The sequence below is a fragment of the Streptomyces sp. NPDC050121 genome (genome assembly GCF_044460385.1).
In the GTDB taxonomy this organism is placed as follows: Bacteria; Actinomycetota; Actinomycetes; order Streptomycetales; family Streptomycetaceae; genus Streptomyces; species Streptomyces soliscabiei.
Genome location: NZ_JBITJV010000003.1, coordinates 1 through 57,671, shown reverse-complemented (window position 1 = coordinate 57,671; position 57,671 = coordinate 1). Strand labels below are relative to the sequence as shown.

The window sequence follows — 57,671 nt, the reverse complement described above, 5'->3', positions numbered from 1 at the left end:
GTGCGTGCCCTCGGGCCAGGCGTCCGGGGTGAACTTGTCGACCAGCGGGTGCTCGGGCGCCAGCACCATGTAGGTCGCGCCGAACAGGGTGTCGGGGCGCGTGGTGAAGACGGTGATCTGCTCGCCGTCCACGGGGAAGTCGACGCGGGCGCCCTCGGACCGGCCGATCCAGTTGCGCTGCTGCAGCTTGATGGCCTCGGGCCAGTCCAGGGCGTCCAGGTCGTCCAGCAGGCGGTCCGCGTAGGCGGTGATGCGCATGTTCCACTGACGCAGCTTGGCCTTGAAGACGGGGAAGTTGCCGCGCTCGGAGCGGCCGTCGGCGGTGACCTCCTCGTTGGCCAGCACGGTGCCCAGGCCGGGGCACCAGTTGACCGGCGCGTCGGAGGCGTAGGCCAGGCGGAACTCGCCCAGGACGTCGGCGCGCTCGGCGGCGGTCAGCTCGCTCCACGCGCGCGTGTGCCCCGGCACGGGACGCTCACCGGACTCGAACCGGGCGACCAGCTCGGCGATCGGGCGGGCCTGGTTCGCCTCGTCGTCGTACCAGGAGTTGAAGATCTGCAGGAAGATCCACTGGGTCCACTTGTAGTAGTCCGGGTCGATCGTGGCGAACGAGCGGCGCTTGTCGTGGCCCAGGCCCAGCTGGCGCAGCTGGGACTTCATGTTGGTGATGGCGGCCTCGGTGGTGACCCGGGGGTGCTCGCCGGTCTGCACGGCGTGCTGCTCGGCGGGCAGGCCGAAGGCGTCGAAGCCCAGGGTGTGCAGGACGTTGTGGCCGGTCATGCGCTGGAAGCGCGCGAAGACGTCGGTCGCGATGTAGCCCAGGGGGTGGCCGACGTGCAGGCCCGCACCGGAGGGGTACGGGAACATGTCCATGATGAACTTCTTGGGCCGCGCGGCCAGCTCGGCGTCACCGGCCAGGTCGCCCTTCGGGTTCGGCGCGGCGTACGTGCCCTCGGCGTCCCAGAAGTCCTGCCAGCGTGCTTCGATCTCGGCGGCCATGGCAGCCGTGTAGCGGTGCGGCGCGGCCTCCGCCGGGACAGCGGCGGCAGCGGGGTTCGTCTCGCTCATGGTCCTCAAAGCTCCATCGATCGTCTCTGCCAGCGGCATGTCGTCCAGGAAACGAAAAATCCCCTCGCACAGGAGGGGACGCCGCGCCGATTCCGAACCGTCCGTTCACCGGCGGTCGGGACTGATCAGCGCGGCTCGCTAAGCAGAAGGCGTACAGCACGCATGGCGTTAGGGTACCGCAGGCCTTGAGCAGGCCGCGACGAACTTACGTATGCATGGTCGCGACAACGTTGAGGAGGCGAGAACGGGGGGTCGAAGCTGAGCCAAGGACAATGGTTACTTCGCGTAACAGTCACTATAGGACATCACACCAGCCACATCGTCGCTTCATAACAACGCAATAACTCAAACCTCGTACCCATCGGTATGGAGCCACTTAGAGTTCGGCAGCGGGACCGCTTTCCCGAAACTGCTCGGAGTTGCCCCCATGAACCCTCGTTCTAGTTACAGCTCGCTCCCCAAGCCCGGCCGGTCGGTCTACGGGTTGGCGACGGCTGTCGTCCTGGTCCTCATACCCGTGGTCGTGCTGGTCGGCGGCGACCAGGTGCAGGCCTTCCTCAACTTCGGTGCGGGCGTCCTGTCGCTGGTATGCCTGACCTGCTCGGTCATCTGGGGCCTCGTCGCCCAGGACCGGCTCATCCTCAACACGCGTCAGCGGATCCTCGCGCAGGGCATCCACCGCGTGACCGCCGTGGGCTCCATCGCGTTCCTCGTGGTGCACATCACGGTCAAGCTGGCCCTGGAACACACCGTCCTGATCGCCGCGCTGATCCCCTTCAGCCTCGGCGTCAAGGGCAGCGCCGGGCTCATCGGCCTCGGCTCCCTGGCCGCACTCCTCATGATCTTCGTGGGCATCACCGGCGCGCTGCGCAATCAGTTCGCCGCGCCGGCCGAGGTCGCCGCCCGCTGGCGCGCGATGCACATGCTGGCCTACCCGGCCCTGTGTGCGGCCCTGATCCACGGCTTGTACGCGGGACGCGCGGCGAAGCCGTTCTTCATGGTGTCGTACGAGCTGTGCCTGGCCGGGGTCATGGCGGCCCTCGCCCTGCGCGCCGCCCCGCGCCCGTTCAAGCGCAAGGTCGCCGACCGGCTCACCGCACTGCTGGGGGGCTCCCAGGAGCGCTCCATGGACGGCCTCGAGGCGTCACGCGCGCGCGTGGCGGAGACCGGGTCGTCCGCGCTGCCCGGCTACGAGGGCCGCCCGAGCCGCTCACCGCTGACCGACACCATGGGCTCCACCCGGATGAGCCCGCAGGCGTCGCCGCTGTACGGCACGCCCGCCGCCCCGGAACCCGCCAACGGCTTCGCGGCCGCCTACCGCGCGGTCAACACGCCTCCGCGCGGTCAGCAGCAACCCTTCCCGGCCGACCAGACGGCGCGCATGAACATGCCGTTCGACGTGCAGGCCACCGAGGCCATCCCGCGCGCCGACAACGGCGGCAGCACCTCGGGCAGCTGGCCGATCCCGTCCCCGCCGCCGGTCGGCGAGGCGCCCCCGTCGGCCTACGACCCGCTCCAGGACACCGGATTCAATATCCCGGTCTATGACAATTCGGGCACCGGTGGACGTGACGTCTACGACACCAGTGAGACGAACCCCCCTTACGGGACGTACAACCAGAACGACACGTACAACAGCGGTCCCGCCAATGAACCATCGCCCGGCGCGTCGTTCGACGCACCGGGTTCGGGCGAACCTTGGAACACGCCTTCCGGAGGCTATAGGTGAACGAGGCCCTGCCCGACGTCCCAGAAGTCCGCGTGGTCGGCCTTCCGCAGCTCACGTCGGGCTTCGACCTTGTCGAGAGACTCGACCTGCCCATGCACCTGAAGGTGCACGGGCCGCTCGAACCCCTGGGCGGAGAGGCCCTCGCGAAGCTCTCCGAGAACATCAATCTGAAGGGCCGCGGCGGCGCGGGCTTCCCCTTCCACAAGAAGCTGCGCTCGGTCGCCGAGGCGGCCATCAAGCGCGGCGTACGGCCGGTCGTCGTCGTCAACGGCAGCGAGGACGAACCGGCCTGCCGCAAGGACACGGTGCTCATCAACCGTGCCCCGCACCTCATCCTGGACGGCGCGCTGCTGGTCGCGGAGGCGTTGGGTGCCCGCACGCTCGTGGTGGGGGTCACCCGCGAATCCACCCAGCGCTCCATGGAGGCCGCGCTCGCCGAACGCGGTCTCAGCAACGGCCGTAGATCGGTGCTGAAGGCGTTCGTCCAGCGCAACCCGATCCGCATGGTCACCGGCGCCGCCGCGTCGCTGATCCGCTCGATCGACGGCGGCCCGCCGATCCCGCCCGGCCGCAAGGTCAGCGCCTCGCAGAACGGCGTCGGCGGCGCGCCCACCCTGCTGTCCAACGCCGAGACGTTCGCCCAGCTGGCCATCGCCGCCCGCATCGGCCCGGAGCGCTACGGCAACACCGGCCTGTACGACGAGCCGGGCACCGTCATGCTGACGGTCTCCGGCGCGGTCGCCCGTCCGATGGTGATCGAGGTCCCCACCGGTGTGCCGCTGCGTTACGTCCTTCAGCTCGCCGGCGCTCCGCCGGTGCCCCAGGGCGTGCTGACCGGCGGTTACCACGGCAAGTGGATCGACGCGGCGACGGTCAACGAGGCGATCGTCTCCCGCAATTCCCTGGACGCGGTGGGCGGTGCGCTCGGCGCCGGCGCCATCCTGCCGATCAGCCAGGAGACCTGCCCGCTGGGCGAGTCGCTGCGGGTGGCGCAGTGGCTGGCCGACGAGAGCGCCGGTCAGTGCGGTCCCTGCTACCTCGGTCTGCCGGCCGCCGCGCGCGGCATGGAGGACATCCTCAACGGCGGCGGCCCGGCCGCCCTGGAGGCGCTCAAGCAGGTCGCCAAGAACGTCAAGCGGCGCGGTGCGTGCTCGCACCCGGACGGCTCCGCGATGTTCCTGGAGTCGACCATCAAGGCGTTCACGGACGACCTGGCCGCGCACGTCCTCGGCAATGGCTGCGGACGGCCCGTGGAGGGCGTTCTGCCGCTCTTCGAGGCGGGCATGGCCCCGGCGGGCATCACGAGCGGCAGCGCGCCGGAGGAGAGCGGCTCCAGCCGTCAGAAGATCTTCGTCGACTGGACGCTGTGCCGCGGGCACGGCCTGTGCGCCGACATCCTCCCGGAGGTCTTCCAGCTCGGCGCCGACGGATTCCCGACGGTGGCGCAGGCGAAGGTGCCGCAGTACGCGGAAGCCAAGGCTCTACGCGCGGTGCGTCGCTGCCCGGCACTGGCCCTGCGCATCGAGGAGGACACGCGCGCCCAGGCGCCCTCCCGCAACCTCCCGGTCCTCTCCCAGGGCCGCGGCCGTCGCGCCCTGGGCCGCTGAGCACGTAACGACGCGAGGGGCCGCCTGATTACAGGCGGCCCCTCGCGTTTCCCCGGCCGGATCTGACGGAATGTCCGGAACACAAAAAATCCCGCCGGATCGAATCCGATCCGGCGGGATCTGCTGTGGAGCTAAGGAGAATTGAACTCCTGACCTCCTGCATGCCATGCAGGCGCTCTACCAACTGAGCTATAGCCCCTCGCGGTCATGCGATGGAACCGCATCTTGACCGTGCCACCCGGTTTCCCCGGCGGCGACGCCAACTTTACCGGTCCGGGGGCGGACCACCAAATCGTTTCCACCCTGTCCGCTTTCGCCCGAAATAAGAGGTGGGGCGGTGTGCGGGGTCAAGCGGTGACGAAGGAATAGAACCGTTTGAGCGTGCAGTGCTCCTCGAGAAGCCGACCGTAGATCGGCTCGCCCTCCAGCTCGCGGTACGTCTCGATCGGGTCGCCTTTTATGATCAGCGCCCGCGCGCATTCCTCGCACCAGTACTGGTAGTCGGGGTTGACCGGCTCCATGTCACGGACGATCGGGGTGCCGCTCCCGCACCAGTCGCACTTTCGCCTGTGTGCACCCATCGATCAGCTCCAGCTGTGGCCGCAGGCCGTGCACACGTAGGAAATCCCGCCGTTGTCACCGAGAACCTGGGCCACATGGGCGGAACCGCAGGAGGGGCAGCTGAGCCGGGGGGCCTTGTCCCGTGTCACCACCGCTTCGGAGAGGTGACCGACCTCTCCGAAGATGCTCGCAGGCATCGCTACTCCCTCCCGTCGGGCCGCGCCCCCTTCCGGCCGTTTGATTCTGCCACGGCCGGGCCAATACGGTCAGCGACGCCTCAGTACCAGTCCGGACACGGCACCGAGGACGGCTGTCGTAGCGAGCGCGAACATGCATGTGAGAAGCGCTTCCGAAGAGGTATACGCCTCTGGTGCCCCAAGTGACTCAAGCCGGTTGAAGAACAGTGTGCCGAAGACCGCACCGCCGATCAGCTGCCCGACCCGGGGGACCGTGGCGAGCAGCCCGCCGGCGTCCGCCGCGTACAGCCCGTGAACCCCGCCGGGATCAGGGCCCGTTGCCAGAAGGCCAGGAGCACGGGACGGGGCCGGTACAGGCCGCGCGCCCCTTTTCGCAACCCTGCACCCCCCGTTTCCGCTTCCGCTCCCCCGCCACGCGGCAGAACGAGGCCGCCGACGGCCGGCAGGACGAGGACCGTAGGCACGTTCGCGCGGCCCTGCTGTGGAAGGAGGCAACAAAAAATCCCGCCCCCTGAGGGACGGGATCTTCGTGAATCGATCTCGATTCACCAGCCGATCTGTGGAGCTAAGGAGAATTGAACTCCTGACCTCCTGCATGCCATGCAGGCGCTCTACCAACTGAGCTATAGCCCCTTCTGTCCTCCCCGCTCCGCGGGGCGAACAAGAAGAACTTTAGCCTGCGACCTGCCGGAAAGTGAAATCCGGGTCCCGGCCGCCCCACGACGGTCAGTCGTCGTCGCCGAGCACCGGCTCGGGCAGGGTGCCGGCGTTGTGCTCCAGCAGACGCCAGCCGCGGGCGCCCTCGCCGAGGACGGACCAGCAGCAGTTGGAGAGACCGCCGAGGCTCTCCCAGTTGTGCGCCTCCAGGCCGAGGAGACGGCCGATGGTGGTGCGGATGGTGCCGCCGTGGCTGACGACGACGAGGGTGCCGTCCTCGGGCAGCTTCTCGGCGTGCCTCAGCACCACGGGGGCGGCGCGGTCGGCGACCTCGGTCTCCAGTTCGCCGCCGCCGCGGCGGACCGCCTCACCGCGCTTCCACGCGGTGTACTCCGCGCCGTGGCGGGTGATGATCTCGTCGTGCGTCAGCCCCTGCCACACGCCCGCGTACGTCTCGCGCAGGGCCTCGTCATGGGTCACCTCCAGGCCGGTGAGCGCGGCGAGCTCGGCGGCCGTGCCGGCGGCCCGCGACAGGTCCGAGGCGACGATGGCGTGGGGCTGGAGAGAGGCGAGCAGCCGGGCGGCTCGGCGGGCCTGTGTGACGCCCGTCTCGGTCAGCGCGACGTCCGTCGTGCCCTGGAAGCGGCGCTCCACGTTCCACGCGGTCTGGCCGTGCCGCCAGAGGATGACACGGCGGCCACGACCCGGCCCCCGGTCGGCGGGCCCCCGGTCGGCGGCTCCGGCGGGGCCACTCACCGAAGCTCCCCGAATCCGGCGGCCTCGTCCTCCTCGGCCTGCAGCTTGGCGTGCTCCTGGGCCTTGCCGCGGGTCGCCTTGGCGTCGGCGGGCAGCTCCAGCTCGGGGCAGTCCTTCCACAGCCGCTCGAGGGCGTAGAAGACACGCTCCTCGCTGTGCTGGACGTGGACGACGATGTCGACGTAGTCGAGCAGGATCCAGCGGGCGTCCCGGTCGCCCTCACGGCGTACCGGCTTGGCGCCGAGCTCCTTCTGCAGGCGCTCCTCGATCTCGTCGACGATCGACTTGACCTGGCGGTCGTTGGGAGCGGAGGCCAGCAGGAAGGCGTCCGTGATCGACAGCACGTCGCTGACGTCGTAGGCGATGATGTCGTGCGCGAGCTTGTCGGCGGCCGCCTGTGCGGCGGCGGTGATGAGCTCGATGGAGCGGTCGGTGGCGGTCACTACGTGGCTTTCCGTCGGCGGACACTTGTGCTCAAGGGTCTCACGGACCGCCGACGGCACCCCACGCGATCAGGGCCTGTCCGGCGGATCAAGCGGATCAAGTCGCAGGAAAGCAGCGGCGCCGCGTCTGCGGCATGATCCGCCGGACAGGCCCTGAGCGATCACCCGGACGCCGAGGGCTTGTAGTCCTCCCCCAGGACGACCGCCACGTCCGCGTTCCCGGGGACGGTGCCCTTCTTCACGGCGCCGTCGTCCAGGCCCAGGGTCTTGGCGACCTGGGTGGCGTTCTCCTTGTCGGCGGCGTCCGCGTAGAGCACCTGGGAGGTGGCCTTCGTGCTCGACGGGGTGCCGGCCTCCAGGAAGGTGAAGCCGCCGTTGAGGAGCACCACGCGCGCGTCCTCAGTGTTGGCCTTGGCGCCGCTGGCGTTCTGGACGGAGACGCTGACGGCCGCGTCCTTGTCGGGGCTCTTCGCGGTGCCGCCGAGGACGTCCTTGACGACGCTCGCGCTCGCGTCGGCGCTGAGTGTGCCGTCGGTCCGGACGGGCAGCAGGGTGGTCTTGTAGTCGCCGCCCTTGGCGAGCTCGGCGAGTTTGGCGAGGAAGGCGCCGAGATCCTTGTCGCTCAGCGAGGGGTCGAGGATCTGCGCCAGGGTCTGGACGGTGACGGTGGCGCCCTGCGCGTCGGAGGACACCTTGCGCAGCACGCCCTGCATGACCTGGCCGAACCGCTCCAGCTGGGCGTTCTGGGCCTCGCCCGTGGCGCGGTAGGTGGCGTAGGCGACGGCCATCTTGCCGCTGAGGGTCTGGTCCGCCCCCTTGGTGACGAGCGGGGCCTCGCCCTTCTTGGCGCCGGGGGCGGGCACGGCCGTGTCGGTGTCGACCTCGATGTTGCCGACGAGGTCGACGAGGTTCTGCAGGTAGGGGGTGTCCAGGCGCCAGGTGCCCTGGATCCGGGTGCCGAGGACGGTGTCCAGGGCGTCGCGTGTGCCGGCCGAGCCGTCGTCGTCGACGGACTTGGCGAGGGTCGTCGTGGTGCCGTCCTCGTCCGTGAGGACGAGGGAGTTGGGCAGCAGGACCGTGGTGGCCTGCTTGGTGGTGGTGTTGTCGACGAGCAGCGCCGTGGCGGTGCCGCCCCCGGCGGTGTTGTGCAGGTGGACCACGATCACGTCGCGTTTCTGCGCGGCGGTGGCGGTCGTGGTGCCGGTGCCGGAGTCCGAGGACGACGACAGACCGGGCAGCTTTCCGGCGTACCAGAGGTAGCCCACCCCGCCGGCCGCGAACACCGCCAGGACCACGACGAGGGCGATCAGGCGGCCGCGGGCGCGGCGCTTGGCCTCCTCGCGGCGCTCGGTGCGGTTCTCGGTGAAGTTCAGCCAGTCGATGACGTCCTCGGAGTCACCGTCAGGTTCCTCCACGAAGGCGAACTGCTCGGTGTGGTACTCCCGTTGGGCCGCCGCTTCGTCGGACCCGGCTTCGTTCCCGTTCCCGTTCCCGGTCCCGGTCCCGGTCCCGGTCCTGGTCTCGTTCTCGGCCGGACCGGCCTGCTGCGGGATGTAGGCGGTCCGCTCGGCGACGCGGGGCTGTTCGACCCGAGGCTGCTGACCGCTGGTGGCGGTCTGCCCGTAGGGGTCGTACGGGGTCTGGGTCGCGGTGCCGTAGGGGTCGTAGCCGACGGGGGCCTGGCGACCGGTGTCGTACGCGGGGGTGGGTGGCTGCTGACCGGTGTCGTACGGGTCGTAGGCGGGCGTCTGCTGCCCGCCTGTGGCGTACGGGTCATAGCCGTATCCCTGCCGACCCTCGCCCTGGGGCTGACCCTGGTGCCCGCCCTGCTGCCCGTACGGGTCGTAGGCCTGCTGAGGCGTCTGCTGGGGCGGGACCTGCCGGTAGACGGGCTGCCCGTACTCGTCGTAGCCGACGAGTTCGTAGGGGTCGCCGCCGTACCCCGCGTCGTATCGGTCGTTCACCGGCACCCCTCTCGGCTCACTCGCCGCGGTACAGCTCGCGCTTGTCGATGTAGCGCACAACACCGTCCGGCACCAGATACCAGACGGGGTCGCCCTTGGCGACTCTCGCACGGCAGTCTGTGGAGGAGATGGCGAGCGCGGGCACCTCGACGAGCGAGACGCCCCCTTCCGGGAGGCCGGGGTCGGACAGGACATGTCCCGGCCGGGTGACCCCGATGAAGTGCGCGAGGGAGAACAGTTCCTCGCTGTCCCGCCAGGTCAGGATCTGACCGAGGGCGTCCGCACCGGTGATGAAGAAGAGGTCGGTGTCGGGGTTGAGGGCCCGCAGGTCGCGCAGGGTGTCCACGGTGTAGGTGGGGCCGCCGCGGTCGATGTCGATGCGGCTGACCGAGAACTGCGGGTTCTCGGCGGTCGCGATGACCGTCATCAGGTAGCGGTCCTCGGCCGGGGAGACACTGCGGTGGGTCTTCTGCCACGGCTGGCCGGTCGGGACGAACACGACCTCGTCCAGGTGGAACTGCGCGGCGACCTCACTGGCCGCCACGAGGTGTCCGTGGTGAATCGGATCGAACGTCCCGCCCATGACGCCGAGGCGGCGCTTGCCCGGGTTCGACGGGCCGGTAGGCATGTCCTGCTCTCCCATGCGTGCAGACCCTACCGGCCCGGTCCCGGGGCCCCGGCAGGCGGATGCCCGGAGTGCCCCGCTATGCCGGACTGCCCGTCGGTGAACACGTGGTGTCTCAGCGGTCGCGGTTGAAGCGGGTGGTGATCCACAGCAGGAGCAGCAGGATGACGAAAGCGCTGCCGCCGGTGAGGTACGGGCTGAGGCTCTCGTGGTTGCCGCCGTGCTCCTCGCCCTCGGCGGCGAGGGTGACCAACTGGGCAGCGGCGCTGTGAAGGCTCATCTTCGGCAGGACCTATCCGGTGAGGGTGGGATAAAGATGTCGGCCCATCGTAAGCGGGCGGCTCGGCGGCGATCACGCCGACTCCGGCATTGGGAACCTTCCCGACGGCTCAGTCGTCCTTCCGCTTGTAGCCCCGCAGCAGGAACCACGCGGTGAGCACACAGCCCAGGATCATCACGACCAGTACGACGCGGAGCAGATTCCCCGCCCCCTGCTGCTGGGCGGCGCCGGCGGCTTCGGTGAGCCAGGCGGCTGCGGGTTGGTGCTCCATGGCGTGGGACTCCTTCGGTGTAGTGCCCGTCCAAGGTAACTCCGCCTAGGCTGGGCCCTGCTTCGGGGGCGCAAAGGGCCGCACAAGGGTCCGTAAAGGGTCAGGTAGAGGGCCACACAGACGCACATGGGGGAAGACATGTCCGACGACGGCCACGACAACGACGGCACGGGCCACGAGAACGTGCCGAGCAGGCAGCGCAGGCGTTTCCCCGGAATCTCCTCGCGTGCGTACGAGCACCCCGCCGACCGCTCCGCGCTGGTGGCGCTGCGCAAGCTGAGCGGCTTCGACACGGTGTTCAAGGCGCTCAGCGGACTGCTGCCCGAGCGAAGCCTCAGGCTGCTGTTCCTGTCCGACTCCGTGCGGGTCTCCGACCAGCAGTTCACGCACCTCAACGACATGTTGCGGGACGCCTGTTACATCCTGGACCTGGAGAAGGTCCCGCCGATGTACGTCAACCAGGACCCGCAGCCCAACGCGATGTGCATCGGTCTGGACGAGCCGATCATCGTGGTCACCACCGGGCTCGTCGAACTGCTCGACGAGGAGGAGATGCGGGCGGTCATCGGCCACGAGGTGGGGCACGCCCTGTCGGGGCACGCCGTGTACCGGACGATCCTGCTGTTCCTGACCAACCTGGCGATCCGGGTGGCCTGGATCCCGCTGGGCAACCTCGCGATCATGACGATCGTGACGGCGCTGCGCGAGTGGTTCCGCAAGTCGGAGCTGTCCGCGGACCGCGCGGGTCTCCTCGTCGGCCAGGATCTGCAGGCCTCGATGCGCGGCCTGATGAAGATCGCCGGCGGCAACCACCTGCACGAGATGAACGTGGACGCGTTCCTGCAGCAGGCCGAGGAGTACGAGGCGGGCGGCGACCTGCGCGACTCCGTACTGAAGATCCTCAACGTGCTTCCCCGCACCCACCCCTTCACCACCGTGCGCGCGGCCGAGCTGAAGAAGTGGGCCGAGTCCCGCGACCACCAGCGGATCATGGACGGCCACTACACGCGGCGCAGCGAGGACAAGGACACCTCGGTCACGGACTCCTTCCGCGAGTCCGCCTCCCACTACGCGACCAGCGTCAAGAGCTCCAAGGACCCGCTGATGAAGCTGGTCAGCGACATCGCGGGCGGGGCGGGCGACCTCGGCGGCCGGGTGCGGCGCGGCTTCGGCGGCTTCACGGGGCCGACCCCGTCGGACGACCAGCCGCCGCGCAACGGCTCGGACGGCGCGACGGACACCCCTCCTCGCGACGGGAAGTGACTGCCCTCGCGACGGGGAGTGTCCGCCCTCGCGACGAGAGCCGTCGGCCCTCGTGACTGACGGGAACCTGCGGCTCGGGCGACGGGTACCCGCGCTTCACGTCTTCGGCTGGGCGCTCTGCGCCAGAGCGCCGCACAGGGGCGTCGCGCCACCGGTCGCGTAGGGGTCCGTGCCGGCCGGTCCGCCCGCCTTCGCGGTCTGTCCGGCCAGCAGGGGGCGCAGGTGGTTGGTGGAGTCCTCGGCGCAGGACAGGGGGCCGGCCTGGACGTAGGACACGATCAGCTGGACCTGGTGGGTGCGCAGGTCCTCGCGGTCGAAGCGGAAGTGCAGCTCCCGGCGGACGGTGAAGAGGGAGGCCGGGGCCGTGGCGGCGGCGCCGGTGGGCCGTAGCGCGTATACGAAGGTGTGGTCGGCGGTGACCTCGAGGGTCGCGGAGTCGGTCTCGGCGGCCTGCAGCGTGCCCTGGACTCGGATGCTGCTGTCGGCCAGCTGGGCCTGCGCGGGGTCGAAGCGGACCAGCCAGCCGGTCGGCGCGTGCCTGCCGTCGGCGGCCGGGTGGCTGAAGCTCTCGTCGAACTGGTCGAGCTGGTCGGCGTCGATCAGGGCGCGCACGGGCCGCACCTGCTGCCCGGTGAGCACCTCCGGGAAGAGCGAGGAGTGCACGATGTAGTCCTTGGCCGTGATCAGCGCGGTGACGACCTGGCTGTCGGAGAAGTGCGCGGTGCTCCGCGAGGGCGGCAGCGGAATGCCCTCGGCGCCGATGCGGAACTGCGCGGCGGGACTGCGCGCGAACAGGGACTCGGGGTCGGCCGCCCCGGGCACGACGCCCTGCGGGGAGAGCGGGATGACGGTCATCCGCAGGGGCTCGACGGGCCCGCGCGCCATCGCACTCTGATAGGGGCTGCGTACGCCCATGTAGACGGCGGTGCCGAAGGCCACGGCGATCAGCAGGACGAGCATCAGCGCCTGCCGGGACAGCCCGCGCCGCAGGGGCGGGCGGCGGCGGACGGCGGGCGCGTGGTCTGCCATGCGCTCGTGGGCGGAGTATTCCTGGAGGCGGGCAGCACGGACGAACGATTCGTCGAAGACGACGGATCGGTATTCGTCCTCGCCACCTCCCGGAGTGCCCTCGGGTGTCCCCTCCGGTGGGTCTCCAAGCCCGGCCATACTTTCAGAGTAGGTCGCGCGGACCCCGGGTAAACGCCCTGCTGTACGACAACTTCTGACAGGTTCTCAACAGCTTCGGCCCCGTACACACGACCCTCGCACGGCCCTGCGTCGCACATGCGTTCAGGGCGTGCGCGGGTCCGCCGAGACGGGTGGCTGAGAGTAGCTGGCGGAGGCCGACGGAGGCGGCACGCTGCCCTGTTCCAGGCCGGTCGTGGCGGGCGGCGGCACCGGGTCGCGACTGCCCGAGGACGCGCCCCGGTAGACCGCGGCGAAGGCCAGCGCGACCATGCCGACGCCCATGACAACGGCCAGCATCCAGGCCACGGGGCGGTGCCAGCGGACCTGCCTGCCGTAGGTCCCGGGCGCGCCGTAGCGGCCTTCGAGGAGGTCGGCGTCGTCCAGGTCGTCGAGATCCGGGTCATGGCCGAAAACGCCGGGTCCGTAGGCGTCGTCGTAGCGGTCGCCTCGGGCGCGGGCTCTGCGGGCCTCGGCCTCGGAGGCCTCGGCTCTCGCCTGCGCGGCGGCCAGGAGGCGTTCGACGGCGGTCGGCTCGTGCACCACGGCCGCCTGTACGAAGGCCTCGTCGAAGACCACGGAGGCGAACTCTTCGTCCGACGCTCCGCGGTCGTGGTCGTCGTCGGGCTCCCAGCCGTCAGGGAACGGCATGCCCCCCACGTCCTCCGGCACGGATCCAGAGTAGACCTGGGGGGTCAATTTGGGCAGACGGTATGGAAATTCATCCGCCGGATGAGACGCCTGTCACGGCCCCTTTGGCCCGGCGAACGCCTCAGCGCCGTACATGCCCGTCGCCCGTGACGATGTACTTGGTGCTGGTCAGCTCCGGCAGGCCCATCGGGCCGCGGGCGTGCAGCTTCTGGGTGGAGATGCCGATCTCCGCGCCGAAGCCGAACTGGCCGCCGTCGGTGAAGCGGGTCGAGGCGTTCACGGCGACCGTGGTGGAGTCGACCAGCTGGGTGAACCGGCGGGCCGCCTGCTGCGACGTGGTGACGATGGCCTCGGTGTGGCCGGAGGTCCACAGCCGGATGTGCTCGACGGCCCTGTCGAGGGAGTCGACGACGGCGGCGGCGATGTCGTAGGAGAGGTACTCGGTCTCCCAGTCCTCGGGCGTGGCCTCGACCACGGTCGCCTTGGAGTCCTTGGCATAGGCCAGCACGCGCTCGTCGGCGTGCACGGTCACACCCGCCTCCGCGAGGGCGTCGAGGGCGCGGGGCAGGAAGACGGGAGCGATGTCCTGGTGGACCAGGAGGGTCTCGGCGGCGTTGCACACGCTCGGCCGCTGCGCCTTGGAGTTGATCAGGATGTCGATCGCCATGTCGAGGTCGGCGTGGGCGTCGACGTAGACGTGGCAGTTGCCGGTGCCGGTCTCGATGACCGGGACGGTGGACTCCGTGACGACGGTCTGGATGAGCGAGGCTCCGCCGCGCGGGATGAGGACGTCGACCAGACCGCGGGAGCGCATCAGCTCGCGCACGCTGTCGCGGCCCTCGCCGGGCACCAGCTGGACGGCGTCGGCGGGCAGCCCGGCGCCGCCGACGGCGTCACGGATCACCCGGACGAGAGCGGTGTTCGACTCGAAGGCGGAGGACGAGCCGCGCAGCAGGACCGCGTTGCCGGACTTCAGGCACAGGGCGGCGGCGTCCACGGTGACGTTCGGGCGGGCCTCGTAGATGATGCCGACGACGCCGAGCGGGACCCGGACCTGGCGCAGGTCGATGCCGTTGGGGAGGGTTGAGCCGCGGACGACCTCACCGACGGGGTCGGGCAGCGCCACGACGTCCCGCACGTCGGAGGCGATGGCCCGCACCCGCTCCGGGGTGAGGGTCAGCCGGTCGATGATCGACTCGCTGGTCCCGGCCTCGCGGGCCTTGGCGATGTCCTCGGCGTTGGCCTCGACGATCTCGCTCGTGCGGACCTCCAGTGCGTCCGCGATGGCGAGCAGCGCGTCGTCCTTGGCGGCCCGGGGCAGCGGCGCGAGGTCGGCGGCGGCCGCCTTGGCGCGGTAGGCGGCGCGGGTGACCGGGGACATGGAGTCGTACGGCGAAAGCGTGGTCATACGGGAAGGGTAGTGCGCCACGCGGGCCCGTCCACCCTTTGTTCCACCCCGCGAGACATCCCCGAGACACCGCGGAGGGCCCGTGAGGCGGAGCCGAGGGCGGACCTGGGGGCGGACCTGGGGGCAGCTCCCCAGGGCGGACCGGGGATATCCCCGAGGTCGTACCCGGGACGCCCCTGAGGCGTCCCCCGAGCGCGCCGCCCCGCGACACACTCGCGAACGGTGTCAACGCGAACGGTGTCAATAGGGGTGAACCCCGACAGGGGTCGTCGGCACCGGGCCGTAGCCTTCCGCGATGCGCTGGTGGTAGGTCTGGCGGTCGATGACCTCCAGGCCGACGATCTCCCAGGGCGGCAGGCCCGCCGTCTGGCGGTGCTCCCCCCACAGGCGCAGGGCGACGGCGGCCGCGTCATGCAGGTCGCGGGCCTCCTCCCAGTACCGGATCTCGGCGTGATCGCCCGCATATCTGCTGGTCAGGAGGAAGGGGTGGTCGTGGGCGAGCTGTTCGAGAGCGCGCCGGACCTCCTTCACCGGGGCTTCCTCGCCGGACACGCTGAGGGTGACGTGCCACAGCCGGGCAACCTCCACGGGCTGCTCGCCCTTCGCCTCGGCGGCCTCCTGGGCCCGGTACCGCTCACCGGCCGCCACACTGGTCAGGGCGCGCTCCTCGCCGGGCGGCCGCGACGACGAACCCGCCGCGCGTGACGACGCCGGCCCGGCCGTACGCGAGGACGACGCCGAGGACGCCGACGACATGGACGACGTCGATCCGGTCTCGCCGGTACTCCCACGGGCCGCTGCCACCCCAGGGCGCACTCGTCTCACGACGGCCTCCTTTACGCAGCGCTCGTGCGGAATGTGTGCCGCGGTCGCCCGCCGGACGCCCGCAGCCTGTCCCTGAGACAAAGTTGAGCAGGCCGCACGCCTTCGTGGGGCGGTTTCACGGAACGTCCCCCACCGGTACGGACCGTTCGAGCGGTTTACGGGTGAAGGATCACCAGGTCGTCCCGGTGGACGACCTCGCGTTCGTACTCCGCGCCGAGCTCCCGCGCCAGGTCCCGGGTCGACCGGCCGATCAGCTGGGGGATCTCCTTGGCGTCGAAGTTGACGAGGCCGCGGGCCACCGCGCGCCCGGCGGTGTCGCGCAGTTCGACGGGGTCGCCGGCGCTGAACTCGCCCTCGACGGCGGCGATCCCGGCCGGCAGCAGCGAGGTGCGCCGCTCGACGACCGCCCGCACGGCCCCGTCGTCCAGGGTCAGCGACCCCTGCGGGGTGGACGCGTGCTGAAGCCACAGCAGCCGGTCGGCCGAGCGTTTGCCGGTGGGGTGGAAGTAGGTGCCGGTGTCGCCGCCGGTGAAGGCGTCGGCCGCGTGGACGGCGCTGGTGAGGACTACGGGGATGCCGGCGGCGGCCGCGATCCGGGCGGCCTCGACCTTGGTCACCATGCCGCCGGTGCCGACGCCCGCCTTGCCGGCGCTGCCGATGTCGACGTGCGCGAGATCCGCGGGGCCGCGCACCTCGGCGATCCGCGAGGTGCCGGGCTTGCTGGGGTCGCCGTCGTAGACGCCGTCGACGTCGGAGAGCAGGACGAGCAGGTCGGCGTGGACGAGGTGGGCGACGAGGGAGGCGAGCCGGTCATTGTCCCCGAAGCGGATCTCGTCGGTGGCGACGGTGTCGTTCTCGTTCACGATCGGGAACGCACCCATCGCGAGCAGCTTGTCCAGGGTGCGGGAGGCGTTGCGGTGATGGACGCGTCGGCTCATGTCGTCGCTGGTCAGCAGCACCTGGCCGACACGGACGCCGTACCGGGCGAAGGAGGCGTTGTAGCGGGCCACGAGCAGGCCCTGGCCGACGCTCGCGGCGGCCTGCTGGCGGGCGAGGTCCTTGGGGCGGCGGCGCAGGCCCAGGGGGGCGAGGCCGGCGGCGATGGCGCCGGAGGAGACGAGGACGATCTCCTTCTCTCCCCCGCTGCGACTCTTGGCGAGGACGTCGACGAGCGCGTCGACCCGGTCGGCGTCGAGGCCGCCGGAGGCGGTGGTCAGCGACGAGGAGCCGACCTTGACGACGATCCTGCGGGCCTCGCCCACGGCCTGCCTTGCCCCTGCCACCTTGTTCTTCGCCCCTCGCGTAGGTCCCCGGCTGCCCGCCAGGCAATCTACGCGAACAGGGGCGCAGGCCGCGCGCGGGTTTCACTTCGCGGACAGTGGCGGAGCGATGACCGCCCACTCACCCTTTGCGTACGGCGAAAAGGTCGTATCGCTTCCTCACACCGCCGCGGGTCCCCCCGGTCTGACCGTGCGTCGGCGGAGTCTGCTGAGCCGTCGGCGGACCTTGCGGGTGAAGCCTCGCAGGAAGGCTTCGGTGGGGTCCTTGCGCCAGCCGGGGTACGCCTTGGCCTCGCGGGGTTCGGCGAGGTAGACGCGGTCGGGGATGCCGGCCTCGGCGGAGCCGTAGTGCGGGTAGGCCAGATAGAGCTGGGTGTTGCGCTTCTTCAGCACGGGCGTCGGCTCGGTCTTGGCCTGCATGAACTCGAGGACGTCCACGAGGAGGTCGGCGCGCTGCCGGGCGACCAGCTCCAGGCGCAGCCGCTCATGGACGTTGAGGCGTTGGGCCACGCCCTCGTTCCAGTAGGCGTCCATCAGCGGCTTGGCCAGCTCCAGCTTGGTGCGCCGGATCTCCTCGTCGTTCTTGAGGAAGATGGGCCCGAACTGCGGCAGCACGGTGACCAGGAACGGACGGACCATGAGCACATCACGCTTGGGGCCGGGCGGGACCAGGCGCTCCAGCAGGCCCATCAGGGCGCGCGCGGAGTCGAAGCGCAGCGTGTAGCTGCCGGTCTTCGTGACCTGCTTGCCGTCGGTGCGGCCCACCAGGTAGTAGCAGGTGTAGTCGGCGACCACGGAGATGCCGTCGGCCCGCAGATAGGCCTCCATGGTGAACAGGGCGTCCTCGCCCGTCCACAGGGACTCGTCGAAGCGCATGTCGTGCCGGGTCAGCAGCTCGCGGCGGAACAGCTTCTGCGCGCTCAGCGTGAACTTGATGTTGGAGGAGAACACGTCCGTACGCCCGACGTTCTTGCCGAACATCGACTTGGCCGCGTTGCGGTTGACGCCTTGGATCTTGCCGAGGACGACGTCCGTGCCGTTGGCGTCGGCCATGGCGACCATGCGCTCCAGGGCCTCGGCGCCGAGCCTGTCGTCGGCGTCGAGGAAGAACACGTAGCGACCGGTGGCCTTGCCGAGGCCGACGTTGCGCGGGCCGCTGGGGCCGCCGGAGTTCTCCTGCCGGATCACGGTGACGGCCATGGGGGCGCGGGCGGCGAACTCCTCCAGGTACTCCCCGGTGCCGTCCCGGGAGCCGTCGTCCACGGCTATGACCTCGATGCGGGCCGGGTCCAGCGTCTGTGCCTCGACCGATGCCAGGCATTCGACCAGGTACGGCATCGCTTCGTACGCCCCGATGACCACGGTGACGTCAGGCTGCGCAACGGTCACTGTTCCCTCTCACCACGCAACTGTCCCCCCAATGAACCTCTGGACATCCGATAGACGACGGATGAACACAGAGGGTTGCCTCGGTTTCCCCGCGTGTTCCACATCACAGGATGCACGAAAGGCCGGGCCCCTCGGAGATTATCCCTCCGAGGGGCCCGGCCTCAGCACACGTCCGTCAGGCGGGCGTCAGACGGCCGTCACTCCCTTGGGCAGTTCCGCCTCGTCGTCCGGCGGGCCGTCCAGCGGATCCATCAGCACTGCGCCGTGGGACTCCTGGCCGACGTTGCGCGCCTCGGCCTTCAGCGCCAGGTCGGCGAGCGCGGTGTCGAACCGTTCGAGGGACGTGGGCTCGTCGGGGCCGAGCAGGTACTCCTTGAGTTCCTTGCGGTCCTTGGCCAGCGGATCGGCGCCCGGGTCGCGCACCGCGTCCAGCAGCTGGTCCAGCTCGGCGGCGCTGTTGCTGAGGAGCACCGCCGCGCGCACCGCGGTGTTCTGCCGCCGGAACTCCTCCGCGCCCAGCTCGGCGGAGTCCGTCACCGCATACGGCTTGCCGCTCGCGATGAAGTCGGAGACCACGCTGGAGATGTCGGAGACCATCGCCTCCGAGGCGTTGAAGCAGTCGTACAGCCGGGGCCCGCTGCCGGTGATCATCCGGTGCTCGAAGGAGGGGAAGGAGCGCCAGTACGTCTCGTTCCACTCGGCGCGCAGCCGGGCGGCCTCCTCGTGCTTGCGGACGTCGACGATGCCGTCACGGCTGGTCACGGCCTCGTCGGCGCGCTCGTCGAAGGCCAGCGAGAGGCCGTCCAGGCGGGCCTTGAGGCGGGTCAGCTCGGCCTTGGCCTTCGCCTGTGGCGCCGGGTCCGCGGTGAAGCGGGAGTCGGCCGCGCGCTCGGCGGCCGCCTTCTTGATCAGGGCGGTGATCCGCCGGTGCGCGGCCGCCGCCTTGGCGCTGCGGTTGCCCGTGAACGGGTGCGGCTTGTACAGGACGCGGACCGGGGGCTCGGCCGCGATCAGCTTCTTGACGATGTTCTCGCCGGCCAGGATGAGCGAGGTGTTGCCCGGGTTGTCGTCCCAGCCCTCCCAGGTGGGCGCGTAGAGAACCGTGGGGATCCGGTCCCGCGGCGGAGCGTCCTGCGCGGGCTCGATCGGCGCGAGCTGCGGGCGGCCGACCTCGACGACGTCCTCGTCGCGGATGCCGACGTCGGCGATGGCGTACCGGTCGCGGCCGGCGCGGCCCGCGACCCACACCTCGTCGTAGGCCTTGGTGAACGGGTTGACGCTGGCGGCCTTGTCACTGTCGCCGTGGCCGATGAAGACGTGCTTCATGGTCGGCACGCGCAGCAGGTGGATGTTCTTGCCGACGTTCGCGCAGTACAGCGCGACCCGCACCATGGACAGGTCGAGGTTCATCAGATGGATCCCGCCGGGCACGCAGATGACCGGCACGGAGGTGGGCGCCATCTTCTCCAGGATGGTGCGCTCCCGCAGGAGGATCAGCGGCCGGGCCTCCATCTGCTCCATGGTCTCCAGCCACATGTTGACCTGGTAGGCGGAGTCGTCGGAGCCGGAGAAGTACAGCACCGTCTCCGGGCGGTACTCGCGCAGCCAGGCGCTGACCGCGGCCAGGACCTTGGGGGCCCTCGGCGGGAGCCGTCGCCCGCGCAGGTGCGGCACCAGCGCGAGGACGTACAGCGCGCCCAGGCCGAGCGTGACGGCGATGCCGGCGTAGCCCGGGCGCACCGAGTCGGTGAGCGCGCAGACGAGCAGGCCCACGACGGCCGCGAGGTCGAGGTGGAGCATCTTCACGGTGGCGCGGCGCAGCAGGAGACGCGGCGGGGCGTCCGGTATGCGCAGCCGGGAGGCCATGTCGACGTTCCTGGTCGCGACCGGCATCTGACGGCGCTTACCGATCAGGGTGACCAGCGCGCCCTGCGGGGCCTGAAGACCGAAGAACACCGTGAAGCACGCGATCGCCGCGTAGAAGACCGGCTCCTGGGAGAGGTCCAGTCTCGCCAGCAGCAGGATCAGCAGCAGTTCGCGGACCAGGAACCGGGTGGACAGACCGGCCCGCACCTTGGACAGCAGGCCGATGAGGCGGCTGCCCTTGCGGTGGAGGTAGAGGTCCGCCAGGTACGTCACGGCGGCCGCGGCGGCGAAGGCGGGGGCGCTCGGGACGAGCGCGGCCGCCATGAGGCCGGGGTAGCCCAGCATCATGAGGACCGCCGCGGCCAGTTCGGCCGCGGAGCCCACCCGGGCTACGCGAATAGCGGTGGATATCACGGAGAAACCTGCTCTGGGAGGGGGCCGGTCATAGGTGCCTAAAAAGTCCGGAAAATCCTTTGTGAAGGTTTCGGAGGTTTTTCGGGTGTTTCGAAAGCTTTACGGGTTCAGGCCTCTGTGAATTCTCCGTAAACAGGGAGCCACAGAGGCCTGAAAATTCACTGGCTATTTACGCTTGATTATGCCACGCCGTCCTGTCGGTCCAGGACGCCGGCCAGGGCCTGGTCGAAGCCGGAGGCCTTGCCCGCGGCCGCCGTCGGGTCCTGCTGACGGACGTCGATGACATGGCCGGTGAGCTCGGAAAGCAGCACGTCGAGGGAGGTGCGGGCGACCGCCTCGGAGGAGAGCAGGCTGCCCGCGGGCTCCTGGCCGAAGGCCTTGGTGCGCATGGGCGTCGCCGTACGCTCCGGGTTGACACAGTTCACCCGGATGCCGTCACCGGCCCACTCGTCGGACAGGGCCTGGGTGAGGTTCACCATTGCGGCCTTGGTCGAGGAGTAGAGGCTGTACTCGGCACGGCCGCGGGTGTAGCTGCTGGAGGTGTACAGCAGCAACTGGCCCTTCGTCTCGGCGAGGTACTTGTAAGCCGAACGTGCGATCTGCACCGGTGCCAGGTAGTTGACCTTCAGCGCTTCCTCGATGGTCGCGTTGTCGGTCTCGGCCAGCTTGCCGATGCGCAGCACGCCCGCGGTGTTGACGACGTAGTCGATGCGCCCCGTCTCGCTGTACGCCTTGGACAGGGCGTCGTCGACCTCCTCCGGGTTCTCCACGTGTGTGCCGGTGGTGGAGCGGCCCAGGGCGTAGACCTTGGCGCCGTAGGACCCGGCGAGTTCGGCGATGTCCTTGCCGATGCCGTACGAACCGCCGAAGACGACCACGGTCTTGTCGGTGAGGAGCTCGCGGTAGACCTCCTCGCCCATCTGCTCGGGGGCGGCCGAGGAGGCCAGCTGGAACAGCTTGTCGGCGATGAACACGTCGACGGGCTGGGTCACCTTCATGTTGTACTCGTCGCCCGCCACGACGTGGATCGGCACGTCGGGCAGGTAGCGCAGTACGACCGTGCAGTCGTCCGTGGCCTGGAAGTTGGGGTCGCCCGCCGCCACCTCGTACGCCCGGCGGATGGTGGACAGCTTGAACGCCTGCGGGGTCTGGCCGCGGCGCAGCCGGGAGCGGTCCGGGATCTCCGTGATGAACTCGCCGTCCTCGCCGTGCGTGCGCGTGACGATGATGGTGTCCGCGGACGGGATGGCGACGTCGACGGCCTGGTAACGCTCCAGCGCCGCCACGCAGTCGTCGATGACGCGCCGCGAGAGCAGGGGGCGTACGGCGTCGTGGAAGAGGACGTTGAGGTCCTCGCCGTCGGCCAGTCCCTCACCCAGGGCGGCGATGGCGCGCTCGGTGGTCTCGTTGCGCGTGGAGCCGCCCTCGATGATCGCCCGGACCTTCTCGAACCCGGCCTTGGACACGATCTTCTCGACGTCGGGCACATAGCCCGGCGCCATCAGCACGATGATGTCGTCGACCGAGTCGGCCTTCTCAAAGGTGGCCAAGGTGTGTTCGATGACGGCCTTGCCGGCGATCTTCAGCAGCTGCTTGGGGATCGACAGACCCACCCGCTGACCGGTGCCACCGGCCAGGATCACTGCGGTGGTACGGGGCTTGGCTATGCGCTGGGACACAGAGGACCTACCTTGGGACGACAGGGACGGTGAAAGCGTCCCACTTTCGGTTACCGCGATGCAAGGTGAGCGTCGTTCGCTGCAAATATGCTCGCAACCTGGCATTCACCTTCCACCGTCGGCGATTGCTGAGCCGTCGGCGCGACTTCCCGTGGAAGCCGCCTGGAAGCCTCCCGGAAACCCGGAAATCCTTGTGAGTAACTCCACAAGGCATAACCCCTTGCCGAGAGTGACGAGAATGACGGCAGCGACAGCGGCGATGACGACGGCAGTGACCACGGCGGTGACAACGGCGGTGACGAGGCTGACTCTAACGTCTGTGGAGGGGTGTCAGCGCCGCCACCGCCGTCGTCGCCGTCATCGCTGCTGGCGCCCTGTACAGGTCGTCGGCGGCCGCCTCGGGCGCGATCCGAGATCTTCACGTCCCGTGAGGTCGGACTACACGTGTTCTTCATATGAGAGGTCGGCCATTACCGCGGAATTCCACACGTCGCGCGACGCTGACTTTACGGGGTTGTCATTGGCCGGATTCAGGATTCGCGTGCATGACAAGTGCCCGAACAAAGAGGGACCCGTCGCGGGGCTGGCCGCAACGGGTCCGACGGGTGAGAGGGGGAAGGGGGAAGGGTGAGGGGGGAAGGGAAGAGGGCTAAATGGCTAGAAGGGCTCGAAGCCCTCGAACTCCTGGGCCGCCTCGTCGCGTTCGGCTTGCTTGTCCCGGCGGCGCTGGGTCGCGGGGCGCGGGGCCTCGAAGCGGTGGTCCTCACCGCGGCGGCCGAGCATCTCGGCGCCGGCCGTCACGGACGGCTCCCAGTCGAAGACGACCGCGTTGTCCTCGGGACCGATGGCGACGCCGTCGCCGCCGCGGGCGCCGGCCTTCATCAGCGCGTCCTCGACACCGAGGCGGTTGAGCCGGTCGGCGAGGTAGCCGACGGCCTCGTCGTTGTTGAAGTCGGTCTGGCGAACCCAGCGTTCGGGCTTCTCACCCCGGACGCGGAACAGACCGTCCTCCTCCAGGCTGACGGTGAAGCCGGTGTCGTCGACCGCCTTGGGACGGATGACGATCCGGGTCGCCTCCTCCTTCGGCTTGGCCGCGCGCGCCGTACCCACCATCTCGGCGAGGGCGAAGGACAGCTCCTTCAGCCCCATGTGGGCGACCGCGGACACCTCGAAGACGCGGTAACCGCGATCCTCCAGCTCCGGTCGCACCATCTCCGCGAGGTCCTTGCCGTCCGGCACGTCGATCTTGTTGAGGACCACGAGCCGCGGACGGTTGCCGAGACCGCCGTACTGCTTGAGCTCCTCCTCGATGATGTCGAGGTCGGAGAGCGGGTCGCGCTCGGATTCGAGCGTGGCCGTGTCGAGCACGTGCACCAGCACACTGCACCGCTCGACGTGGCGCAGGAACTCCAGGCCCAGACCCTTGCCCTGGCTGGCGCCCGGGATGAGGCCCGGCACGTCGGCGATGGTGTACACGGTCTCGCCCGCCGTCACCACGCCCAGGTTCGGGACGAGGGTCGTGAACGGGTAGTCCGCGATCTTCGGCTTGGCGGCGGACAGGACGGAGATCAACGACGACTTGCCCGCGCTCGGGTAGCCGACGAGGGCCACGTCCGCGACCGTCTTCAGCTCCAGGACGATGTCGTGGAAATCGCCGGGCTCGCCGAGCAGCGCGAAGCCGGGCGCCTTGCGGCGGGCCGAGGCGAGGGCGGCGTTGCCGAGGCCGCCACGACCGCCTTGGGCCGCTACGTAGGACGTCCCGTGGCCGACCAGGTCGGCGAGCACGTTGCCGGCCTTGTCCTGGATCACCGTGCCGTCCGGAACCGGCAGGACGAGGTCCTGGCCGTCCTTTCCGGAGCGGTTGCCGCCCTCACCGGGCTTGCCGTTGGTGGCGCTGCGGTGCGGCTTGTGGTGGTAGTCGAGGAGCGTGGTGATCGACTGGTCGACGACCAGGATCACATCGCCGCCACGGCCGCCGTTGCCCCCGTCGGGGCCGCCGAGCGGCTTGAACTTCTCACGGTGGACGGAGGCACAGCCGTGGCCCCCGTTACCCGCGGCGACGTGCAGTTCGACGCGGTCCACGAAGGTGGTCATGGTGGGTGCCTCCAGCACTACGAAAACAGGGGTATTACGCGGGTACTACTTGTACCGACTACTTGGTTAACACGCGAAAGGCGGACCCGCCTTCCCGTAGGGGAAGTGAGGTCCGCCTCGCGAAACGCTCGGTGTGAGCCGTGAATCAGGTGACGCAGGTGATGCAGCTGATTCAGGCAACCGGGACGATGTTCACGACCTTGCGGCCACGGTGGGTGCCGAACTGCACCGAACCGGCCTGCAGGGCGAACAGCGTGTCGTCGCCGCCACGGCCGACGCCCGCGCCGGGGTGGAAGTGCGTGCCGCGCTGGCGGACCAGGATCTCACCCGCGTTGACGACCTGACCGCCGAAGCGCTTCACGCCGAGCCGCTGGGCATTGGAGTCGCGACCGTTCCGGGTGGACGATGCGCCCTTCTTGTGTGCCATGTCTCCTCAGTCCCTTACTTCGCAGCCGCGGGGATCTCAGTGACCTTGATCGCCGTGTACTGCTGGCGGTGGCCCTGACGACGGCGGTAGCCGGTCTTGTTCTTGTAGCGAAGGATGTCGATCTTGACGCCCTTGTGGTGGTCCACGACCTCGGCCTGGACCTTGATGCCGGCCAGCACCCACGGGTCGCTGGTCACAGCGTCGCCGTCGACAACGAGCAGGGTCGAGAGCTCGACCGTGTCGCCAACCTTGGCAGTGGAAATCTTGTCAACCTCAACGATGTCGCCGACAGCAACCTTGTGCTGGCGACCACCGCTGCGCACGATGGCGTACACGCTGATCTCACTCTCTCGCTCTGGGACGGCACCCCCGAAGTCCAGCCACCCGGGAACGAACACGGACGGCCTCTCCCGACCACCGAAACACCGGCAACCAGGAGGAAAAAGGTTTACGGGGATGTGGCACGTCAGTCGACACGCCGAGGGTCAAGGCTACGGGCCGCGTCTCCGGGGGTCAAACCGGGCTGGGGCCCGCTCATCTCACCTGCACCTGACCTACGGCGAACCCGGATGTGTCGAGCTCGAAGTCGAAGGGTGCTGGGACACGCACAGGCTGCCCGAAGGGAACGTTGGTCCGCGACTGGTACCCCTCGGAAGACGGATCCCAGAGGACCTTGATCTCCCCGGCCCGCATATCGAGCAGCAGGTAGACCGGGACGACCCGCCCGTACGTCTCCGTCCTGTCGAGCCAGTCGACGTCCTCGGTGGAATCGGAGGTCAGCTCGGCGGCGAGGGAGAGGGCGGTGCCGTCGACGTGCCGACCTTCCGCGTCGAAGGCGGACTCGTCGGCGACGTGCAGGTCAGGCCCGTACGCACGCTCGGAGCGGGGGAAAGCGAAGAGAAACGGAGCCGCGTCCGCGTAGTGCCCATCGGGGGCATGCGGCCCCAGCTGGAGCCGCAGCGACTTGATGACCTTCATGTACAGCAGTTTCGGCCCCGGCGACACGACGATCTTCCCCCGGACGAGCTCGGCCTTGTATCCGGCCGGCGTGTCCAGTTCCTCGACGATCCGGAGCATCTCTCCGAAGGATCCGCTCGGCGGGACGTCATTGTCCCGGGGGTGCACGGACACGCTGGTCACCACGATCCTCCACCCACCTCGCACCACAGAAGCTTCCCGCCGCCCCCGGCGAGGCCGTCGCCGAGCGGATACCCACCCCACGTCTCGGCGTAATGGCATACGAGAAAGAGCCCGCGCCCGCCCTCGGCGTCAGCGCCCGCCGGAACGGGGAGACGGCGGGACCCGGACCGCGTGTCGAAGGGAGGCGGGATGTGTGGGTTGGCGTCCCAGACGCTCACCCGGAGCCGACTACGACCGAGACCGCGAAGGCGCAGAGCGGCGGGGCCGGTGGAGTGCCGGTAGGCGTTGGTGACGAGCTCCGTGGCCAACAGTTCGGCGGAGTCCTGTAGTTGGCGCATGCCGTGTCCGGCGAGAACGGCTCTGAGCGTGACGCGGGCGATCCGGGCGGCTCGTGGATCATGGGGCAGTTGAAGTGTGTACGCCCAGGTTGGAACCGCTTCGCACTCCGACGGGGATACGGTGACCATGAACGCCTCCTGCGGTGGGGGAAGTTGGCTCACTCGACGGTCCGGCCCGACCGGTCGGTGGCAGTGCCGCGCACGCACGTGATGTGCGGCGCGGTGCGCTTCCGGGTTATCGGCGGGGCTGGGTGAGCGGCTCGGGACTCACCGTAGAGCAGTTCATGGACTACATTCCATGAACTAAAGGGAATGCAGTCCCCATTGCCCTCCTGTGGGTGACTTACGCAACGCACGTACGAACGGGAAGTCGCAGTCGATGCCGCAACCGAGCCCCCTCCCCTCCGCCCGGCGCCGACGCCTCGGGGTCGAACTGCGCAGGCTGCGAGAGCGGGCCGACCTCTCCGCCACCCAGGCCGCAGCCCTCGTCGGAGCAACGCAGTCCCGCGTGAGCAACATCGAAGCAGGACGCTACGGAGTCAGCGCCGACCGCGTCCGCACCATCGCCCGGCACTACGACTGCACCGACGAACCCCTGATCGAAGCCCTCACCGCAATGACCGGCGAGCGCCGGCGCGGCTGGTGGGAGGAGTACCGGGACATCCTCTCCCCCCGAGTCCTGGACCTGACCGAGGTCGAACACCACGCCACCGCACTGCGCGTGGCCCACGTCATCAACATCCCCGGACTGCTCCAGACCCCCGACCACGCCCGCGCCCTCTTCAGCCACACCGTGCCGCCACTGAAGCCGCACGAGGTCGAGCACCGCGTCTCACACCGCATCAAACGCCAGGAAATCCTGCACCGCGAACAGCCCCCGCCCTACACGGCGATCATCCACGAGGCCGCACTCCGCATGCGCTTCGGCGACCGCGCGACCGTCCGGGCCCAGCTGTACCACCTCAACGAGATCAGCGAACTCAGCCACGTCACGATCACCGTCATCCCCTTCGAGAACGGCCCCTTCCACACCTCTGGCCAAGGAATCGACTACTTCCACGGCCCTGTACAGCAACTGGACACCGTCCAGCTCGACACCGACCATGGCGCAGAACTCATCGACTCCCCCGCCCAGTTGGGGCGTTACCGCACGATCCTGGACCGCACCTCTCAAGCGGCCCTCTCCCCTGCCGGGTCCAGCGACTTCATCTCCCAACTCGCTCAAGACCTCTAAAGGAGCCCTCCATGCCCGAACTGCACTGGCAGAAGTCCACGTACAGCCAGGAGGCGTCCGCGTGCGTGCACGTTGCTTCGGACCGGGTCGGAACTATCTATCTACTGGAAAGCGATACACCGGCGACGGCGCTTGCCACGGGGCCTACCCAACTCGCCGCGCTCATAGCAATCCTCACAGACACCGAGAAAAGCGCAGTGGGCCCCAACACATAGTTGAGACCCACCATCACATCGAAAATTTCGGGCAGTACACGACTACGGGAACTTACTCAGTTGTCCCCGATGCACGGCCGAGATCGCGCTTTCCTGGATCTCGATGTCCCCTGACTCAATGCGCTGCAGGAGCCATGGCCGCAAATCTCCGTAACTGACGTCCGGCGGGACGTCAACCGCCATCAGCTTCTGAAATCTTTCCGTGATCTCCCAGCTGCAGCCCAGTTCCCGCAGCCTGCGCTCCACCGAATCCCGTACCTCACTCCGCAGAAACACGATACGGACGGTCGAATGTCCGGACTCCGCGGTGAAGCCCTCATAGACGAGTTCTCGTCGCTCGTGGTCTGCACGAACCCTGACCAGGTCGCCGACCGCTACCCCCGGGTGAAGAACGGCGTGTTCACGAGCCGGATCTCGAACCTGACATCCGTCTTCTCACCCCAGAGGCGCTCCACCGAGACCGGAGGCCAGCCAGAGTCGTCCGATTTCAGGTCGAAAGCAACCTTGAACGTCTTCGCCCCACTGGCTGACACCGGTCGCTCATTCGACCAAGAAGAATCCATTCCCATGGCCCCAGGTAATCTCGGAGTTCGTCATCCCACTCTTCGACTGTTTCGCCAGCACAGCCTTCCTGACCGATCGCTGCTTCCGGAAGCGCCTGCATCGACGCCTCCTTCAGCATTCGTGACACACGACCAGCAGAAATAAAGGGATCACGTTCAGTTGAGACAGGGTTCTGCGCACCGTTCAGACGAATGGGTAGTCGGTTGGGTCACCCACATACTCGTCCACCGATCTGACCCTCAGGCCCCCAGTCGCCGACTTCTCAGCCTCTTGCAGGGCCTCCCTGATCCGCAATCCCTCTCGTGCGGCTGCAGTGATCACATGGATGCGGCGTGCACCTTCCGGAAGGTAGGTGATGTACGGCTCGGAGTAGACGGCCACGCCGTCACCGAGCCACCAGGAGGTCAGTTCCGATGAGGCAGGCCCCTCCGGAGACAGTTCTCCCACAGCAGCCAGGTCCGCCAGTGCAGCTAGGACGGCTGGGACGTCCTGCGGGGTGCCTTCGCACAGGGCCGGCCGCTGCCAACCAATCAGGTCGGCCCAAACGGCGCTCGCCTCGATCAAGTGACGTACATCGGCGTGCCAGGGCAGAAATTCTCCTGACCACGACACCCCAAAGTGGCCGTCCTCCCTGCAGACCAAGCCGCACTGCACGAACTGCGGCTCCGCGAAGTTGAACATCCAAGCGCCGGAACTGGAGAGCCGAGCCTTGCCCGTCTTCATCCCGAGGCGAATCCAGCCCTCCAGCTCACCGCCCAAGATGGGAAACGACAGTCCTCCGAAGCGCCTCTCGTGGGAGACCATGACGCCTCTCAGCTCTGCGGGAAGTTCCGTGGACGCATCAACCACCCCGCGAGGGGCTCGTCTGCCCCAGCTATCGAGAAAACGGCGACCCCTCGGCGTCAGGTCTTCCACCACGCCCCTGTTACCTCTTTCCGTCCAGGAAATCGAAGATCCTCACACATGACGGACACTTCGGATACAACTCCCCGTGCTACTCGGGGCCGTATTCCTGACTTCCGCCCATCACTTTCACCGTCGTGGACTGTGTGCCCGCCAGCGGTGCGCCTTGTTCCGCCAGGTGGTTCCGGCTCTACGCCCGCACGAGATCGAGTACCGCATCTCCCACCGCATCAAGCGCCAGGCCATCCTCCACCGAAGTACACGGCGATCATCCACGAAGCCGCCCTGCGTATGGGCTTCGGCGGCCGAGAAGTGGCGCGCGCCCAGCTGGACCACGTCATGAAGATGAGCGAACAGCCCCACGTCACCGTCCGGGTGATCCCGTTCGACGGCACGGCCTTCCCCACCGTCGGCCACGGCCTGCACTACGCGCACGGGCCGGTTCCCGCCCTCGACACCGCCCAGCTTGACGCGGCCCACGCAGCGAACTCATCGACTCCGTCGCACAGTTGGCCAAGTACCGACTCATCCTGGACCGCATGCAGCCGGCCACGCTGGAACCCGCACCTTCCCGCGACCTCATCCTCCGCATCGCCCAAGACACCTGAAGGCCAAGCCATGACCGAACTAAACTGGCAGAAGTCCACATACAGCGAGGAAGCCTCATCGTGCATCTATCTCGCCGTTACTCCCACCGGAACGATACTTTTGCGCGAAAGCGACGAGTTGGAGAGCGTCCTCACCACCAGCACACCTTCACTCGCTGCTCTAATAGCCAGCTTGCAAACAGCGGTACCAATAAGAGAACCTCAGCAGTGACATGACCAAGCTGCCGAGATGCCTTGAAAGCCTTCGCCGCGCAATATAAAGCAACTTGCTCTTCTGTATCGTTTTGAATATTTTCCCGAGAGTGCAACTTAGAGGAATTGATGCAGATACAGCCCGCTGGCGGTCAGTCCAGACTCTCGGCTAGCTCAATCCAGTCAGCCACTTCTCTCTCCCAATGAGACGGATCATCACTCTCAAGGAAGCCTGCCGCTGACCATCGATCCCACAACCCTCCAGGAGCGAGTAGTTCCTGCGAAATCCGTACGTTCAGACGCCTCTCTATAAACAGCAGCGCGCCAAGGCACCACGGCTGGTTTCCCCGATTTTGCAGCTCGCTCAAAGCGCCATCTAGATACTGCCTCAACGCACGCGCATCAGAGGGTTGACGGAACCGGGTCAGCGCGAATGCGACGCCTTTTCCCGTATGCCTGAGGTCACCCTCTTCGATAAGCCTGTGCAGATCCGCTCGAAATTCAGATTTCTGCGCGAACCCGATGAGCCAACACGCCGTAAGGACTTCTCGCCAGTCGCCCCCCAAGAGCTGCTCCAGATCGCTCGCCAGAACCTGCCGACCGTCGTCCATCATGGCCGCACCGAACTGCAGGGCCTGCTCTCGGCCACCCCTCATGAAGCTCCCGGAGAGGAGTTTCTTATACCTGTTCCCAGGCAAGCAATAGCGCGTGAACAGGTCACTCACACCGGTTCCAGACACACAAAACCCCTCTCCCGAAACAACTACTTTGATTCCGTCACCTAAAAGGCCCCCATTCGCAGCTCACCTGACACCCTGTGACGCGACCTTCAATAAGGACTTCCAACTCTTCGAGTCCCCGCTGTCCGGCAACTTTCATGCGGCTTGGGTCGACCGCACTGCGCGGAATTCTGAGCACCAAGGCCCCTCTACTGCCGAACTCTTCCGAGAACTCTCGTGCCGTCTCCAGGTCTGGCGACCACGACGTGTAGACACTCTCTGTGTCATCACCTGAATGCGCAATGGGATCGCTGTGCCCGCCGCGGGGATCGGCAATTCCTGCTTTCGCTTCCTCAAGCTTGTAGTGATTGTTGGTGACTCCTCGATAGAGGTATTCACCATCAGTGTCACCGAGCTCCGTAGCCCGGGCGAACACATCGTCCACCGTCGGATCGCAGTTGTGCACGAGTACCGGCGTAGCCCCCGCCAGCACATAGTACGTGTGCACGTCGCTGACCGTCAGATCGTGCGTGCGCTGACGCTTGTCGAAGCCGCGGATACCCGTGAGGTCGACCGACTTGCCCTCCGCGGTGTGCAATCGCATGCCGGGCTTAAGGTCGCCGGCCTCGATCCACCCCTTCTCGGAGTCCACCCAGAACGGATGGGTTGTGGTGGAGACCAGGTTCTCGGGCTTGCCGGACTTTCCCTTGATCGTCAGGTCGACGAAGTGCTTGTCGTCCTCGGTGACGATCGTGCCGACGACCTCGCGGATCGCCATTCCGCCCAGCTTCGGGTCGGTCACCTTGACCTTGTCGCCGAGCTTGACCTTTTCGATCGGCTTGGTCTTGCCATCGGCGAGCAGGACTTTGATGCCGGGGAGGAAACTGTGAGGTGCCTTGCAGGAGCCCTTGCCTCTCTTGAGGGCCGCCGCCGCCTTCGCCCTGGCCTCCGCCAGCTTCTCCGTGGCCTTGGCCAGTCCCATTCGGGCCTTGCCCAGGGCCTTGTTCGCCTTGAAGAGGCCCTTCGCGCCGCCTATCAGGTCCTTGACCAGGCCGGTCACTCGTTTGACGAGTCTGAGGCCCTTGGCCCACTTCCACGGGGCGCCGTACTTGGCCATGATCTTGCCGGCCAGGCCGCCCGCGAAGCTGCCTGCGATGTTGAGCAGGGTCTCGCCACAGGCGCCGACATCGCCGCTGGAGATGCAGTCCAGGGCCGCGTCCACGCCCAGGATGTCCCGGGCTATCTTGATCAGCGCCTTGCCCGCGGACTGCATGCGCCGCTTGGCGGAGGACTGTTGGGACTGTGCCGCCGCCACGTCCCCAGACGCCACGCTGACGTCGGACTGCGCCTGGCTGACATCCGAGACAGAAGGGACAGAGGGCGCACCGGGGCAGTGCATCTTGCTTTCCCGGCAGTCGACGACCATCAGTCCAGAGGGGTCCGCCTCCGTGACCGGCGAGTTGTTGGCGTAGGCATAGCCGTTGATCTGCTGCGGTTGGGTGTAGTCGATGATCGGGTCGACCGAGATGAACTTGCCGATCGCCGCGTCGTACTCCCGCGCTCCCAAGTGGGTCAGGCCGGTCGAGGCGTCGATCGTGCCGCCGACGTAGCCCCTCTCGCCGGGCCAGGGGCCGAGTTTCTCGCCGCGTTCGACGCCGAAGGGGTCGAAGCGCCGTTGGGAGATCGCGCCCGTCGCTGCGTCGATTGCCAGTTCGCCTGTGCCGTGGTGGTCGGCGGCGACGAAGGAGAGCTTTGCCGCGGTACGGACCGCGACGGTCTGGCCGGCGTACTCGTAGTAGCGGGTCGCTTCCTTCTTGGTGCCGTCAGCCGACAGCTTCAGCTCAGTGCCCGGCAGGTAGACGGTCGTACCCGAGGGATCCTTGCGGACGAGACGGTTGCCGGACGCGTCGTACAGGTAGCTGGTCTTCGAACCGTTCGCCTCGGTGACCTCGCCCACCTTGCCCGTGTCGTTCCAGGTCAGGGACTGGGCGTTGCCGCCGATCGTGCGCTTGGTGGTGTTGCCTGCGTCGTCGTACTCGTACGACGTCTGCCTGTCCCCGGTCGGGGTCTTCTCGGTGACCTTGGTGACCTGGTGCGGTCCGTCGCCGAGCGCGCCCGCGCCGCCGTACTCGTAGGTGCGGGTGATGTTCTTCGTCGCGTCGAGACCGGTGTCGTGGTGGGTCTCGGAGATTCGGTTGCCGATGGCGTCCGTCTCGTACGACTTCCAGTACGGGGCCGGGCCGCCGAGCGCGCTCGAACCGGCCGCGGTGTCACAGGCCGTGGGGCCGGTGCCGTTCACCGGGGTGGCGGAGCCGCGGGTACCGGAGCCGGCCGCGGTCGTTGCGGTGGCCGCCGGGGTCCAGGCGTCCGCCAGCCGCTGCCGGCCGTCGTAGGCGAAGCACTGCACGTCCGGCGTCGAGGCGTTCGCCGTGTCCGCGACAGACAGGACGTTGCCTGCCTGGTCGTAGGAGTAGTTCGCGTTCTTCGCCGGGGCCGTCGCGCCGTACACGTCGACCACCGAGCGGGTCAGCCGGTCGGTGCCCTTCTCATAGTTGAAGGTCTGCCAGACCTTCTTGCCACTGCCGTTGGACAGCTCCAACTGTTGGAGTTGGCTGGTCTCGGAGTAGACGGTGTCGGTGACGTACGAGTTGGCGTCGCCCGTCATCGACGTCGGCCGCTGCAGGTCGTCGTACGTGTAGACTAGGCTCTCCGCCGGCAGATCGCCGATGGCGGGCATGCCCGCGGTCTGGACTGTTCCGTCGGTGTGGTAAGTGGTGGTGAAGGCGTATGTGCCGGCCAGGGAACCCTGGGAGTTGGGGATCTGGTAGGCGGTTTTCAGCGGGCGGTAGAGCGAGTCCATCGACTGGACGACCGTGGCGAAGTACTCCGTCGGCGAGATGTAGCTGAGGAAGCCGTAGGCCTGGCCCAGCCAACCCGCCTTGTCGTACCTGGTCTCGCTCAGCTTGGTGCCGGTGCCGGCGTCGCCCTGCCACGTCGAGACAACGCGTCCGAGTTCGTCGTAGACCGTGGAGGTCTTCTTGTTGCGTCCGTCGTACGTGGCGATCGGGCGGTCCAGCTCGTCGTACTCCGTGCGTGAAGTGCCCGCGTCGGGATCGACACTCAGCTTCTTGCGGCCCAACTGGTCGTACTCGTAACGCCACACGTTGTCCTTGGCGTCGGTGACCGTCTCCAGCAAGCCCGCCTTGTTGTACGTGTACTTCGTCGAGTCGTACGGCACCCCTGCGCCGGGCGAGGAACCCCGGTAGTGGCGGATCTCGGAGACGTTGCCCTGGCCGTCGGTGATCGTCGTCGTGGGGACGCCGCCGACTGGCGGGTTCACATGGGTCGACTCACCGTCGTAAGCGGTCGTAGTGCGCCACTGTTCGGCGCCCGAGACCGCGAAGATGTCGGCCGTGGTCCGGCCCAGACCGTCGTACTCGATCAGGTTCTGCGAGCCCACCTGGCTGTCGCTCATGAGGAGCAGTTCGCCCTCGGCCGCGCCGGCCGCGTTGTACGTCGAGTTGGTCTTCCTGACGTTGCCGGTGGCGTCGTAGAACGTGTCGGCGACCATGCGGGTGCCGTCCGGGCCCTCGGTCTGGATCTGGCGGGGCCTGAGCATGCTGTCGTAGAGTTGGTACTCGGCGCCGTAGGTGCCGTCGTTCTCGATCTTCTCCGTCTTGATCGAGGTGACCTTGTCCTTGCGGACGTTGTACGAGTACCTGATGCTCGGCGTCTGCTTGCTCGCCCGGTCCGCCAGCCACACGGAGGTCAGGCGGCCCAGGGCGTCGTACGCGAGGTCGGTGCGCTTGCCGTTGGGGTCGGTCTGGCCGGCCGACATGCCCCAGGCCTGGGCGTAGTCGGTCGTGGTGGTGTGACCGAGTGCGTTGGTGACGACCGTCTTCGACAACAGGCCGTTCGTCTCGGTGTAGACGGTCTTCGTCTGGCTCGTCGTCCCGTACTGTTTCGCGTCCTGCTGGGACAGCGGGCGGCCGAAGTCGTCGTAGGTGGTGGCGCCGGTGACCTGGTACGTCGCCGTGGTGCCGTCGTGTGACGTCATCCGCTCGGTCTTGGTGGCGTCGCCCTTCGTGGGCGCCGCGCCGAACGCGCCCTTGTCGTACGAGGTGCGCTCGTCCGCCAGTACCTGGGTCCTGCGGTCGGGGGTCGTCGCGCACTTCACGGTGACGGACTCGCTGCGCGCGGGCAGCGAGAGGATGTTCTTCGCCGCGTTGTCCGCGTAGGCAGTACGGGTACAGGTGTCGTCCTTGGCGGTGGAGACGTCGCCCAGGTCGTCGACCTCCAGGACGCGGCCGGTGCCGTTGGACGTGTCGTACGTCGTCGTGGACTTCGTCTCGCGCCAGGTGCCGTCGGACTTCAGGCTGAAGCCACGGCCGGTCTGACTTCGCACGATCGCCGCGCGGGTGGTGCCCCAGCTCCTGGTCTGGGTGGCCGTGTAGTACTTCCACGGGGCGTCGATCGTCTTGGAGACCAGTTTGCCGCCGTCGTAGGTCGCCGCCTCCAACTGGTGGCCGGTGAACTCCTCGGCGTCCGTGTAGGAGGCTCCCGTGGAGTCCTTGACGGTCACCGAGCGGGCGTTCCCGTCGGCATCCTTGTCGCCGTCCATGCCCTGGAGGTACGTGTAGTCGACTCGGGTCGTCTGCTTGTCCGAGCTGCCGCTCGTGACCTTGACCTTGCCGTAGCCCTGCCAGCCGCCCCAGGTCAGGTACTTGTCATCGGTGATGCCGTCCGGCTTCGCCTTACGCCAGGCGGCGTCGCCCTGGTAGTCGTAGCGGGTGACCATCGAGTCGCCGCCGCCCGTGCGGTCGGTCTCGATGATCGCCGACACGACGTACTTGTGGAACCAGTCCGTGATCGGTTCCACGTAACCCGGTGGTGCCCACTTCACCGGATAGCAGCGCTTGGTCGACTCACCCGGCTTGGGCAGCGACGCCTTCGCGCAGTCGACGGGCGCGTAGGTGACGTCGAGTTGGGCGCCCGTCTCGCTGAGGACCATCGAGAGTCGGAAACGGTGGAACGGGGCGATGTTGTCGCCGACGGCGTCGACCCGGTTGGCGAGTTGCTCCCCGAAGAGCTCCACCGACGGCAGTTTCACCGCCGTACCGGCCCGGCCCTCGTGGTCGATCTTCGACAACCACAGCGTCTTGGAGTCGTCGCCGTTGTCCGTGAACAGGTGTGTAAAGCTCCAGGCGTCCACGTCCGCGTAGGTCGTGGCGTCCTTGCGCATCTGCGTGACGATCGACGTCAGCCGCTTGGTCGTCCAGAACGTCTGGACGGGTGATGTGCACTTCGTGCCGGACTTGCACTCCTGGTCGACCGGGACGTCCGGCCAGTGTGAAGCGTTCGCCTTGGTGCGCTTGCTTTCCGCGCAGTCGAAGTCGGTTGTCGGCAGGCAGCGTTCCGTGGTGTTGAAGACGACCCGGGCCGGAGCCTTCGCGGCGTAGACCTTCGTGTCCTGCTGACCGTAGTCGATGCGCTTGAGGTAGCCGCCGCGGTGATACGCGGTGCCGTTGACGTCCGTCTTGCCGTTCAGCGCGTAGAAGTTGGTCTCGCGGTCGTAGAAGTAGGACATGACGTTGCCGTGCGTGTCCTTGACGTAGTCCAGGCTCCAGCGCCACGCCTGCTGGCAGTACGCGCTGGTGAAGGCAGCGTTGTAACAGGGCTCACCGGAGTCGTCGCCGAACACCGGGGCCGTCCAGACCGAGTTGGTCTCCTCGTTGCCCGTGGCCCAGCCCGGCAAGCGGTTCAAGCCGAAGGAGTACTCGGTGCCCTCGGGGGTGGTGATCTTCCAGTGCTCGCCCTTGTCGCCCTTGTCGCCGGCGCTGCCGTCGTCGCCGTTGGTGGCTCCGGTCAGCCTCTCGACCTTGGTGCCGTCGTCGGACGACAGATGCCACTTGTCGGTCGTGTCGTCCTTGACCAACTCCCCCGACATGCCGTTGAGCATGATCGTGGCGTTCTCGAACGCCCAGCACTGCTCGCCGGAGCCGTCGTGGCCGTCGTCGGAACAGGGCTTGTAGCGGCGCTCGATGTAGCCGGGATCGTAGGAGAAGCCCTCACCGAGCCAGGAACCCTGGTTGTTGGTGGCCGAAGTACGGCCGTCCGCCGACTGGGAGGAGTAGCCGAGACCCACCGTGGGGACCAAGCCGCCGGGAGTCGGGACCGAGGTCAGCGGATAGTTCCAGCTGAACCCGCCCGAGGAGGGGGCGACATTCCAGCTCGAGGAGGGGGCCAGGGCCGTGGCCTTGTAGGTGCCCTGCGCGCTCGACGGTCCCGCCGCCACCGCCACCAGGGACGTCGCGTCGGCCGCCATCGTAGACACCCCGTCGGCCGAGCCCGGGGCGGCTGTCACATCGGCGGAGACGGTGCCCGCCTCCACGTCGTTCACCGTCGGCAGCACCGTGGGCTGCTGCGGGCACGCCTTGCTGCCCGGGATGGCGACCATGGCGCAGGCGGGCAGCTGGACGAGTTGGAGACGGGAGGCGTAGGAGCCGCCGAAACCCTCGGCGAACTCCGAGTAGTCGACCGTCAGCCGGACCTTGGCGGCCTTGCCCACGTCGTCCGCACGCGCGACGTGGAGGAGGACGCCGGCGCCGAGTTGAGCGGTGCGCTTCGGGTCGAGGACGTCGACACTGACCTTGCCCACGACATTCGCGGCGTTGGTCTGGGGCTTTCCGAGGCTGACCGGCAGACCGCCTGCCTCCGCGGTGCCCCCGAGCCGCACCTCGGTGCCTCCCTGCTCGGGCCACACCGCCTTGTCGAGCCCCGTGACCGCGGCCTTGTGCGCCGGGTCGGAGGGGCGGGACCTCGCTTTCGCGTCCGATCCCTTGGCGGGATCGCCGTCGTCCTGGACGCCGGGGCGGCTGGTGCGGCCCCGGTCGCCGTCGTCGAGCGCCATGGCCTGGACCGAGGAGGCGGACAGCGCGAGCGTGAGCCCGAGCACTGTCGCGGCGAGCATCGGTCTGGGCATGCGGCGGCTCAGTGAGCGGCCACGGAAGAACATCGGACAACTCCCTGATCGATGGAGCACGTCGTGGGAAGGGAGGGTGTGCCGGGACTCACCAGTCCCGGCACACCGAGGGAATGGCGTTCCGTCACATGTCAGGCGCCGCGGTCAGGCTGGCCATCCGCTCCACCGTGACCGGGTCGGCGGCTCCGCTGTAGACGCGCACCTCGTCGATGGCCCCGGCGAAGTACTCGCTGTCTCCGAGCAGGGATCGGCCCACCTGCAGACCGCCGGTGGCGGACCAAAGGGTGTCGTCCGTGCCGTAGGCGCCGGCCACGAGCTCGCCCTCGACGTACAGGCGAAGGGAGTTGGCGAAGGCGTCGTAGACCACCGCCAGATGCTGACCGGAGCCACCGGTATCGGGGAGTTCGTGGTCGTTGGTGAAGGTGACGAATTCCGGGGCTGCCACGTCGGCCTTGGCCACGGCCAACTCCCACTGTCCGGTGGCCGCCTGGTAACGCACCTGAACGCGGTTGGCGTTGGCCCCCGGCAGAGACAGCACCGTCTGCGACTTCTCCGCCTCCAGAGTGGTGAGCTGGGCGCGGGCAGTCACGGTGAAGCTGGTGTTGCCGGTGACCGGGGCGGTGGCGGTTGACGCGTAGTCGCCGTCGCCGTCCAGGAGCAGGTTGCCGTCACCCACCAAGGCCGCGTTGTCGAACACGTCGGCAGGCCGGTAGATCGCCGCATTGCCGGACAGCGTCAGCGCCTGACCGCCGCCCGTCTCGGCAGAGGCGCCGCTACTCGCGTCGTCGAGCTGCCAGTAACCCTTGCGCTCCGGCTTGACGGTCATCAGCTCGACGACCTGGGCGGCCGGCAGGACGCGGTCGAAGACACGGACCTCGGCCAGGTCGCCGGTGAAGTTGTCGCGATAGCCGCTCTTGGCCGTGGTACGGCCGATCTGCAGCGGACCGTACGACTTCCACGTGGAAAGACGCTGGCTGACGCCCTTCAGGTCCTTGTTGATGTAGAGCTGGAGCTGCGGCCCACCGCTCTTCTGCGCGTCGTACACGCCGGTCAGCAGCACCCACTGGTCCTTGACCACGGAGACGCCGGTGGAGACGGCTTTCCATTCGCCGAGTGAGGTCACGTCGTTGACCGGTACGGAGAACTTCCAGGTCCGCGCGACCGTGTCGTAGCCGAGGGTGAAGCCGGGCTCGCCGGTGCCGTCCTGGCTGATCACCGTCATGTTCTTGTCCAGTGCGGTGGGTCGCACCCACGCGCTGACACTGAAGCTCTTGGTGGTGTCGAGGACGGTCTCGCCGGTGTCGAGGTAGGACTGGGCGGTGCCGTCGAAGCGGGCAGCTCGGTCGGCCTTGCCGCCCGGCCCGTCGACGCCGAACGTGACAGCGGTGCCGGCGGTCGCCGAGAACTCGCCGCTCTCGTCGTGGGCCTCGACGTCACCCGCCTCGTCAGCGAGGTTCCACTGGGCGCGGACCGGGTCACCCTCACTCACCAGGAAGTCGTAGTAGTTCTCGCTGGAGTGCGCCGCCTTGTCGACCGCAAGCACCCGCAACACGTGCCGCCCGGACCGGGTAGGCATCCACTGCGTGGAGACCGAGCCTCCCCCAGAGGCCGGGGTGAGTGTGGCCAGGGCTGCACCGTCGAAGGAGTACTGGTACTTGACGACGTCGGTGTCCGGGATGGAGTCGTTCGGGTTGGGCGCGAAGGTGAAGGTGCCGTACGTGCCCACACCGTCGTGGTAGACGGTGTCGGACGGATACTGCTTGGACAGCACGTTCGGCTTGCCGGGCCACGTCTTGTCGTAGACGAACTCGCAGCGCTGCGTGCCTTCCGAGCTCCATGGGCCGTAGCCGTCCCCGTCGTAGGCGCGTGCGCTCCAATAGATGGGGGTGTTCTGCGGGATCGACGACTTCACGGTGTGCGTGAACTTGGTTGCTGCCGTCGGGGAAAGCCAGTCCGGGGTGGTGTACGTGTACGAGCCTCCGCTCCACTCGACCTTGAACTCGACCTTCACCTTGTCGGTCTGGCCGTTGCCATGGTCGGGGTCGCTCGCGATGGCCTGCAGCTTCGGCGGCGCGTCGGTGTACGTACGGCTCGCGCCCCACTTGCACAGCCCGCCGGGGTCGGTGGACATGTCGGAGGTCTTGATCTGGCGCGGCAGGGAGTTGTACTTGACCGACAGGTAGGCGTTGCCGCAGATCCGCTTCCACTCCGCGAAGCGGGACTCGTCGGCCGCCCGCAGACCGAGCGTCATCGCGTTCCAGCCACCCGCGGCGGCCGTCCTGATCTCGCTCGTCAGCTCGCCGCTCGCACCGCTCTCGAAGTGCAGGTTGGCCTGGCTGGAGCAGGAGGTCGGGGAGATCGCCTTGTCGACGGTCTGCAGATAGTCGTCCCAGTCGTCCGACGTGTTCGACCAGTTGCTGGACGACGAGAGCGAGTAGTTCTGCCCGCCGATCCGGTACAGCTGGATCGGCTCGGCGGTCGGGGAGGCGCTGTAGATGTGCTCGACCCGCGCGGAGAAGGTCGCGCCCAGGATCTGCTTCCCCTTGTAGAAGGACAGCGGCATCGTGAACATCACGCGGCGCACGCCGACTCCGTTGCAGGAGACCGGGTTGTAGTCGGTGGGGCACTTGCCGGCGCCCGCGCTGCCCGAGTACTTCCAGTCCTGCTGGCTCGGCATCCCCGACATCACGCCCGTCCACGCCGTACGCGAAGTGGTGCGCTGGATCGGGTCGATGACGACCGGGAAGACGGTGTTCGCTCCTTTGAGGAGATTCTGGTCGGGGATCAGGCTCAGCTTGTCCCTGCTCACCTCCACCTCGAGCGGCGCCACGCGTCCACCGCCGCCCGGCCCCTCCAGGGAGGGCTCGACGAGCTGATCGGCCTCAGGGCCCGGGGTAGCGGCCATGGTGGCCGTGGTGGTGTCGTCCGCGCCGGCTGCCGCCGCCTTCAGCGCCTTCGCGACGGCTTGGGGGCCCTGCTCCTGGGTGGCGGACTCCTCCGCTGCGGCCGAGTCCCACATCGATGGCCTGCCCGCCTGGAAGACCGTCCCGCCTACCGCAGCGTCCTCAGCGAGGATCGCCCCGGAGGCATCCTCCGCGACCTTCAGGCCGTCAGTGGTCATGCCCAGATCGAGGCGGGCCAGCCTCGGGTCGGCGGCCGCCTGGGGCGTCTTGACGACCAGCAGGTGACCGAAGCCGTCGGCCTCGGCGCGCACGGTCAGATCGACGCCGGGCAGGGCGTCGACGTAGGTAGCCGTGTCCCCGTCGATCGTCGGCGCGGGCAGCTCGCCGTAAGGCCAGGTCAAGGCAAACTCGCGGCCCGCCCGCTGCATCGCCACGAAAGGCTTGCCCGCCGCGCCCGAGGAGACGTCCAGGTCCACGGTGGCGGCCTTCGGCCCCCAGCTCCCGTCCGCCCGCTTCACCAGCCTGGCATCGACGTCCACCCACTTCCCGGCCTGGACCGTGCGCACCGGCTCGGTGTACTCGCGGGCCGTGAAGGTGCCGTCGGGCTCGGCGAAGACATCCCTGCGCTCGGTACGCAGGCCCACGACTTCCGTCTGCTCGCCGCTTTCCTTCGCCGCGGCCATCGCCTGCTGCTCGGTCACCATCGGCTGATCGGCGACAGTCTGCGCCTGATCCCGTGCCGAGCTGCCACCGTTGGCGGGGAGAGCCGCAACCCCGGCCACCAGCGCGCCGGTGACGGCCGCCGCAGCGGTGGCGCGAAACACCAGGCCCCGCCGTGTCGATCTGGGTCTGGCTGGGGACACGCGTCCACTCTCCGCTCGGCTCGTGTCTGTCTGCGAAGTCGGTTCGCCGGAAGGCCCTTTCGGATGGGCGGCGCGTGGTCGACGAGGACTCATCGGACCGCCGCCCCGAAGGCGACGCCACCCGCGGGAATACCGCCCTCACCGGGCTTCCACGTCTGCGTCGGAGCACCGCCCGAGGCCGCATTCCACGGGAAGCCGTGCACCGCCCGCCCGTCGACCGGGCCGTACGGCAGGCCCACGTACAGCAGCGACGGACTGGCACCGAGGCTGATCCCCGCGTACGTCCGGGCCGCGGGACCGGAAGGGATGCCGCTGCCGGGCTCGATCCAGGCGTCCGACGCTCCAGGCGCTCCGATCAGCGGAAAGATCTGGACACCGCCCGCCTCCGGAGCCTCCTGCGTCGATTCCTCGCCGGGCACGCCCACAGCGAGGCGCATCGTGGTCGCCGTACCCACCGCATTGGTCGTGGTGTTCACGGCAGCGAGCTGCTGGCCGAAAAAGTCACCGGGTTCGGCCTTCTCCTCGACGCCTTCGGTGTTCTGGTCGATCCAGTTGAGCAGGACGACCGTGCCGTCCGCCTTCATGTGGTAGACGTGCACCGCCCCGGCGTCGACCGTGGTGTCGAGGTCCTCCCCCGGCACCCCTACAGCGAGGATGGAGTCAGTGGCGGTGGTCGCTCCCGACGGACGGTAGGGAGCCATCGCAAGGGCGGAGCCGTACCGGTCGTCCGTCTGTGCCGCAGCGTTGGACGTTCCCGTACGGCCCTGCCCCATGCCGTAGAGCGGATTCGGGACGCCGTCCGTGTTGAGCGACGGCTGGAGTGCCTGAATGCCGCCCGCGAAGGCGACCGTCCCGATGCTCTCGCCGGGGGCGCCGACCACGAAGTACCGGCCCGTGGCGGCGACCGAGGCGCCGAAGCGGTCGTACGCCTCCGCGTCCTCCCACATCCCGGGGCTGTTCTGGTGGAACGAAGTCACAGCCGGAGTAACCCCGTACGCGTACGCCGCGAGCCCCATGTCCGTGAGCCCCGAGCTGTCCTCCCCCGGGACCCCGATGACGAGGAACGGCACACCGGTGGACGACACACCGCCGGCGACCGAGTAGCCCACCCAGTCCTCGGCCTCGTAGGCGTCGGCCATGTTGCCGTCGGCTCCCTGGCGGAAGCCGAGCGAACCCGTGGTTCCCTGGCCGATGCCGGCCGGCGAGCCGTAGATGAGCTGCACGAGACCGGCGTCCTGGACCGACGCGATGTCCTCGTACGGCATTCCGACAGCGATGTCACTGCAGCCGTCGAGGTTGGCGTCGTACACGGCGAGCGAGAAGCCGAACTGGTCGCCTGCCTCGGCGGCGTCGGAGACGTTCGGGGTGTCCTGGGAGAGGGTCGTCACGCCCTTGCCGCCGCCGAGGACGATCTGGATCGCGCCCGCGCCCTCCTGGCCCGACACCGTCGCCTGCGGGTCCGCTATCGCCGTGTCGCGTACGCCGTCGCCGTTGAAGTCGGAGTCCACTCCGCCGGTGCATCCGGCCGCGTACGCGGAAGTCGAAGGACCAATTCCGCATGCACCTGACATGAGAAGTGCCGCCGATATGACACCTGCAGCTCTACGTCGCCTACCGGTCCCCCGACCAGCCCCCCGATCAGCCCTCAAGCCCATCCCCGCCCCGAACACCAAAAGTCACCGCCCCCGAACGGTCAGTTAAACGACCTCGATCCTTTACCGGCTTTTGATTTCGCACCATGCGCATATATCCGGCACCGACACATTCGACAGGTCACGTTTCCATCACAGAACACCCTCACCCCTCGCCGAACATCCCGCAACGCACCGTTATGCCCCAACACCCCGTCCCACACCTTCGGTTGAACTTCTCTTGACCCGCACGGAAACCCACAGGTTTCACATACGATCCACAACACCGCCAAACAAGATCATCTGAATGATCACTGCTGTTCAACACCCTTGGGGGGGACCAGAGTTATGGCTGGAAAGAGGCGTGCCGAATACGGCCGGAGACGGTTCATACGACTGGCCGGGGGCACTGCCGCGGGGGCGGCGGCCGTGGGGGGCGGCGCCGTCACCGCGATGGCCACCGGTGTCTTCGAGTCACCCACGCCGACCGACCCGTTCGTCAACATGCCGCGGTCGATCGCGCTGAGCCTGCCGTCCGGCACAGGCGGGGAGACGCTCCCCGTGCCGCCGCTGCCGGACCCGTTAGAGGGCGGCAGCGTCAGCGCGCCGAGTCCCGGCACGCGCATCCCGTACACGGGCGGCACGCCGACCGAGACCGACGTCCCGACCACTCTGCCGTTCGAGTTCAAGAAGGCCGGCTACCAGATCGTCCCGGATCTGCCGGAGGCCCTGCGGCCGTGGCGCAACCGGCCCACGACCTGGGCGAACGCGAACCTCTCCGCGGGGACCTACCACCTCAACGCCGACGGCGTGTACATGAAGTACACGGAGAGCGGGAAGTCCTACGACCACCCCGTGGGGCAGATCCAGTTCGGCCTCGGCTGCCTCACCAGCTACCGCGTCGAGAACGACCCGACCCGCAAGGCCGTGTTCCTCCAGCGCGCCAAGGCCCAGGCCGACCGGCTGATCGCCAAGCGCGTCGAGACCCGCGGCGCCTGGTACTTCCCGTACCCCTTCGACTTCACCCACGCCGAGCACAGCGGTGTCGTCTACAAGGCGCCCTGGTACTCCGGCATGGCCCAGGGCGAGTCGATCAGCCTCTTCGCCCAGCTCGCCGCACTGGAGGACGGGCTCAGCGCGGAGGAGCGCGCCCGGTACAAGTCGGCCGCCGACGGCGCCTTCGCCTCACTGCTGCGCGCCGACAACAACAACCCGTGGGTGGTGAACAAGGACAAGGCGGGCTACCTCTGGATCCAGGAGTACCCGTTCAAGACTCCCGGCACGGGCGACTACACCTACAACGGCATGATCTTCGCCATGTTCGGCATCTGGGACTACTTCCGGCTGACCGGCAACGAGCTCGCCGCCCAGCTGTACGACGGCGCCTGCACGACGATCTCCCGGTACTTCACGCTGCTGCGCAACCCGCGCTGGTTCTCGTACTACTGCCAGACGCACCGGATCCCGGCGCACACGTATCACCACCACCACATCGCGCTGTGGCAGCAACTGCACTGGCACACCAACAGCACAGTCTTCGCACACCAGTTGGACATGCTGATCGAGGACGTCCCGCCGGGCGTGAAGTCGGGCTCGGCGATCGCCATCGCCGCCGGCACGCACACCCTGTACAAGCTCGACACCGACGCCGACGGCAGCTGGGACAAGGCCAGGGCGGACAAGATCCTCAGCTCGAAGAAGGTCGTCTTCGCGCGGGCCACGCAGGCGCCGATCGACGTGCGCCGGCGCATCCAGGGCGCGGGCATCTGGTACCGGATCAGCGCCGGAGCGTACAAGGGCTACTGGGTCGGCGAGTCCTACCCGAAGGTATTCCTGCGCGGTGAGCACATCACCGTCAGCTACCGGGTGGCCCGCACCCTCACCATCGCGGCGAACACCTCCGTCGAGGCGATCGACTACGGCACCAACGGCGTGGCCGGCACGCTCAAGACGCTGAAGTACTCCGAGGCGCACACCCTCCAGTTCGACCGCAGGGCGGTCGTCAACGGGCGGACCATGGTGCGGATCGCCTCGGAGGAGCTCGCCGGGTACTGGATTCCGGCCACCCAGGTCACCACCGACGGACACTGATCGCACCGGTCTGCAGGCAGGGGCCGCCCGCGTCGTGCGGGCGGCCCCTCCCCGTATGCTCGCCAGGCGTAGCCAGACACCGGAAGGCGGAGAAGTGAACTACAGGGTCCAGCCCAGCGCCCAGGTCGACGCCAGTGCGGAGATCGGCGACGGCAGCAGTGTGTGGGACCTCGCGCAGATCCGGGAGGGCGCGCGGCTCGGTGCGGGCTGTGTGGTCGGGCGTGGGGCGTACGTCGGGTCCGGTGTGCGGATGGGCGACAACTGCAAGCTGCAGAACTACGCGCTCGTCTACGAGCCGGCCGAGCTCGGTGACGGCGTCTTCATCGGCCCCGCCGTGGTCCTCACCAACGACCACAACCCGCGCTCCGTGGATCCCGAGGGCAAGCAGAAGCGGGGCGGCGACTGGGAGGCCGTCGGTGTGAAGATCGCCGACGGGGCGTCCATCGGGGCGCGCTCGGTGTGTGTCGCGCCGATCACCATCGGCCGTTGGGCGATGGTCGCCGCGGGGGCCGTCGTCACCAAGGACGTGCCGGACTTCGCGCTGGTCGTGGGTGTTCCGGCCCGTCGCGTCGGATGGGTCGGGCACGCCGGTGTGCGGCTGGTCGAACGGGACGGCGAGCCGGGGGTGTGGGAGTGCCCGCAGACCGGTTCCCTGTATGAGGAGAAGGACGGGGCTCTCGTCGAGCGCGCCCTGTAGGGGCTATCTCCGTAGTCACCTCCGTAGTCACCTCGGCGGCCGCCCCGGTAGCCGCCCCGGCAGTAGCCCCGGTAGCCGCCCGAGTTGACCCGGTTTCCACCCGCGTAAACGTAAGATTCACGAAATCGTTATGCGAGCGAGTCGAAGCCCGAAAGCCGTGTTCTGACCACGGCCTGACCACGGCATGGACACGACTCCCTCACCGCGGGGCAACCCACCACGGACCTGGTGCGTCCAACGCTCTGCCTACCATTTCCTTGCCCGTTTCTTTTGCTCAGTCGCCCCACAGTCCAGAAGCTCACAAGCCCGCCCCCCAGAAGAAGAGTGCTCTGTGAAAGTCATCAGCATCGTCGGTGCCCGTCCTCAGTTGGTGAAGCTCGCGCCCATCGCGGCGGCGTTCGCCGAGACCGAGCACGAGCACGTCATCGTGCACACCGGGCAGCACTACGACGCCGACCTCTCCGACGTCTTCTTCTCGGGACTCGGCATCCCCGACCCCGACGTCCACCTCGGCGTCGGCTCCGGCAGCCACGGCGTGCAGACCGGCGCCGTCCTCTCCGCGCTCGACCCGGTCCTCGAGCGTGAGCGACCCGACTGGGTGCTCGTCTACGGCGACACCAACTCCACCATCGCCGGCGCGCTGTCCGCGGTGAAGATGCACCTGCCCGTGGCGCACCTGGAGGCGGGCCTGCGCTCCTTCAACCGGCGGATGCCGGAGGAGCACAACCGCGTCCTCACCGACCACAGCGCCGACCTGCTGCTCGCGCCCACCGAGGAGGCCGTGCGCCACCTCGCGAGCGAGGGCCTCGCCGACCGCACCCGCCTGGCCGGCGACGTGATGGTCGACATCTGCCTGCGCATCCGCGACCAGGTCCGGGCCGGCGAGTTCGCCGCGCCGGAGCTGCCCGAGGGCATCGACCCGGCGAAGCCGTTCCTGCTGGCGACCCTGCACCGCCCGGACAACACCGACGACCCCGAGCGGCTCGCCGCGATCGTCGACTCGCTCGCCAAGCTGCCGGTGCCGGTGGCGCTCGCCGCCCACCCGCGGCTGGTCGCCCGCGCCGAGGAGCACGGCATCGACCTGTCCCAGGGCAACCTGCACGTCGGCCGCCCGCTGCCGTACGCGAGCCTGGTCGCCGCCGTGCTGGCCTCGGTCGGCGTGGTCACGGACTCCGGCGGTCTGCAGAAGGAGGCGTTCCTGCTGGAGCGCATCTGCACCACGATCCGCCCGGAGACGGAGTGGGTGGAAACCGTGAACACCGGCTGGAACGTCCTTGTACCCGACCCGCACACGCTGTCGCCCCAGGAGTGGGCCGAGACCGTGACCCGTGCCGTGCCGACCGACGACCCCGGCACGCCGTACGGCGACGGCCGCGCGGCGCAGAACGTCGTCCGTCTCATGGAGGAATGGAAGGGGGGCAGCCGGCCCGCATGACATGAAGCAGCGGAACCGGGGCCGTCCACGGCCGCCTTCGGGCGGCCCTGCGCGCGCCACGGTCCGTGCATGTCAGCGTGCTAGCGTCAACCGCTATGTCATCGTCTCCCCCGTCCGGGCCGCCTGCGGAAGGCAAGCGACCGCACGTCATCTACCTCGCCATCGGCTTCCCGCCGGCCGCCAAGAGCTCCACGTACCGGATGCGGGAGACCGCCAACCAGTTCGTGAAGGCGGGCTGGGACGTCACGGTCGTCAACATCGCCCGGGAGTCCTGGGAACTCGACTCGGGCATCGACCTCTCCCTGCTGGAGCAGGTCGACCCCCAGGTGAAGATCGTCGAACTGCCGCTGGCCCGCGAGGACCTCGAGACGGACATCCGCCTCTTCGACGAGGCGCGTGCCCTGGACCCCAACGGCTGGGTCGCCAAGCTGCGCCGCCGCCAGACCGAGACGTTCCCGGAGCCCAACTTCGGTGAGTGGCGCGGCGACCTGGAGCAGGCCGTGCTGCGCATCCACAAGGAGCACCCGGCGGACCTGCTGCTCGCCTCCTGCGTGCCGTACGTGAACCTCGCCGCGGCCTGGAAGCTGTGGGAGGACGCGAAGGTGCCGTACGCGGTGGACTTCCGCGACGGCTGGTCCATCGACGTCATCGACGGCGTCGAGGCCTTCGCCCGCGACTCGGCGGAGGGTCTGTGGGAGCAGAAGATCCTCGACCACGCGGTGTCCCTGTGGGTCGTCAACGACCCGATCGCCGAGCATTACCGCAAGCGCTACCCCGAGTTCGCGAGCCGGGTGCACGTCGTGCGCAACGGCTACGACGCCGACAGCTCGCCGGGCCGGGCGCACAACCCGGACCCCGGCGCCGGTCTGGTCTTCGGCTACCTCGGCACGGTCAACTTCACCGTGCCGCACCTGGAGACGGTGCTGAACGCCTGGCGGGCCGCCCGGGAGAAGGAACCGCTGCTGGCGAACGCGCGCTTCGAGCTGCGCGGCCACCTCGGCAACGGCGCCACCCGCGGTGCGAACCGGCACGCCGAGGTCTTCAAGGAGGCCGAGGCCGACGGCGTCGTCTTCGGCGGTCCCGCCGCCAAGGCCGAGGTCTCCTCGATCTACGCCGGCTGGGACGCGATGGTGCTGATCCTCATCGGCGGCCGGTACGTCACCTCGGGCAAGGTGTACGAGTACATGGCGACCGGCCTGCCGATCGTGTCGGCGCACGCCGCCGAGCACGACGCCTCCAACGTGCTGCGAGGTCACCCGCTGTGGACGGGCGCCCCCGGCATCGACGAGGCGGGCCTGACCGAGTCGTTCATCAAGGCCGCCCACATGGCGGTGGAGACGACCGACGAGGAGCACGCCGAGGCGATGGCCCACGCCGACCAGTTCACTCGTGAGGCGCTGATGTCCGTCGCCGTCAAGAACCTTGTCGAGGAGCTCGCCAAGTGACCGAAGTCCTGCTCGTGGCGTACGTACGGCCGCAGCTCGGCGTGCTCGCCGACGCGGTGCGCAAGTTCAACGCCCAGGGCGCGCGCGTGCACCTGGCGGGCATGTTCGACCTGGAGGCCGAGGGTCTCCCCGAGGAACTCGCCAAGGTCGGGCTCGCCAGTACGCACCAGCTGCCGCGCACCCTGAAGCACCGCAGCCAGGCGGTCCGCCGCCGGCTCGGCAAGGCCCCGCGCGGCCTGCGCAACTGGACGCAGATCAAAAGCGACCGGTGGCTGCGCTCGCACGGCCGCAAGGCCGATGTGCTCGTCGCCCTGGACGTGGCGACCGTGTACACGGTGTGGCGGCTCGCCGAGTACAACCGCACCGCGGCGGCCAAGTTCGGTCTCGCGCCCGCGCTGAAGGCCGTCGAGGAACTGCAGGCGCAGGGCGGCGTCACGGAGCGCCGCTCCTCGGTCCTGCCGCCGCTGCACGCGGTGACCCGTGGCATGAAGCGCAAGGTCGACCAGCTGCCCGCGCAGATCGTGCGGACGGCGACCCCGCGGCCGCTGATGCGGTCCGGCGTCGGCGCCCGGCTGTGGCGCTCGGCGGTGACCGCGCCCGGCATGCCCGTCAGGGTGCGGGCCGCGACCTCACGGTATGTCGCCGAGGGCATGCAGTGGGCGGGCCGCACCAGCGGCGCCGCGCTCACCCTGGCGGACGCCGCCGCGAAGATCCCCGACCTCCAGATGCGGGCGGACCTCTACTACGAGGGCTGCATGCAGGAGCTGAGGAAGGGCATCAGCCCCCGGTACCTGGGCAAGGCGGTCACGGCCCAGCTCGCGAACGCCGACTCGCTCTTCGCCAAGGGCAGCACCGACGACTCGGCCGAGGCGATCAACCGCGCCCTGTTCCTGCACTTCCACCGGGTGCTGCACATCGACCAGCTGTCGTCGCCGCTGGCCAAGGACGCCGAGGGCTTCGTGGCCCCGCTGCACCGCTCCAAGGCGTTCCAGGCGCTGAGCCGCCCCCGCGGCCGCAAGGTGCCGGCCGCGGCCGCCCCCACCGACCGCCCGCTGCGGCTGCTGGTGACGACGAGCGCCAACGACAACTTCCTGCACCTGATCAAGGAGCACTTCGCCGACCACCCCGGCGTCGAGCTGCGGTACCTCGACCTGGCGGCGAACAAGCACCTGAAGCGGATCTCCTGGGCGGCCCCGCGCATGCTCAAGGACCGGCTGGCCGACGGCACGAGCGACTACCAGGAAGAGGTCGAGCGTCTGATGCGCCCGCACCTCGACTGGGCCGACACCGTCTTCCTGGAGTGGGCGGCGGGCCCGGCCGGCATGCTCACCTCGATCGACCCGGGCGACACCCGGATCGTGGTGCGCCTGCACAGCTACGAGGCGTTCACGCGCTGGCCGCACATGACGGACTTCTCCCGGATCGACGATCTGATCTTCGTCGCCCCGCACGTGAAGGACCTCACCGCGACGCTCGTGCCGATGCTGCGCGGCGAGCACGCTCCGAAGTTCCACCTCATCGACAACGCCATGGACCTGTCGGGCTTCAACCGGACGAAGCCGGCCGAGGCCCGCTTCAACCTCGGTCTGGTCGGCATCAGCCAGGTCGCCAAGGACCCCAAGTGGGCTTTGGACGTCCTGGAGCGGGTCCGCAAGCACGACGAGCGCTACCGGCTGCTGCTGGTCGGCGGCGACATGGACCCGAAGACCAGCCAGGCCACCCGGCTGTACCTGAACGAGTTCGAGGAGCTGCTGGCCCCGCTGGAGGAGTCCGGCGCGGTGGTCCGGCTCGGCCCGACGGACGACGTCCCGTCCAAGCTCGTCGAGATCGGTACGATCCTCAGCTCGTCGGTGCGTGAGGGCTGCCACGTCGGTCTGATGGAGGGCGCGGCCAGCGGCGCCGTCCCCGTCGTCCGCGACTGGCCGTTCTACGCGGGCAAGCCCAACAGCGCCCGCACCCTCTACCCCGAGGGCTGGGTCGTGTCCTCGCCCGCCGAGGCGGCCGAGCGGATCCTGAAGGTCACGGCCACGGAGGAGTCCTGGCGCGGTGCGGGCAAGCTCGCCACCGAGCACGCGCTGACGGTGTGGGACTGGCCCGTGGTGCAGAAGCACTTCGAGAAGCTGTTCATCGAGGACAACTGACGACGATCAGCGACCGGTTGTACGAGGAAGGGCCCCCGGGAACATCCCGGGGGCCCTTCCTCGCTTGTTTCCTGGCGTCTGCGGCAGCGGCGGCTACGGGTGCCGCAGTCGCCACCCCGCCCACGCCGACTCCACCATCTCCCGTACGCCGTGCCGTGCGCTCCAGCCGAGTTCCTCGCGGATGAGGTCGGCGGAGGCCACGACCCGGGCCGGGTCGCCGGGGCGGCGGCCGGTCACGCTCGGCTCGGCGTCCGTGCGGCCGGTGACGTCCCGGATGACGTCGATCATCTCGGTCACCGAAACGCCCTCGCCGCGGCCGATGTTGAGGACCAGCCGGGTCTCGGGGTCGGCGGCCAGCCGGCGCACGGCGGCGACGTGCGCGGAGGCGATGTCCTCGACGTGGATGTAGTCGCGGACGCAGGTACCGTCGGGCGTCGGGTAGTCGGCGCCGAAGATCCGCGGCGCCTCCCCCGCGTCGAGGCGTTCGAAGACCATCGGGACGAGGTTGAAGACGCCGTCGTCGCCCAGTTCGGGCGTGGCCGCGCCCGCCACGTTGAAGTAGCGCAGCGAGGCCGTCGCGATGCCGTGCCGGGCGCCGGCCGCCGCGACCAGCCACTCGCCGGCGAGCTTGGTCTCGCCGTAGGGGTTGATGGGCGCGCAGGGCGTCTTCTCGGTGACGAGGTCGACGTCCGGCATGCCGTACACGGCGGCGGACGAGGAGAACAGGAACCGGCCGATCCCCGCGGCGACGGCCGCCTCGAGCAGCACCCGCATGCCCTCGACGTTCTCGCGGTAGTAGTACAGCGGCCGGTCCACGGACTCGGCCACCTGCTTCTTGCCCGCGATGTGCACGATGCCGGTCACGGCGTGCTCGCGCAGCACCCGCGCCACGACGTCGCCGTCGAGGACCGTGCCGACCTCCAGCACGACGCCGTCCGGGAGCCGCTCGGCGCGGCCCGTGCTCAGGTCGTCGAGGACGACGACCCGCTCACCTGCGTCGGTCATCGCCTTCACCACATGCGAGCCGATGAAACCGGCACCGCCCGTGATCAGCCAGGTCATGGGAAACCTTTCTGCACCAGGGCCCCGCCCCGGGATACGGGGGCGGGGCCACGGGGTTGTTCTCGTGACTGCGCCTCAGCCGCCGATGACGACGCGGCGGACGCCCTTCCAGGCCTCCGGGTCCGTGGTACGGCGACCGTCGACCAGGACGGTGACGTCCGGCAGGTCGGCCGGGGTCAGCGTGCGGTACTCGGCGTGGTCGGCCTGCAGGATCGCCGCGGTGACCTTCTCGCCGGCGTGCGGGGTCAGACCGTGCGCGGCGAGCTCCTCATCGGTGTACATCGGGTCCGAGACGAACGGGACCGCGCCACGCGCCTTGAGGGCCTCGACGGTCGGGAAAACACCCGAGAAGGCCGTCTCCTTCACTCCACCGCGGTAGGCGGCGCCCAGCACGAGCACGCCCACGCCGGTCAGGTCGCCGTAGGCGGCGGCCAGCAGGTCGACCGCGTACTCGGGCATCGCGGCGTTCGCCTCACGGGCGGAGCGCACGACGGTCGCCGCCGGGTCGTTCCACAGGTACATCCGCGGGTAGATCGGGATGCAGTGGCCGCCGACGGCGATGCCCGGCTGGTGGATGTGGCTGTAGGGCTGCGAGTTGCAGGCCTCGATGACCTTCTTGACGTCGATGTCGTTCTGGTCGGCGAAGCGCGCGAACTGGTTCGCCAGACCGATGTTGACGTCCCGGTAGGTCGTCTCGGCCAGCTTGGCGAGCTCGGAGGCCTCGGCGGTGCCCAGGTCCCACACGCCGTTGGCCTGCGGCAGGTCGGCGCGCTCGTCGAAGTCGAGGACCTGCTCGTAGAACTCCACACCGCGGGCCGTCGACGCCTCGTCGATGCCGCCCACCAGCTTGGGGTAGCGGCGCAGGTCGGCGAAGACCCGGCCGGTCAGGACGCGCTCCGGGGAGAACACCAGGTGGAAGTCCTCGCCGGCGGTCAGACCCGAGCCCTCGGCGAGCATCGGCGCCCAGCGGGTGCGGGTGGTGCCGACCGGCAGCGTGGTCTCGTACGAGACGAGGGTGCCGGGCTTGAGGCCCTGGGCGATCGCCTTCGTCGCGGAGTCCATCCAGCCGAAGTCCGGTGTGCCCTCGGCGTCCACGAACAGCGGGACGACCACGACGACGGCCTCGGACTCGGCGACCGCGGACGCGGTGTCCGTGGTCGCGCTCAGCAGCCCGGCGTCGACGGCCTGCTTCAGCTTGACGTCCAGGTCGTGCTCACCGGGGAACGGCTCGACGCCGGCGTTGACCAGCTCGACGACCTTCTCGTTGACGTCCGCGCCGATGACCCGGTGGCCCTTGGAGGCGAACTGCACGGCCAGCGGGAGGCCAATTTTGCCGAGTGCTACTACACAGATGTTCATGGAGGGTCGCTACTTCCTTTTGGAACCGGTCGGCTTCTTGAAACCGGCGGACTTCAACTTTCTGACGCCGACCGCTCGCACGCGGACGGCCAGGGACTTCAACTTCTCGACGGGAGCTGCCAGCGCCCGCAGGACCAGGGTCCTCTTCGGCGGATGCATCTGGGCCGTGTCGATCACGACCCGCCCCTTGTCGTTCACGATGGCCGACGCCCGGTAGGGGTCCCCCTCCCGGCCCCACTGGCGGGCCAGCGGCATGGGCAGATCCTGGCCCCGCACGGGGACCTCGTACGTGGCGCCGGCCACGTCCAGGTATACCCGCACGCCCCGCTTGGCGGTGACGTGGTCCAGCGGAACCCGGGCGTGCAGCACCGTGCCGGCGCCGTCCGCTCCGGGCTCCGACCGTATCTCGCCCACCGGCGCGGGCAGTCCGTGGTCCGCCTTCAGCCGGCGCGCCCCGGGCTTGTCCGCCGACTTCGGCATGGCCTTCCCCGCCAGCCGCAGCGCCGCGCCGTCGACGTCGCCGACGACCTGCACCCGCACGGACACCGCGTAGGTGAGCGCCTCGCCCTGCTGCTCCCAGGCCGAGGTCAGCAGCCGGGTGCCCTTCGCGAGCGGGGCGGCCACCGACTCGTCGAGCACCTCGAAGACCCGGTCGGCCAGGCCGATGCGCGGGTCACGGAAGCCGGGGTAGCGGGCGTGGGCGCGGCCGCCCTCCACGACGAACGTGGGCGCCCCGTCGTCCAGCTCCGAGCTGATCGCCTCGACGAGCTCGTCGATCGCGCCGGCCTGCGCCAGCGCGATGCGCACCCGCCGCTTGACGTCCATCGCGTCACGGATGCCGTCGGTGAAGTAGACGTCGGCGAGCCGCGCGATGCCCGCGCAGAGCTGGCTCTGCACCTCGCGCTCCAGGTCGGGGAAGTCGTCCTGGACGAGCTTGGCGAGCTCCCAGGTGAAGTGCCGGCGCAGCACGTGGTCGCGCTCGGGGCCCGCCTCGATGAGACCGGCCGTGAAGTCCATGATCTCGGCCGTGGCCCGCAGCCGCGCCAGATGGTCGGCGCGGTAGGTGATGTTGCTGGCGTCGCCCCGCTTGACCGCGTAGTAGCAGGTGTAGTCGGCCACCACCGAGATCTTCTTCGCGCGCACGCACGCCTCGATGGTGAACGGCTGGTCGCTGCCCACCGGCAGGTGCTCGGGGAAGCGCAGCTTGTACTTCTCGACCAGGTCCCGGCGGAACAGCTTGGTGTTGGCCAGGGTGAAGGGCAGCGCGGAGTCGTACAGGCTGACGTCCGGGTCGCTCTCCTTGTACAGCGCCTGGTGCACGTAGCGGCCGTTGGTGCCGACCATCTTGCCGACCACCACGTCCGAGCCGTGCTTGTCGGCGCACTTCACCATGCGCTCCAGGGCTTCCTCGCCGAGGTAGTCGTCGGAGCCGATGAAGTACACGTACCGGCCGGTGGCCACCTCCAGCGCCCGGTTGCTGGGCGCGGCGGGGCCGCCGGAGTTGGGCTGGTGGATCACCTTGACGATGTCCGGGTACAACGCCGCGAAACGGTCCAGCTCGGGCCCGCTGTCGTCGGTGGAGCCGTCGTCGACGGCGACGATCTCCAGCCGCTCCCGGCCGATGCTCTGCCCGACCAGCGAGTTCAGGCACTCGGTCAGGTACGGCATCGTGTTGTAGACGGCAACGATGACGCTGACGTCAGGCGCAGCACTCATTCTCCGGCTCCTGGTCTCCGACAGCCGACGGCCGGCTGGGTCCTGCGGGGAAAGTCTCACAGAACATAGGAGTCCCGCCGAGCACGCACCGTTCCCCCGATGTGTGATGCTCAGCTGCCATCTGCGGCCAGGTCCTCCGGCTGAAGGGACACGCTGTTACCCGTGGTCGCCGACTCGAGCACCGCGGCGGCCACCTCGACGGTGCGCATGCCCTGGCGCAGGGTGCAGATGTCGGCGGGCTTGCCGAGCACCGCGTCCCGGAACAGCTCGTGCTCGACCTGCAGCGGCTCACGCTTGGGGATGGCGTACCGGATCATGTCGCCCTCGGAGACACCGCGGAAGGCCCGCAGGGCCTCCCACTCGGTGGTCACCGCGGCGTTGGAGTGGAACGTGAGGTCGGCGGTGAGGGTGTCGGCGATGAAGCAGCCGCGCTCACCGGTGACCGAGGTGAACCGCTCCTTGAGCGGGCTCAGCCAGTTCACCAGGTGGTTGACCATGGTGTCGTCGTCGAGCCGGCCCACCGCGGAGACCATGTCCTCGTGCTCGCGGCCGCTCTTGGAGACGGTGTGCGCGGCGATGGACACGTACTGGCGGCCGGTGACCCAGCCGGTGAGGTCGATGTCGTGCGTGGCGAGGTCCTTGACCACGCCGACGTCCGCGATGCGGTGCGGGAACGGGCCCTGGCGGCGGGTGACGACCTGGTAGACGTCGCCGAGCTCGCCGGCCTCCAGCCGCGCGCGCAGCGACATCAGCGCCGGGTTGCAGCGCTCGATGTGACCGACGCCGGCCACCAGCGAGCGCGACTCGAACGCCTCGACGAGGCGACGGGCGCCCTGCACGGTCTCCGCGACCGGCTTCTCGATCAGCGCGCAGACGCCGGCCTCGGCGAGCGCCAGGCCGACCTCCTCGTGCAGGTGCGTGGGACAGGCCACGACGGCGTAGTCCACACCGAGGGCGATGAGCTCCTCGACGGTGTCCAGAATCGGCACGCCCTGGGCTGCGCCGAACTTGTCGCCCATCGGGTCGACGACGGCGACGAGCTCGACGCCGTCCAGACCCGCCAGGACGCGGGCGTGGTGACGCCCCATGGAACCGAGGCCGACGAGACCCGCTCGCAGCGACTTCCCGGTGCTCACAGCTGCTCCCCCAGAGCATTGACGGCGGTGACGATGCGCTCCAGGTCCTGCGCCGACAGGGCCGGGTGGACGGGCAGCGACACGACCTCGGCGGCCGCGCGGTCCGTCTCGGGCAGGTCCCAGGTGCGACCCGCCTTCTGGTCCGGCTCCCAGTACGGCTTCAGCCGGTGGATGGGCGTCGGGTAGTACACGGCGTTGCCGATGCCGGCCTCGGTCAGCTTGGCCATGGCGGCGTCGCGGTCACCCTGGATACGCACCGTGTACTGGTGGTAGATGTGCCGGGCGCCCTCGGCGAGCTTCGGCGTGATCACGTTCGGCGCGGTGATGTGCTCGGTGAGGTACGTGGCGTTGGCGATGCGCTGCTCGGTCCAGCCGTCCAGCTTGCGGCGCTGGACGCGGCCGATGGCGGCGGAGACGTCCGTCATGCGCACGTTGGCGCCGACGATCTCGTTGGCGTAGCGCTTCTCCATGCCCTGGTTGCGCAGCAGGCGCAGGGTGCGGGCGGTCTCCGCGTCCCCGGTGGAGATCATGCCGCCCTCGAGGCTGTGCATGTTCTTCGTCGGGTAGAAGCTGAACGTGCCGACGGCGCCGAAGGCGCCGACCGGGGTGCCGTTCAGGGCGGCCGCGTGGGCCTGGCAGGCGTCCTCGACGACGGCGAGGCCGTGCTGCTCGGCGATCGCCATGATCTTGTCCATGGCGGCCGGGTGCCCGTACAGGTGGACTGGCATGATCGCGGCGGTGCGCGGCGACAGGGCCGCCTCGACCGCGGCCGGGTCCAGGCAGTACGTCTGCGGGTCGATGTCGGCGAAGACCACGTCGGCGCCGACCAGCCGCACCGCGTTGGCGGAGGCGGCGAAGGAGAACGACGGCACGATGACCTCGTCGCCCGGGCCGAGACCGAGGGCGAGCAGCGCCAGGTGCAGCGCGGAGGTACCGGAGTTGACCGCGACGCAGTGGCGTCCGCCGACCACGTCCGAGAACTCCTCCTCGAAGGCGGCCACCTCTGGCCCCTGGACGACCATGCCGCTGCGCAGCACGCGCACCGCGGCGTCGATCTCCTCCTCGCCGATCACGGGTTTGGCGGCCGGAATGAACTCATGGGCGTCGGTCATCGACATCCCCTCCTCTACGGCGACCTCGAAGGCGCACCACGTCATGCATGGTCGGGAAGGGACCGTGTCGAAGTGCAGCACGGCCGCATCCCTGGTTGTCCGCCGGTGCCTGTGGGCGGGCGGACGGCTTTGTACACAGGGCCCCGCCCCGTGCGGGTTCCTTGCGGGAAGTCAGCCGTGTCCGGCTGGAAGACCGGATGCGCTCATCGGCTGTGGTCACGGTGTGCATGTCTTTGGCCACCGGGACCAGAGTGCACGTTACCAGCCCGGAGACGGCGATTTTCCCCAGGGTTATCACAGCGGAACCCACCGCGCGGGTGCCCTCCCTCACAAGCGAGACACAGAGTAACTCTCCCATGAACTCAGGGCGACGCGGGCATGTCGGGGCGGTTACGGCACCGGGGGGGGGGGGGGGGGGGGGGGGGGGGGGGGGGGGGGGGGGGCGGCGCGCGCCCCGGGTTGGGGGTGGGCGGGGCCGCGGGCGGCGCGCGGGGGGGGGGCGGGGGGGCCGGGCCGCGGGGCGGGCCCCCCCCCCCCCCCCACGAC

43 protein-coding genes, 2 tRNA genes and 1 pseudogene (1 of these 46 running past the window's edge) are annotated in these 57,671 nt (G+C 68.9%); 11 read left to right on the top strand and 35 right to left on the bottom strand.

Annotation, left to right across the window (positions count from 1 at the left end; all coding sequences use genetic code 11):
- On the bottom strand, window positions 1-1,068 hold the 5' portion of the coding sequence (gene leuS / locus ACIBTS_RS05110; RefSeq protein ID WP_399316692.1) for a leucine--tRNA ligase. 1,818 nt of this gene lie to the left of the window's left edge; 1,068 of the gene's 2,886 nt are visible here — the first part of the coding sequence; it begins with the start codon at window positions 1,066-1,068; the stop codon falls past the left edge of the window.
- A 427-nt stretch (window positions 1,069-1,495) separates the two neighbouring features.
- On the opposite strand from leuS, the gene ACIBTS_RS05105 reads away from it, so the two are divergent.
- Both ACIBTS_RS05105 and ACIBTS_RS05100 read left to right on the top strand, forming a co-directional pair.
- Window positions 1,496-2,797, top strand: coding sequence for a cytochrome b/b6 domain-containing protein (locus tag ACIBTS_RS05105; RefSeq protein WP_399316690.1), 1,302 nt, complete (start codon window positions 1,496-1,498; stop codon window positions 2,795-2,797).
- Window positions 2,794-4,404 carry an NADH-ubiquinone oxidoreductase-F iron-sulfur binding region domain-containing protein gene (locus ACIBTS_RS05100; RefSeq protein ID WP_319672227.1) on the top strand — a complete coding sequence of 537 codons (1,611 nt, stop codon included), beginning with the start codon at window positions 2,794-2,796 and terminating at the stop codon, window positions 4,402-4,404. Before ACIBTS_RS05105 ends, ACIBTS_RS05100 begins: the two co-directional genes overlap by 4 nt.
- Window positions 4,405-4,530: 126 nt before the next feature.
- On the opposite strand, the gene ACIBTS_RS05095 is transcribed toward ACIBTS_RS05100, so the two are convergent.
- The 10 genes from ACIBTS_RS05095 to ACIBTS_RS05050 form a co-directional block, all read right to left on the bottom strand.
- Window positions 4,531-4,603: transfer RNA gene (locus ACIBTS_RS05095), tRNA-Ala, on the bottom strand.
- A 148-nt stretch (window positions 4,604-4,751) separates the two neighbouring features.
- Window positions 4,752-4,985, bottom strand: a complete 234-nt coding sequence (locus ACIBTS_RS05090; RefSeq protein ID WP_003976229.1) for a hypothetical protein — start codon at window positions 4,983-4,985, stop codon at window positions 4,752-4,754.
- A 3-nt stretch (window positions 4,986-4,988) separates the two neighbouring features.
- Window positions 4,989-5,162: a hypothetical protein gene (locus ACIBTS_RS05085; RefSeq protein WP_399316689.1), complete on the bottom strand. Its 174-nt coding sequence runs from the start codon at window positions 5,160-5,162 to the stop codon at window positions 4,989-4,991.
- A gap of 560 nt (window positions 5,163-5,722) precedes the next feature.
- Window positions 5,723-5,795: transfer RNA gene (locus ACIBTS_RS05080), tRNA-Ala, on the bottom strand.
- A 93-nt stretch (window positions 5,796-5,888) separates the two neighbouring features.
- On the bottom strand, window positions 5,889-6,575 hold the full coding sequence (locus tag ACIBTS_RS05075; RefSeq protein WP_399316687.1) for a histidine phosphatase family protein: 687 nt from the start codon (window positions 6,573-6,575) through the stop codon (window positions 5,889-5,891).
- Window positions 6,572-7,018, bottom strand: a complete 447-nt coding sequence (gene rsfS, locus ACIBTS_RS05070; RefSeq protein WP_319336687.1) for a ribosome silencing factor — start codon at window positions 7,016-7,018, stop codon at window positions 6,572-6,574. Before rsfS ends, ACIBTS_RS05075 begins: the two co-directional genes overlap by 4 nt.
- Window positions 7,019-7,179: 161 nt before the next feature.
- A complete protein-coding gene (locus ACIBTS_RS05065) occupies window positions 7,180-8,982 on the bottom strand; it encodes an LCP family protein (protein WP_399316686.1) in 1,803 nt (600 codons plus the stop codon).
- 16 nt (window positions 8,983-8,998) lie between these two features.
- Window positions 8,999-9,625, bottom strand: a complete 627-nt coding sequence (gene nadD, locus ACIBTS_RS05060) for a nicotinate-nucleotide adenylyltransferase (protein WP_079662324.1) — start codon at window positions 9,623-9,625, stop codon at window positions 8,999-9,001.
- Window positions 9,626-9,722: 97 nt separating this feature from the next.
- A complete protein-coding gene (locus ACIBTS_RS05055) occupies window positions 9,723-9,887 on the bottom strand; it encodes a hypothetical protein (protein WP_319672224.1) in 165 nt (54 codons plus the stop codon).
- 109 nt (window positions 9,888-9,996) lie between these two features.
- The gene (locus ACIBTS_RS05050; RefSeq protein ID WP_099937332.1) at window positions 9,997-10,158 is read right to left on the bottom strand and encodes a hypothetical protein; all 162 of its coding nucleotides are present in this window, start codon (window positions 10,156-10,158) and stop codon (window positions 9,997-9,999) included.
- Window positions 10,159-10,296: 138 nt separating this feature from the next.
- On the opposite strand from ACIBTS_RS05050, the gene ACIBTS_RS05045 reads away from it, so the two are divergent.
- A complete protein-coding gene (locus ACIBTS_RS05045; RefSeq protein ID WP_399317181.1) occupies window positions 10,297-11,421 on the top strand; it encodes a M48 family metallopeptidase in 1,125 nt (374 codons plus the stop codon).
- Between the two features lie 96 nt (window positions 11,422-11,517).
- Here ACIBTS_RS05045 and ACIBTS_RS05040 read toward each other — a convergent pair whose 3' ends face one another.
- From ACIBTS_RS05040 to ACIBTS_RS04980, 13 genes are all read right to left on the bottom strand, one after another.
- Window positions 11,518-12,588, bottom strand: coding sequence for a hypothetical protein (locus ACIBTS_RS05040; RefSeq protein ID WP_399316684.1), 1,071 nt, complete (start codon window positions 12,586-12,588; stop codon window positions 11,518-11,520).
- A gap of 123 nt (window positions 12,589-12,711) precedes the next feature.
- Window positions 12,712-13,278, bottom strand: coding sequence for a hypothetical protein (locus tag ACIBTS_RS05035; protein ID WP_399316683.1), 567 nt, complete (start codon window positions 13,276-13,278; stop codon window positions 12,712-12,714).
- 100 nt (window positions 13,279-13,378) lie between these two features.
- Window positions 13,379-14,665, bottom strand: coding sequence for a glutamate-5-semialdehyde dehydrogenase (locus ACIBTS_RS05030; protein WP_319672220.1), 1,287 nt, complete (start codon window positions 14,663-14,665; stop codon window positions 13,379-13,381).
- A gap of 240 nt (window positions 14,666-14,905) precedes the next feature.
- Window positions 14,906-15,421, bottom strand: coding sequence for a hypothetical protein (locus tag ACIBTS_RS05025; protein ID WP_399317179.1), 516 nt, complete (start codon window positions 15,419-15,421; stop codon window positions 14,906-14,908).
- A gap of 224 nt (window positions 15,422-15,645) precedes the next feature.
- Window positions 15,646-16,773 carry a glutamate 5-kinase gene (gene proB / locus ACIBTS_RS05020; protein WP_399316681.1) on the bottom strand — a complete coding sequence of 376 codons (1,128 nt, stop codon included), beginning with the start codon at window positions 16,771-16,773 and terminating at the stop codon, window positions 15,646-15,648.
- Between the two features lie 156 nt (window positions 16,774-16,929).
- On the bottom strand, window positions 16,930-18,159 hold the full coding sequence (locus ACIBTS_RS05015; RefSeq protein ID WP_399316680.1) for a glycosyltransferase family 2 protein: 1,230 nt from the start codon (window positions 18,157-18,159) through the stop codon (window positions 16,930-16,932).
- A 186-nt stretch (window positions 18,160-18,345) separates the two neighbouring features.
- Window positions 18,346-20,409, bottom strand: coding sequence for a hypothetical protein (locus tag ACIBTS_RS05010; protein WP_399317178.1), 2,064 nt, complete (start codon window positions 20,407-20,409; stop codon window positions 18,346-18,348).
- A gap of 209 nt (window positions 20,410-20,618) precedes the next feature.
- Window positions 20,619-22,118 (bottom strand): SDR family NAD(P)-dependent oxidoreductase, encoded by a 1,500-nt coding sequence (locus ACIBTS_RS05005; protein ID WP_399316679.1) that lies wholly within the window; start codon window positions 22,116-22,118, stop codon window positions 20,619-20,621.
- Window positions 22,119-22,775: 657 nt separating this feature from the next.
- Window positions 22,776-24,212, bottom strand: coding sequence for a GTPase ObgE (gene obgE / locus ACIBTS_RS05000; protein ID WP_399316677.1), 1,437 nt, complete (start codon window positions 24,210-24,212; stop codon window positions 22,776-22,778).
- A gap of 172 nt (window positions 24,213-24,384) precedes the next feature.
- Window positions 24,385-24,639: a 50S ribosomal protein L27 gene (gene rpmA, locus ACIBTS_RS04995; RefSeq protein ID WP_010041940.1), complete on the bottom strand. Its 255-nt coding sequence runs from the start codon at window positions 24,637-24,639 to the stop codon at window positions 24,385-24,387.
- Window positions 24,640-24,653: 14 nt separating this feature from the next.
- Window positions 24,654-24,974 carry a 50S ribosomal protein L21 gene (gene rplU, locus ACIBTS_RS04990; protein ID WP_007381993.1) on the bottom strand — a complete coding sequence of 107 codons (321 nt, stop codon included), beginning with the start codon at window positions 24,972-24,974 and terminating at the stop codon, window positions 24,654-24,656.
- Window positions 24,975-25,173: 199 nt separating this feature from the next.
- Entirely contained in the window at window positions 25,174-25,779 is a 606-nt protein-coding gene (locus ACIBTS_RS04985) for a Uma2 family endonuclease (RefSeq protein ID WP_399316676.1), read from the bottom strand.
- Window positions 25,776-26,246 (bottom strand): ATP-binding protein, encoded by a 471-nt coding sequence (locus ACIBTS_RS04980; protein ID WP_399316674.1) that lies wholly within the window; start codon window positions 26,244-26,246, stop codon window positions 25,776-25,778. Before ACIBTS_RS04980 ends, ACIBTS_RS04985 begins: the two co-directional genes overlap by 4 nt.
- Before the next feature lie 250 nt (window positions 26,247-26,496).
- On the opposite strand from ACIBTS_RS04980, the gene ACIBTS_RS04975 reads away from it, so the two are divergent.
- Together ACIBTS_RS04975 and ACIBTS_RS04970 are read left to right on the top strand one after the other, a co-directional pair.
- On the top strand, window positions 26,497-27,351 hold the full coding sequence (locus ACIBTS_RS04975; RefSeq protein ID WP_399316673.1) for a helix-turn-helix domain-containing protein: 855 nt from the start codon (window positions 26,497-26,499) through the stop codon (window positions 27,349-27,351).
- A gap of 11 nt (window positions 27,352-27,362) precedes the next feature.
- Window positions 27,363-27,566, top strand: coding sequence for a DUF397 domain-containing protein (locus tag ACIBTS_RS04970; protein ID WP_399316671.1), 204 nt, complete (start codon window positions 27,363-27,365; stop codon window positions 27,564-27,566).
- Window positions 27,567-27,608: 42 nt separating this feature from the next.
- On the opposite strand, the pseudogene ACIBTS_RS04965 reads toward ACIBTS_RS04970, so the two are convergent.
- A pseudogene (locus ACIBTS_RS04965) lies at window positions 27,609-27,947 on the bottom strand (DUF4265 domain-containing protein); the annotation flags it as partial.
- Between the two features lie 366 nt (window positions 27,948-28,313).
- Entirely contained in the window at window positions 28,314-29,048 is a 735-nt protein-coding gene (locus ACIBTS_RS04960) for a hypothetical protein (protein WP_399316669.1), read from the bottom strand.
- A gap of 276 nt (window positions 29,049-29,324) precedes the next feature.
- Here ACIBTS_RS04960 and ACIBTS_RS04955 point away from each other — a divergent pair, with 276 nt between their 5' ends.
- Window positions 29,325-29,852, top strand: coding sequence for a Scr1 family TA system antitoxin-like transcriptional regulator (locus ACIBTS_RS04955; RefSeq protein ID WP_399316667.1), 528 nt, complete (start codon window positions 29,325-29,327; stop codon window positions 29,850-29,852).
- Window positions 29,853-29,985: 133 nt separating this feature from the next.
- On the opposite strand, the gene ACIBTS_RS04950 is transcribed toward ACIBTS_RS04955, so the two are convergent.
- From ACIBTS_RS04950 to ACIBTS_RS04935, 4 genes are all read right to left on the bottom strand, one after another.
- Window positions 29,986-30,558, bottom strand: coding sequence for a DUF6000 family protein (locus tag ACIBTS_RS04950; protein WP_399316666.1), 573 nt, complete (start codon window positions 30,556-30,558; stop codon window positions 29,986-29,988).
- A gap of 52 nt (window positions 30,559-30,610) precedes the next feature.
- Window positions 30,611-37,534, bottom strand: coding sequence for a polymorphic toxin-type HINT domain-containing protein (locus ACIBTS_RS04945; protein WP_399316664.1), 6,924 nt, complete (start codon window positions 37,532-37,534; stop codon window positions 30,611-30,613).
- Between the two features lie 124 nt (window positions 37,535-37,658).
- Window positions 37,659-41,261: a LamG domain-containing protein gene (locus tag ACIBTS_RS04940; protein WP_399316663.1), complete on the bottom strand. Its 3,603-nt coding sequence runs from the start codon at window positions 41,259-41,261 to the stop codon at window positions 37,659-37,661.
- Between the two features lie 128 nt (window positions 41,262-41,389).
- The gene (locus ACIBTS_RS04935) at window positions 41,390-42,808 is read right to left on the bottom strand and encodes a VCBS repeat-containing protein (protein WP_399316662.1); all 1,419 of its coding nucleotides are present in this window, start codon (window positions 42,806-42,808) and stop codon (window positions 41,390-41,392) included.
- 576 nt (window positions 42,809-43,384) lie between these two features.
- On the opposite strand from ACIBTS_RS04935, the gene ACIBTS_RS04930 reads away from it, so the two are divergent.
- From ACIBTS_RS04930 to ACIBTS_RS04910, 5 genes are all read left to right on the top strand, one after another.
- On the top strand, window positions 43,385-45,022 hold the full coding sequence (locus tag ACIBTS_RS04930; protein WP_399316661.1) for a D-glucuronyl C5-epimerase family protein: 1,638 nt from the start codon (window positions 43,385-43,387) through the stop codon (window positions 45,020-45,022).
- 94 nt (window positions 45,023-45,116) lie between these two features.
- Complete coding sequence (locus ACIBTS_RS04925) at window positions 45,117-45,719, top strand: acyltransferase (protein ID WP_334579894.1); 603 nt, start codon at window positions 45,117-45,119, stop codon at window positions 45,717-45,719.
- Window positions 45,720-46,050: 331 nt separating this feature from the next.
- Window positions 46,051-47,154, top strand: a complete 1,104-nt coding sequence (gene wecB / locus ACIBTS_RS04920) for a non-hydrolyzing UDP-N-acetylglucosamine 2-epimerase (protein WP_399316659.1) — start codon at window positions 46,051-46,053, stop codon at window positions 47,152-47,154.
- A gap of 200 nt (window positions 47,155-47,354) precedes the next feature.
- Window positions 47,355-48,599, top strand: a complete 1,245-nt coding sequence (locus ACIBTS_RS04915; RefSeq protein ID WP_399317176.1) for a glycosyltransferase — start codon at window positions 47,355-47,357, stop codon at window positions 48,597-48,599.
- The gene (locus tag ACIBTS_RS04910) at window positions 48,596-50,740 is read left to right on the top strand and encodes a glycosyltransferase family 1 protein (RefSeq protein WP_399316658.1); all 2,145 of its coding nucleotides are present in this window, start codon (window positions 48,596-48,598) and stop codon (window positions 50,738-50,740) included. Before ACIBTS_RS04915 ends, ACIBTS_RS04910 begins: the two co-directional genes overlap by 4 nt.
- 93 nt (window positions 50,741-50,833) lie before the next feature.
- On the opposite strand, the gene galE is transcribed toward ACIBTS_RS04910, so the two are convergent.
- The 5 genes from galE to ACIBTS_RS04885 all read right to left on the bottom strand — a co-directional run bounded on the left by galE (window position 50,834) and on the right by ACIBTS_RS04885 (window position 57,125).
- On the bottom strand, window positions 50,834-51,802 hold the full coding sequence (gene galE, locus ACIBTS_RS04905; RefSeq protein WP_319336634.1) for a UDP-glucose 4-epimerase GalE: 969 nt from the start codon (window positions 51,800-51,802) through the stop codon (window positions 50,834-50,836).
- Window positions 51,803-51,877: 75 nt separating this feature from the next.
- A complete protein-coding gene (locus ACIBTS_RS04900) occupies window positions 51,878-53,161 on the bottom strand; it encodes a nucleotide sugar dehydrogenase (protein WP_079662289.1) in 1,284 nt (427 codons plus the stop codon).
- A gap of 9 nt (window positions 53,162-53,170) precedes the next feature.
- Window positions 53,171-54,877 carry a glycosyltransferase family 2 protein gene (locus ACIBTS_RS04895; RefSeq protein ID WP_399316655.1) on the bottom strand — a complete coding sequence of 569 codons (1,707 nt, stop codon included), beginning with the start codon at window positions 54,875-54,877 and terminating at the stop codon, window positions 53,171-53,173.
- A 110-nt stretch (window positions 54,878-54,987) separates the two neighbouring features.
- Complete coding sequence (locus ACIBTS_RS04890; protein WP_399316654.1) at window positions 54,988-56,013, bottom strand: Gfo/Idh/MocA family protein; 1,026 nt, start codon at window positions 56,011-56,013, stop codon at window positions 54,988-54,990.
- Window positions 56,010-57,125, bottom strand: coding sequence for a DegT/DnrJ/EryC1/StrS family aminotransferase (locus ACIBTS_RS04885; protein ID WP_319671813.1), 1,116 nt, complete (start codon window positions 57,123-57,125; stop codon window positions 56,010-56,012). The genes ACIBTS_RS04890 and ACIBTS_RS04885 overlap by 4 nt, the downstream gene beginning before the upstream one ends.
- Window positions 57,126-57,671: the final 546 nt, after the last annotated feature.

Excerpts from the sequence above, each read along its gene's own strand:
- ACIBTS_RS05090 (WP_003976229.1), bottom strand. The coding sequence starts at position 4,985 with ATGGGTGCACACAGGCGAAAGTGCGACTGGTGCGGGAGCGGCACCCCG.
- ACIBTS_RS05105 (WP_399316690.1), top strand. The coding sequence starts at position 1,496 with ATGAACCCTCGTTCTAGTTACAGCTCGCTCCCCAAGCCCGGCCGGTCG.
- ACIBTS_RS04980 (WP_399316674.1), bottom strand. The coding sequence starts at position 26,246 with ATGGTCACCGTATCCCCGTCGGAGTGCGAAGCGGTTCCAACCTGGGCG.
- ACIBTS_RS04900 (WP_079662289.1), bottom strand. The coding sequence starts at position 53,161 with ATGAACATCTGTGTAGTAGCACTCGGCAAAATTGGCCTCCCGCTGGCC.
- ACIBTS_RS05055 (WP_319672224.1), bottom strand. The coding sequence starts at position 9,887 with ATGAGCCTTCACAGCGCCGCTGCCCAGTTGGTCACCCTCGCCGCCGAG.
- ACIBTS_RS05030 (WP_319672220.1), bottom strand. The coding sequence starts at position 14,665 with ATGACCACGCTTTCGCCGTACGACTCCATGTCCCCGGTCACCCGCGCC.
- ACIBTS_RS05050 (WP_099937332.1), bottom strand. The coding sequence starts at position 10,158 with ATGGAGCACCAACCCGCAGCCGCCTGGCTCACCGAAGCCGCCGGCGCC.
- ACIBTS_RS05025 (WP_399317179.1), bottom strand. The coding sequence starts at position 15,421 with ATGTCGTCGGCGTCCTCGGCGTCGTCCTCGCGTACGGCCGGGCCGGCG.
- ACIBTS_RS04975 (WP_399316673.1), top strand. The coding sequence starts at position 26,497 with ATGCCGCAACCGAGCCCCCTCCCCTCCGCCCGGCGCCGACGCCTCGGG.
- ACIBTS_RS04915 (WP_399317176.1), top strand. The coding sequence starts at position 47,355 with ATGCGGGAGACCGCCAACCAGTTCGTGAAGGCGGGCTGGGACGTCACG.
- nadD (WP_079662324.1), bottom strand. The coding sequence starts at position 9,625 with ATGGGAGAGCAGGACATGCCTACCGGCCCGTCGAACCCGGGCAAGCGC.
- ACIBTS_RS04930 (WP_399316661.1), top strand. The coding sequence starts at position 43,385 with ATGGCCACCGGTGTCTTCGAGTCACCCACGCCGACCGACCCGTTCGTC.
- ACIBTS_RS05085 (WP_399316689.1), bottom strand. The coding sequence starts at position 5,162 with ATGCCTGCGAGCATCTTCGGAGAGGTCGGTCACCTCTCCGAAGCGGTG.
- ACIBTS_RS04885 (WP_319671813.1), bottom strand. The coding sequence starts at position 57,125 with ATGACCGACGCCCATGAGTTCATTCCGGCCGCCAAACCCGTGATCGGC.
- ACIBTS_RS04945 (WP_399316664.1), bottom strand. The coding sequence starts at position 37,534 with ATGCCCAGACCGATGCTCGCCGCGACAGTGCTCGGGCTCACGCTCGCG.
- ACIBTS_RS04895 (WP_399316655.1), bottom strand. The coding sequence starts at position 54,877 with ATGAGTGCTGCGCCTGACGTCAGCGTCATCGTTGCCGTCTACAACACG.
- ACIBTS_RS05040 (WP_399316684.1), bottom strand. The coding sequence starts at position 12,588 with ATGGCCGGGCTTGGAGACCCACCGGAGGGGACACCCGAGGGCACTCCG.
- galE (WP_319336634.1), bottom strand. The coding sequence starts at position 51,802 with ATGACCTGGCTGATCACGGGCGGTGCCGGTTTCATCGGCTCGCATGTG.
- rpmA (WP_010041940.1), bottom strand. The coding sequence starts at position 24,639 with ATGGCACACAAGAAGGGCGCATCGTCCACCCGGAACGGTCGCGACTCC.
- ACIBTS_RS05045 (WP_399317181.1), top strand. The coding sequence starts at position 10,297 with ATGTCCGACGACGGCCACGACAACGACGGCACGGGCCACGAGAACGTG.
- ACIBTS_RS04970 (WP_399316671.1), top strand. The coding sequence starts at position 27,363 with ATGCCCGAACTGCACTGGCAGAAGTCCACGTACAGCCAGGAGGCGTCC.
- obgE (WP_399316677.1), bottom strand. The coding sequence starts at position 24,212 with ATGACCACCTTCGTGGACCGCGTCGAACTGCACGTCGCCGCGGGTAAC.
- ACIBTS_RS04955 (WP_399316667.1), top strand. The coding sequence starts at position 29,325 with ATGGGCTTCGGCGGCCGAGAAGTGGCGCGCGCCCAGCTGGACCACGTC.